A 56,539-nucleotide genomic window follows, 5' to 3' on the forward strand; every position below is an offset into this window, starting at 1 on the left:
CACAGGTGAACTCGGCGTCTGCCTCGCGACATCCGGACCGGGTGCCTCGCACCTGCTGACGGGCCTGTACGATGCGCGGATGGATCACATGCCGGTGCTGGCGATCGTCGGGCAGCAGGCGCGGACCGCCGTGGGCGCCCACTATCAGCAGGAACTCGACATGACGTCGATGTTCAAGGACGTGGCTGGCGCCTTCACCGGCTATGCCATGGCCCCCGCTCAGGTTCGCCATCTGGTCGACCGCGCAGTGCGCATAGCCTTGGGCCAACGGCGGGTAACGGCGCTCGTCTTCCCGAACGACCTTCAGGAGATGGAAATGGCGCAGCCCCCGCGTAAGCATGGGGCGGTGTTTTCCGGAGTCGGCTGGTCGCCGCCGCGCGTAATCCCCCAAGAGGCCGATCTCGCGCGTGCGGCTGAAGTGCTCAACGCCGGTAAGAAGGTGGCGATGCTTGTCGGCGCCGGCGCCGCCGGGTCGACCGATGAGGTCATTGCGGTGGCTGACCGCCTGGGCGCCGGATCGGCCAAGGCGCTGCTTGGCAAGGACGCGCTGCCAGACGACCTGCCTTGGGTAACAGGTTCGATCGGGCTGCTCGGCACCAAGCCGAGCTGGGAGTTGATGATGGGCTGCGACACGCTGCTCATGCTGGGTTCGGGCTTCCCCTACTCAGAGTTCCTTCCGAAGGAAGGGCAAGCGCGCGGCGTGCAGGTCGACATCGACCCGGGCATGCTCTCGATCCGCTACCCGATGGACGTAAACCTCAACGGCGATGTGAAGTCGACTTTGCAGGCTCTGCTGCCGATGCTTGAGCAGAAAACGGACACCGGCTGGCGGGACGACATAGCCGGCTGGAAACGCGACTGGGAAAAAACACTGCACGATCGGGCGATGGTCCCGGCTAATCCCGTCAACCCGCAGCGCGTATTCACCGAACTCAGCCCGCGACTGCCCAGTGACGTCATCCTGACGAGTGACAGCGGCAGCTGCGCCAACTGGTATGCGCGTGACCTAGTCATGAAGCGCGGCATGCGCGGCTCTCTCTCGGGCGGTCTCGCCTCGATGGGAGCGGGCGTGCCTTATGCGATCGCGGCCAAGTTCGCGCATCCCACGCGCCCCGTGATCGCCAGCGTGGGCGACGGTGCGATGCAGATGAACAATATGGCCGAGCTTATCACAGTGGCCAAGTATTGGGAGAAGTGGGCCGACCCGCGCTTCGTGGTGCTCGTGCTCAACAACGAGGATCTCAACCAGGTCACTTGGGAGCAAAGGGTCCAGGAAGGCAATCCCAAGTTCGAGGCAACCCAGACGCTGCCGAACGTGCCCTATCACCGCTTTGCCGAGATGATCGGTCTGATGGGCATCTATGTGGACGATCCCGAACATCTGGGCGCCGCATGGGATCAGGCACTTTCCGCCAACCGGCCGGTTGTCATCGAAGTGAAGACCGACCCGGAAGTGCCGCCGCTGCCGCCCCATATTACGTTGGAACAGGCCAAGGCGTTCACCCAGCTCTTCTTCAAGGGCGATCCAGAACAGGGATCGGTGCTGAAAGGGAGCGCCAAGCAACTGCTCGCGAACGTGTTCTCCAGCGACTGAGGTGATTTTCATGCGAGACGGCGATAACGCGACAGCGCGGCTGATCGCGGCCGGAGCCTCGGTTCTGGGCGCATCAGTGTTCGCCGATAGCCTGGTAGAGCATTATCGCGGATCGTTTCGCCATCCCGCCATGGTGCTGCCGATCATCGCTGCGACCGTCGCGATCGGAGCGAATGGTCGCAGCGCCGCCGTTGCCCTCCCGCGCGTGGCGCATGGCAAGAGAGCCTCGCCTGGAAGCAGGATAGCCCGGGGCCTTGCCGCCGTGCGTTCGGGCAGGAGCATGGCTGGCGCAGTGGGTAGGGTGGCGAGGGAACGCTCCGTCGGAGGCTCGCGCTTCTCGCTACACGCGGCAATCGGCGCAACCGGGGCAGCGGGACTTGGCTTTCACGCCTTTGACATCGGGCGCAGAACCGGACGCCTCAACTGGAACTCAATGTTCTATGCAGCCCCGATCGGCGCGCCAGCGGCGCTCATTTTGACAGGTGCGCTGGGAGCATGCGCCGATGCCTTGACCACGGACGATCCGCGGCTCGGCGCCTTGCCGATCACCGGACGACTGGTGGGCGGGCTCGTTTCTACCGGCCTCGCAGGGACGGCTGCCGAAGCTGCTTTGCTACACTTCCGCGGCGCCTTTCACAGCCCCTACATGTGGCTGCCTGTTACGCTCCCCCCCCCTTGCGGCCGTGGCGATGGCACGCGATGTCCTGACCAGCGTGCCGCGCTTAGGCACTGGCCTGCTGCTTGGCGCGACAACGCTGCTCGGCTTCGTCGGTGCGGGCTTTCACGTCCGGGGCGTGGCACGAAACATGGGCGGCTGGCGCAACTGGAGGCAGAATCTGCTTGCCGGCCCTCCCATACCGGCGCCGGCCGCCTTCACCGGTCTTGCGCTTGCCGGCATCGGCGCCCTGATGCTGATGGGGAGGCGCGGCGATGACTGACCGCTTCCCGGACTACGACGTACTGAACAAGCGCAACACGCTAAGCTGGGATGCGCGCACCCGCGACGTTATCAATGCGCGGCTGGACCTCCCGGAGCGCTCCGACGTACTTACCCCCGCCCAGATTGCTACACTGCGCGCGCTCGCCGACAGGATCGTGCCTCAACCGCAAGGACGGCAGGCAGTGAACGTCGTGGCCCTGATCCTGGAAAAACTGGCGGGTGAGACAAGCGCGGACGGCTATCGCCATGCGGGCTTGCCACCGGCACGGGACGCGTGGAAGCGCGGGCTCGACGCGATCGAGGCCGAGGCGCAAGAGCGACACCGCGCCCGTTTCACGGACTTGCCGCCGGCAGACGCCGATGCGCTGCTCCGCGCGGTCCAAAGCGGTGATGTGCGCGCAGATTGGACAAGCCTTCCACCCCGGCTGTTCTGGCAATGGCGTATGCTGCCCGACCTCGTCTCCGCATATTACGCCCACCCCTCGGCCTGGAGTGCGATGGGCTTCGGCGGCCCGGCGAGCCCACGTGGTTACGTGCGGCTTGCCCCAGGCCGGCGCGATCCCTGGGAGCCTGCCGAGGCCGGAGACCAGGCCCTGCTCTCGGCTTCTTTCCGGAACCGCCGTGTCGGCTGAGGCGATGCAAGCCCCTCGCGCCACGAACGGCCGTGCGCCCGACGTCTTCTTGCCGGGCGGCTGGGTGCCGATGCGTGAGTACCCGGAAACGGAGGAGGTCGACTTCGTCATCATCGGCACCGGAGCAGGCGGCGGCACGCTGGCATGCAAGCTGGCGGAGGCAGGCTTTTCCGTGGTCGCCCTCGATGCGGGCGCGTACTGGCGGCCACTGGAGGATTTCGCCTCGGACGAGCGCGAGCAGTCCAAGCTCTACTGGACCGACGAACGGATCGTCGACGGTGCGAACCCGATCAAGCTGGGCTCCAACAACTCGGGAAAATCGGTCGGCGGATCGACGGTGCACTTCGCGATGGTGTCGCTCCGATTCCGGCCGGAGTGGTTCAAGTCACGCTCAGTCCTGGGATATGGTGCCGACTGGCCGGTCGACTGGCGCGAGATGTGGCATTACTACGATGAGGTTGAGCAGGCGCTGCAGATCTCCGGCCCGGTTTCCTACCCCTGGGGCCCGGCCCGGCCTCGCTACCCTCGCCGCGCACACCCCTTGAACGCAGCGGCGACGCACCTTGCGCGCGGAGCGGAAGCGCTGGGCACGGAATGGGCGGAAACGCCGCTGGCAACGCTTTCGTCGCCTCACGGCAAAGCCCATCCGTGTGTCTATCGCGGCATGTGCGTGATCGGCTGCTCGACCAACGCGAAACAGTCGGTGCTGGTGACATGGCTGCCGCGCGCTCTGGCGGCAGGCGCGGAGATCCGCGACCTCGCGATGGCCGGGCGCATCGACACAGGACCAGACGGGCGGGCCACCGGTGTCCACTACCATCGAGAGGGCACATGGCGTTTCCAGAAGGCGAAGCATGTCGTGGTCGCGGGCTATGCGATCGAGACTCCGCGGCTGCTGCTCAACTCGGCATGCTCGCGCTTTCCGGAGGGTCTGGCGAACAGTTCCGGTCTCGTGGGACGCAACCTGATGGTGCAGCTCAATCAAGCCGTTTGGGGGCAGGTTGACGAGGAGATCCGATCCTACAAGGGGCCGCCGAGCCTGGCCATCAGCGAGCACTGGAACTACTCCGACGCCGGCAAGGACTATCACGGCGGCTGGGCCTATATGAGCCAGGGGCCGCTGCCGATCACCTGGGCCACCACGTTGGCGGGTGGCCGGGGCCTGTGGGGGCAGCCTCTGATCGATGAGATGGCGCTCAACAATCACAGCGTGGGACTCAAGATGGTCGGGGAAGTCCTGCCCTACCCGCACAACCGCGTCACGTTGGCCGATGAGACGGACCAGTATGGCCTGCGCATCCCGCGTGTGACCTTTGCGCTCGGCGATAACGAGCACGCGATGATCGCCCACGCGCTGGATTTCATGGAGGCCAGCCTCGAGGCCACCGGCGCGCGCGACCGTTGGCGCGAGACCGACGATACCTGTCACCTGAACGGCACTGCGCGCATGGGCGACGATCCAGCAAGCAGCGTTGTGAATGCCGACTGTCGCAGTTGGGACGTTCCCAATCTCTGGATATGCGACGGATCGGTCTTCCCCACCGTGGGCGGCGCCAACCCGTCGCTGACGATACAGGCGCTCGCCTGTCGCACGGCAGACCGGATCAGGGAACTTGCGCGGCAGGGCGCGCTTTGATCGGGAATGCCGCACCCTGGAGCATACCTGCCACGCCGGCCTCCCGTCGTGACGGTGCCTTGCCGCTCGCTATGCGCGGGCGTGTTCACACTGTCCTCAAACCGCAGCGGGGTGGCGCATGAGCAGCGGCAGGAAGTTGATCGAGGACTACGCCCTGATCGGCGACGGCGAAACGGCTGCGCTTGTCGATCGCTCAGGTTCAATCGACTGGCTCTGCATGCCGCGCTTCGATTCCGAGGCATGCTTCGCAGCGCTCCTCGGAGACGAGGAGAACGGCTGCTGGAAGATGCGGCCGTCCGAGCAGGTGAGGCGCAGTAGCCGCCGCTATCGCGGTGATACGCTGATCCTTGAGACGGTGTTCGAAACAGACGCCGGGTGCGTGGCGGTGATAGACTTCATGCCGACCCGAGGCCGTGCACCCGACATCGTGCGAATCGTGGAGGGTCGCCGCGGCTCGATCGAAATGCGCTCAGACCTTGCCGTGCGCTTCGACTTTGGTCAGCTTCACCCGTTGGTGCGCACCTGTTCCGATCATCAGGTGCTCGCGATGGCGGGACCTGACGGCCTCGTGCTGCATTTTGATGAGCCCGTGACATTTGAGGACAGATGGTTCTCGTCCCGCTTCACAGTGTCCGAAGGTGACCGGCGCTGCTTCATCATGACCTGGTTTCCGGCACATGAGCCGGTACCCGACCGCTTCGATGCCGAGGAGGCACTGCTCAAGACAGAGGAGTTCTGGAACGACTGGGTGACCCGCACCGACTACGATGGCGCGTATCGTCAAGAGGTCATCCGCTCGCTCATCACGCTCAAGGCGCTGATCCACGCTCCCACTGGCGGCATCGTTGCGGCGCCCACGACGTCACTTCCGGAATGTCCGAACGGCGCGCGCAACTGGGATTATCGCTTCTGCTGGCTGAGGGATTCGACGTTCACCCTGCTCGCCTTGCTCCAAGCCGGAATGCGGACAGAAGCCCGCGCCTGGCTGGGCTGGCTGCGCCGTGCAATCGCTGGCGAGCCGATCGACGTGAAACCTTTGTACACGGTGGGCGGTAACCGTCGTATTCACGAGTGGCATGCAGACTGGCTCGCAGGGTTCAATGGCGGGACACCGGTGAGATTTGGCAACGCCGCTGCTACGCAATGTCAGCTCGACGTCTATGGCGAGGTTCTGGACACTCTGCTCGCGGGTGCGCGCCACGGGCTTGAGCGCGAGCATGACAGCGATGCGCTGGTTCGTCTTCTCGCCGCAAAGCTGGAGCAGGAATGGGAGCATGCTGACGCCGGCATCTGGGAAAGCCGCGGGCCTGCAAAGCACTTCGTTTATTCCAAGGCGATGTGCTGGACTGGCTTCGACCGAGCATCGAAGTGGTTTGCCGAATGCGATCCGAAGTTGTCGCGCCACTACCGCGAGTTGGCCGAGAAGGTGAAGTCGCTGGTGCTGGATCGCGGCTACGATCCCCAGCGGGAAAGCTTCGTCTCCGCGTTTGGAGAGACAAGCCTGGATGCTGCGACGCTGCGGCTCCCGCTCGTCGGCTTCCTGCCGGCAGATGATCCGCGAGTGGTGGGAACGGTAGCCGCCATAGAGCGCGAGTTGATGCGCGACGGGCTCGTGCGCCGTTACAGCACCGAGGAGACCGACGATGGCGTGGGCGGCGATGAAGGCACCTTCCTGGCTGCCAGCTATTGGCTCGCTGACGTGTACGTGCTCCAAGGGCGCACCGACGCTGCGCGTGCGCTGTTCGAGCGGGTCTGCGCCCTGTCCAACGATGTGGGTTTGCTTTCAGAGGAATACGGCGACAAGGTACTTCTCGGAAATTTCCCCCAGGCGCTATCGCACCTCTCGCTTGTGAGCACCGCGCTTAACCTGCGAGGCGGTGGTGGTCCGGCGCAAGAGCGGGGCACCTGAGAGGCCGCTATACCTCAAGGCTCGAACTACCTTGATGCCCGAGCAAAAGTGCTCGGTTCCGGCCATCCGATCGCGGTCAACGCATGCTCGTCGCTTTCTCCGCAGCAACAGGCGCGGCAAGCGATTAATGAGGACGAGAGTCCCTCTGACTGCCGTTCCTATACGAAACGTTCGTTGCCAGACGTGTCGCCAAGAGGCCGATCTGATGGCGCGCCCGACAGGATTCGAACCTGTGGCCCCAAGCTTAGAAGGCTCGTGCTCTATCCAGCTGAGCTACGGGCGCACCTTGAGTCCCCCTTAGCGCGGTTCCCGCGTGAGGCAAATGTCTCCATTGTCTCGCACCCTCTCACGAGCGAAAAAGTCTCTAGGCTTGTGCATGGCTGCAGGTTACGCCTTGGCCATGAGCGAAGAGCAGCTTTCCCGCATTGGCGGAGCCACGGGCGCACGCCGCCACTTCCGCTATTTCGACTATGTGATGGCAGCCTTCGTCACGATGTTGCTGCTGTCCAACCTGATCGGCGCGGCAAAGCTCTCGTCCCTGGGGGGGCTCACATTCGGGGCAGGCATCCTGTTCTTTCCCGTCAGCTATGTTCTGGGCGACGTGCTGACCGAGGTTTACGGCTACGCGAATGCACGCCGCTGCGTTTGGGCGGGATTTTTCGCGCTCATCTTCATGGCTTTCATGAGCTTCGTCGTCGTCGCGATGCCGGCGTCGCCAGAATGGGGGTGCGCGGCGAGCGCAGACCCGCTCTACCAAGGGGTGGTCGCCGCATCGGACAGCGGCGCCGTATGCCAGTCCACTTACGTCTCTGTGTTCGGCAGCACATGGCGAATCGTGCTGGCGTCCTTGCTGGCGTTCTGGGCCGGCGAATTCGTCAACGCCTTTGTCATGGCAAAGATGAAGCTCTGGACTGGCGGCAAGCTGCTCTGGACCCGTACGATCGGATCAACAGTGTTCGGACAGGCAGTGGATAGCGCAGTCTTCTACCCGATTGCCTTCCTGGGAACTTGGACCACTGAGTCCGTCTTCCTGGTCATGATCACCAACTGGGCGATGAAAGTTGCTTGGGAGGTCTTCCTGACCCCGGTGACTTACGCAGTCGTGGGCTGGCTGAAGAGCAGAGAGGGAGTTGACGTCTACGATGACGACACCGACTTCTCGCCCTTCGCGAAAGCAAAGGCGGTTTGACCGCGCACCTCAAGCGGGGCTAGTCCCCGCGCACAATGGCGCTCGACCGCATCCAGCTTGCCGACTTTCGCAACCACCGCGACACGCTTGTCGAGGACACAGCACCGTTCAATCTGCTGATCGGCGAGAACGGCGCCGGGAAAACCAATGTCCTTGAAGCGATCTCTCTGTTCGCTCCGGGACGCGGACTGCGGCGAGCTACTCTGACAGACCTTCCCGCACAGCAGGGCACCGGCGGCTTTGCCGTGAGTGCTTTGTTGAAGACCGGTCCGGATCCGGTTCGGATCGGCACGGGGGTCTCTCCGGATCGCCCCAGAAGACGAGTGGTTCAGATCAATAGCGCCGACGCACCCGCCGTACGGCTTGCTGAATGGCTATCGATCGGCTGGCTGACCCCCGCCATGGACAGGTTGTTTTCAGAGAGTGCGGGCGGCCGGCGCCGCTTTCTCGACCGGATGGTACTCGCGCTGCATCCAGGCCATGCTGGGCAGGCCTCCCGCCTGGAAGCGGCCGTGCGAGAACGCAACAACCTTCTTTCAGACGATCGCCCGCCGGATCCACACTGGTTGGATGCCATCGAAGCCCAGATCGCTGAAGCGGGCGCAGCCGTAGCGCAGGCACGCAGTGACACCGTCGGCGCTCTCCAGGAGATGATGGCACATCTGCCCGACACCCCCTTTGCGAAGCCGGCGCTGAGTTATCTGCCCGGCGGCCCCCTCAGCAAAGACGCACTCGGGGTCGCTCTGCGCGAAAGCAGGGTGCGCGACCGCTCTGCCCAGCGAACGCTCACGGGGCCCCACCGGGACGAACTTCAAGTGGTCATGGCGGCGAAGAACCAGCCGGCAGCGGAATGCTCGACGGGAGAGCAGAAGGCGATGCTGATCGCCATTGTTCTCGCACACTCGCAGATCCTTGAGCGGAACGGTGAGCGACGGCCACGCTTGCTCTTGCTGGACGAAGTCGCCGCGCACCTGGATCCGGTGCGGCGGGAGGCGCTATTCGACCGGCTCCGGAGAGGATCTGCGCAACTTTGGCTAACGGGCACTGAGGCCGCCCCCTTCTCCGCAATCCTGAACGAGGCGGCGGTCTGGCACGTCCATGGAGGAACGGTCCGAAGGGTCTGACGCTCGCTTAGCGTTCGGGCAACGCCTCAATGACGTCATCGATCGTCGCGACCACCAACTCCTCCGCGCCGTGAGCGATGGGCTGCAGGCTGTCGCCCTGAAGGTTGTCGGCATCCGCAGCGGCAGCGCCGGGCTGCAGAAAGAATGGCACCAGGACGGCATCATACTGTCTCGCAAGTGTCGGGTAGATCGGATTGAATTGCCGCGCGAAATCGGCGCTGAGATTTGGAGCCGCCATTACGCCGAGGAGGACAACCCGAATCCCGCGATCACGCAACATGCTGAGTATCCGCGCGAGATTGGCACGTGTTTGCGCCGGCGGAACACCGCGCAGCATATCGTTCGACCCGATGCTGACAACGATCACCTCAGGCTCCACCGGCTGTCCATCCAAGGTCTCTGGCAAACGACCTAGCGCCTGCCCGCTCGTCTCACCCGCAAGGCCGGAGTCGACGACTCGTGCGTCGACGCCTCTGGCGCGCAAGGCAGCTTCAAGCATGCCCGGGTAGCTGTCGCCAGGCGCTGAGCCGCTGCCGGCCAGTACCGAGTCCCCATACGCAAGGATTATCCGTCGTGGCCCCATAACCGGGATGGGCGGAGGCTGGTCGAGAGCGCTCCTTTCATCCCTTGCGGCAGGGGCCGTCTCCTGACCGCATGCAGCCAAACCTGCCGCGGCGGCAAGCGACAAGGCAGCGCGCAGCATGACGGATGATCCCGGAACGCTCAGGCGAAGACCTGCACGCTAGCGGGATCCTTCGGATCGGGACCGTAGCGGTTCGGCCCAGGAGTTCCGGGCAGCAACATGATCACGAAAAAGGCGATGCTGGCGACTAGCCCGACTAGCGGAACGAACGAGGCGATGATGAAGCCCAGATACCACCACCCGCTCATGTCGCGATCATGCAGGCGACGCACCGTCACAGCCAGGCCGGGAATTATGGTAGCAAGCCACCAGATCACGTATAGAAGCCCCGCGCCTCCGAAAAAGAGTGACATCATGGCGCTATATCCAGCGCTTTCCACATCACCGAACGCAGCAACCGAACCCGTGGTGGCCAAGATGATCGCGGTGATGATCGCGTAGACGATTACGTTGAGCAGGGCGAAGGCCCAGAACTCCATCCGACGGGAACGACCGGTGAATTCGGCGTAGCGCCGAAACGGCATCAGCATGTATTCGAGCACGGCAAGCTCTCCCAGATAGCTGTGTTTCTAGCGACTCTAAGATGCCTCCGGTTCCATTGGAAATGAAATGGAGCGCTCCGCACCGCTTGCCCAAAAACGCCAGATCGAGTAAGGGCGCGCGAATTGTGCGGTGCAGCGTAGTGTCGCCCCCGCCCCCTCGAACTTACAGGCCTCACCATGTCCGCCCCGCTTCCGCTGCGCAATATTGCGATCATCGCGCACGTCGACCACGGCAAAACCACGCTCGTCGACCAGCTTTTCCGCCAGTCCGGCACCTTCCGTGACAACCAGCGCGTGGAAGAGCGCGCCATGGATTCAAACGATCTCGAGAAGGAGCGCGGGATCACCATTCTCGCGAAGCCCACCTCGATCGAGTGGAACGGCTACCGCATCAACATCGTCGACACGCCCGGACACGCCGACTTCGGCGCCGAGGTGGAGCGCATCCTCTCGATGGTGGACGGCGTGATCCTGCTGGTCGACAGTTCTGAAGGCGCGATGCCGCAGACCAAGTTCGTCACCGGCAAGGCTCTGGGCCTTGGCCTCAAGCCCATCGTCGTGGTGAACAAGATCGACCGCCCCGATGGCCGCCACGCTGAAGTGCTGGATGAGGTGTTCGACCTGTTCGTCAGCCTCGACGCCAACGACGAGCAGCTGGACTTCCCGACGCTCTATGCTTCGGGCCGCAACGGCTACGCCAGCTACGATCCGGACGCGCGCGAGGGCACCCTCACCCCGCTGTTCGAGAAGATCGTGGAGCATGTGCCCGCGCCGAACCTGGACGTGGACGCCCCCTTCTCGTTCCTCGCTACCCTGCTTGACCGTGATAACTTCATGGGCCGCGTGCTCACGGGTCGCGTCCAGTCGGGCAAGCTCAAGGTCAATGATCCGATCCGCGCCATCGACTCGGATGGTAAGGTGATCGAGACCGGTCGCGCGTCCAAGGTGCTTGCCTTCCGCGGCCTTGAGCGCGTGGCGGTCGAGGAAGCGCGTGCAGGCGATATCATCGCGCTGGCGGGGCTGGAGAAGGCTACCGTCGCCAACACCATCGCCGACCTACAGGTCACCACGCCCATTCAGGCGCAGCCGATCGATCCACCGACGCTCGCCATGCGCTTCGCGGTCAACGACAGCCCGCTCGCTGGACGTGAGGGCGACAAGGTGACCAGCCGCATGATTCGTGACCGTTTGTTCCGCGAAGCGGAGACGAACGTTGCGATCCGCGTCACCGAAAGCGCAGACAAGGACAGCTTCGAAGTTGCCGGCCGCGGCGAGCTTCAGCTCGGCGTGGTTATCGAGACGATGCGCCGTGAGGGCTTCGAACTGGGCATCAGCCGCCCTCGCGTGCTGTTCCGCACAGACGAGAACGGCCAGCGCACCGAGCCTTACGAGACTGTCGTGATCGACGTGGACGACGAATACTCGGGCACGGTCGTGGAGAAGATGCAGCGCCGCAAGGCGGAACTGACGGACATGCGCCCTTCCGGCGCGGGCAAGACCCGCATCACCTTCTCGGCTCCTTCGCGCGGCCTGATCGGCTACCACGGCGAGTTCCTCTCGGACACGCGTGGCACCGGCATCATGAACCGCCTGTTCGAGAAGTACGATGCTCACAAGGGTGCGATCGAAGGTCGCCTGAACGGCGTTCTGATCTCGAATTGCACCGGCGAGGCGGTGGGCTACGCGCTCAACAGCCTTGAGGACCGCGGCGTGCTGTTCATCAAGCCCCAGGAGAAGATCTACGAGGGCATGATCATCGGCGAGAACGCCAAGCCTGACGATCTCGAAGTCAACCCGATGAAGTCCAAGCAGCTGACGAACTTCCGTTCGACCGGCAAGGACGACGCGATCCGCCTCACGCCGCCGCGCGTGATGACGCTGGAGCAGGCGATCGCCTACATCGACGATGACGAGATGGTCGAAGTGACGCCGCAGTCGATCCGCCTGCGCAAGGCGATCCTCGACCCGAACGAGCGCAAGAAAGCCAGCCGCAAGAAGGACGCAGCCTGAGCATAGAATAGGGATACGGGCGCCCACCTAAGCAAGCGCCCGTATCCTCAGCCTGCATTCCTCAGGCGATAGATGACATCTGCGTGGGCTGGCTGCTCCGCGCCCCGCAATAGCGGTCAAACTCTTCCATATACCGCGTTGTTAGCGCCGCCTGTTTGTCACGCGGAGCATTCTGCGCGACTTCAGGGAACCAGCTGCTCTCTTCCTGATAGACGTGCTGCTGCACGGCGCTCTGGATATGCTCCAGCTTTTGCCGCCACTCGTCGCTCATCGGGTCGATGTTCTCCAGTATCGCAAAGTTGATTTTGGCTGCTGCCTGCTCCTCGTAGGCCATGGTGGCATGCGACTTACTGCTATGTTCGACCACTGCGGGATAAATGACGGACTCTTCCGCATTGGAGTGCCCTGCGAAAACGACCTTCAACTCGCGCAGGGCCTGCAGCTTCTCTGGCCCGCTTGATGCGCGAAGCGCACGATCGAATGCGGCTTCAATCTTGCGATGATGGTCGATGATGTTGTCGAGCCAGTCGTTGCTCTGCGCAATTTGCTCAGCCTTGCGGCGCGCCTCGGCGCGATCCTCTTTTGAAGCGATCGGTGCGAGGGATGCGGCGATCTTGTCGATGAAGGACATGCGTTTACTCCTGAACTCGGTCTGCACTGTAAGCGCCCCGCAAGCACTACGCGTTCCGTGACCCCATCCGGTCGAACCCATACCAGGAACGTTCCGACGCTCGTCGTGTTAAGAAATCAGCGCCGCCAAGAACAGAGATCGGTGCTTGGCATCACTACAAAGTAGAGCGCCCCCAAGCTGAATGGTGCCTGCAAGGAGCGTCCCGCCCTGGTTCAGTCTGGATAACGCATAAGGATCACATCGGACGTCCTGCGAAGGCAGTCGAGTCTTCTCCGCCCGTGACCAGAGGAGAATGGACATGAAAATGATAAAGAAGAGCCTGGCCGCGTTTACTTTGGCTGCGACTGCGCTCGTTTCCACCAGCCCCGCGGCCGCGCGTGACTCCTATCGCGAGCGTTACCGTGATCGCGACAATACCGCTGCGGTAGCGATCGGAGCCGGCATTGTTGGACTAGCCGTTGGCGCAATCGTCGCCTCGAGCAATCGAGACCGGCGATACCAGGACAGACGCTATTACGATCGGCGATATGTTGACGATGGTCGATACTATCGTGATCGGCGATACTATAATCGTTCGCCTCGCTACCGGTCTCATTCCCAGTGGCGCCGTGATGACCGACGTAGGCATGACCGCTATTATAATGGCGGCTACTATGACAACTATTACTACGGACGTCGCGGTTACTAAAAATCTGCCGGAGGGCGGTTCCCCTTGCCCGCTCATACCGGCGGATCGGGCGCTTGGTTGAACAGACCAGGCGCCCAAATCATACTCGCCCAAATCGTACTCTTGGCCTAGTCACTCGTGCCTCTCGCCAAGCTGGTTCAGCCCGGCTATGGCGCGCCCACCATGGAAATTGCCGACCTGCGCATTGCTCTCTTTTCGGGCAACTACAACTACGTCCGTGACGGGGCTAATCAGGCTCTCAACCGGCTTGTCGGCTATTTGCTTGGCCAGGGAGCCGAGGTGCGCGTCTACTCTCCTGTCATCGACAAGCCGGCCTTTCAGCCCACTGGCGAAGTCATCGGGGTCCGGGCATTGCCGATCCCCACACGCGGTGAGTACCGGATGCCGCTCTCCCTCTCCGGAAAAGCGCGTAAGCACCTGACCCGCTTCGCTCCCAACGTCGTGCATGTCTCATCACCGGACCCGGTAGCACATCAGGCGGTCACGTGGGCACGGCGCCGAAAACTACCGGTGCTGGCCTCCGTTCACACGCGTTTCGAGACGTACCTGCGGTACTACAACATGGCCTGGGCCGAACCCGCAATGGAAGCCATGCTTCGCCGGTTCTATCGGCGCTGCGACGCTCTGGTCGCCCCCTCCGAGAGTATGGCACAGGTGCTGCGCGAACAGCGCATGAACTATGATGTGTCGATCTGGTCCCGGGGTGTGGACCGAGATGTGTTCCATCGCGGCGCTCGCTCACTGGAATGGCGCCGCGCGCACGGGATTGCCGACCATGAGCCGGTCATCGGCTTCCTCGGCCGCCTTGTCATGGAGAAGGGACTCGACGTTTTCTCCGATTCCATCGACGAGCTGCGGCGGCGCAGTGTCGGGCACAAAGTCCTGGTCATCGGCGAAGGGCCGGCACGCGAGTGGTTCGAGGGCCGTTTGCCCGGTGCAAAGTTCGTGGGCTTTCAGCAAGGAGCGGATCTTGGCCGGGCGGTGGCCAGCATGGATATCCTGTTCAACCCCTCCGTCACCGAGACTTTCGGTAACGTCACGCTAGAGGCGATGGCCTGCGGCCTTCCGGTCGTGGCAGCGGCTGCGACGGGAAGTGAGAGCCTGGTGGAGGATCACGTTTCCGGTCGGCTGATCCGTCCCGGAGCAGTGCATCAGTTCGCCGAAGCTCTCCGTGGCTACATCGCCGATCCGGAACTAAGGGCCAGCCACGGCGCCGCAGGTGAAGCGCGCGCTCATGATTTCAGCTGGGACAAGATCAACCAGGCTGTCGCTGACACCTACCTCAGACTGATCCGGCAGCGCGCTGCTCGTTCCTAGCGCAGGATCTTCCGCGTGCGCATGCGGATCGCATAAAGCAGGAGAGCTACTGCCACGATCCAGATCACGACATTCATGATCCAGTTCGTTGGGGTGTTCATGCTTTCGGGCCAACCCGTGGCGAAGTTGTAGAACTGGGTGGCCGCTAGCGTGAGTAGCGAGAAAGCAAAGCAGTAGGCGGCCCACAGGGAACGCCCAAGCAGCAACAGCGATCCGAGCAGAGCAAGAGCGACACCCGCTCCCCAGGCAATGATCGTCCAAGCCGGGAACGCGTCGATATAATCGATCATCTCGGGCGGAAGCTGCGCAATGTAGGCGGGATGACGCAGGTTCGTCAGCACATAGTCGAGGCAGGCAAAGCCGTTCCACAACGTCGCCAGCGTGCCAACGACCCACAGGTGAGCAGGTGCCTTTCGGATCGCTGAACGGTCAGCGGTTGTTTCCATCTCGCCACTCCCTGCCGATGACGCAGCAGTTTACGCCCCGCCTCCAGACGATGCAATCACACGCGGCAATTGCTAGATGCAGCCGATGGCCGACTTATTCGCGGAAGAACACCCTCCCCAGCCACCTTCATCGCCGCGCGCGGATGCGCCGCTTGCCGACAGACTGCGGCCCCAGTCGCTCGCCGACATCGTGGGCCAGGAACACCTGACCGGTCCAGAAGGCGCGATCGGGCGGATGGTGGCAGCGGGGCGGTTATCTTCCATGATCCTCTGGGGACCGCCGGGCACGGGCAAGACAAGCATCGCCCGTTTGCTCGCCGATGCGGTGGGAATGCGTTTTGCGGCGGTCAGCGCCGTCTTTTCGGGCGTCGCTGACCTGAAGAAGGCGTTTGCGGAAGCGGAAACCGCAGGCCGGGCCGGGCAAAGAACCCTGCTCTTCGTGGACGAGATCCACCGCTTCAACCGGGCTCAGCAAGACGGATTCCTGCCGTTTGTGGAACGCGGCACCGTCACGCTGGTGGGCGCCACCACCGAAAACCCCAGCTTCGCACTCAACGCAGCTCTGCTAAGTCGGGCGCAGGTCTTGATCCTGCATCGGCTGGATGTGCACGCGTTGTCGTGCCTGATCGAGCGGGCCGAGACGCTGGAAGGTCCCCTGCCCCTCGTCCCCCAGGCGCGGGAGGCGCTGGTCGCATCGGCGGACGGCGATGGGCGCTTCCTGCTGAATCAGGTGGAGACGCTCTATGCGGCGCACCTTGATGCGCCTCTGGACCCTGCATCGCTCGGCAGCTTCCTGCAGCGCCGCGTCCCGGTCTATGACAAGGACCGCGAGGGCCACTACAACCTGATCTCAGCGCTTCACAAGTCCTTGCGCGGGTCCGACCCGCAGGCAGCGCTCTATTACATGTCGCGGATGCTGACGGCTGGCGAAGAGCCGCTTTACGTGCTGCGGCGCCTGACCCGCTTTGCCAGCGAGGACATCGGCCTTGCCGACCCGCAAGCTCTGACCCAATGCCTTGCCGCCAAGGACGCCTACGAGTTCCTGGGTTCTCCAGAGGGGGAACTGGCAATCGTCCAGGCGTGCATCTACTGCGCCACCGCTCCCAAATCGAACGCAACTTACGTCGCCTACAAGGCAGCGTTGAAGTCGGCGCGAGAGACCGGATCGCTGATGCCGCCCGCAAACATCCTGAACGCGCCCACAAAGCTAATGAAGGACATCGGCTATGGTGAGAACTACGCGTATGACCATGATGCTCCTGACGGCTTCTCGGGAGCGGACTACTGGCCAGAGGGAATGGTGCCCCAATCCTATTACAGACCCGTGCCACGCGGCTTCGAACGCCAAGTGATAGAGCGGATGGAATGGTGGGAGAAGAAGCGGCGCGAGCGGCGCGCGAAAGGTGAATGAGCGAACCGGCAGCATGCGGACGAACCGCTTCCGGCATTTCCTTGCGATTGATTGGTCGGGCGCCGCGGGCGAGCGCCAGCCGGGCATTGCCCTGAGCCTCTGCACGGCAGAGGGCTCACCACGCCTCCTCCACCCTCAGAGCCACCGCCGCTGGTCGCGCGACGCCGTTCTGGATTACCTGCTCACCGATCTGCCTCCCGACACACTGGTCGGGCTCGATCTCGGCATATCGCTGCCGTACCAGGATGCAGGGGCGTTTTTCCCCGGCTGGGCGGACAGCCCCTGCGACGCTCGTGCGCTCTGGAGGCTCGTCGACGAAATATGTGAGAGCGACCCGCACCTCGGCGCCCGCAGCTTCGTCGATCACCCTATCGCCAGCGCTTACTTCCGCCGGCATGGGGGGAGAGAAGGCAGCCGCTTTCACCTGTTGGGCACCCCGCATCGCCGCGGCCGGTTTCGGATCACCGAGAACGCTCAGGAGCGCGCAGGGTGCAAGCCTTACAGCAACTTCAACCTTGTGGGCGCGGCGCAAGTGGGAAAGTCCAGCCTTACCGGCATGCGAATGCTCCATCGATTGGAGGGACGGCTGTTCGTCTGGCCGGTCGATGGGCTCTACCCGCCAGCAAGCGGATCTGTCATCGTCGAGATCTACACGGCCATCGCTGCACTGGCCGCCAGCCGGAGCGTCGGCCGCTCGAAAATCCGCGATGGCGCTTCCCTCGATGTCGCGCTTCACAAGCTCGGATCACCGCCATCGGGCCTATCAGGCATCGTAGACGATCATAGCGCCGACGCTCTGCTCTCTGCGGCTTGGCTGCGCATGCACGCCAACGATGAAGCGCTGTGGCGACCCGGCGAGCTTACGCATGATGTCGCGCGAACGGAGGGCTGGACCTTCGGGGCACCTTAGATCACACTCCGGCCTTGGAGGGGGTGTCCGCCAGGCGGGCACCCCCTCGTGCGTTCAATGAAGGGGCTGCCATGATAACAAGAAAACTGCTGCTGACCGGGATCGCCGTCTGTGCGCTGGGGGCGTGCTCGACGGTCAACATGCCCGCAACCGAGCAAACCTCGCCCGAGCAAACCTCTGCCGCGAGCGCTCAGCCAGCCTGGTCCGAATTCGCTCAGGCGACGCTCGATGAGTGGTTTACGCTCGATCCCGCGATGGCCGTCTACCAAGGCGCTCATCAATACGACGGCCGGCTGCCCGACTGGAGCGAAGCCGGCCTTGCCCGACGCGTGGCCTTCTTGCGCTCGGTAGTGGATGAAGCACGCGCATACACGAACCTTACGCCTCAGGAGGCGCTTGCGCGGGATCACCTTGTTGCAGCCGCCCGCCGCGACTTGTTCTGGATCGTCGATGCCGATCGTCCGCATCGCAACCCAGGCTTTTACATCGATGGCGGACTCGATCCGAACGTCTATGTCTCGCGCGAGTATGCCGACAAACCCACACGCATGCGGGCGATGATCTCGTTCTTCAACGCGATTCCCGACGCTGCCAGCAACATCCGGGCGAACTTGCGCACGCCGCTTCCCGCCAGCTTCATTAAGCTCGGCGTGGCCGGCTTTGGAGGTTTTGCCGACTACTACCGCGGTGATGCGCGCGCCGCCTTCGCGGATGTGCAAGACCCGGCCCTCCAGGCCGAGTTCAAAGCCGCCTCCGAGAAGGCAGCAACAGCGATGGCCGGGTTGGCGTCATGGCTTGAGGGCCAAAGGGCCGCTGCCACCCAGGACTATGCTCTTGGCCCCGACCTGTTTGCACGGATGCTGAAGGAGACAGAGGGCGTCGATATCAGCATCGACGAGCTTGAGGCGATCGGCCGGGCAGACCTGAAGCGAAATCAAGCGGCGCTGAAAGTCGCATGTGCCCAGTATGCTCCCGGTAAGACCATCCCGCAGTGCTTCGACAAGTTGAATGCCGACAAACCAGCTGAGGGACCGGTCGCTGCGGCAACCCGGCAGATCCCCAAGCTGACCGCCTTCGTGCGTGAGAAAGACCTCGTTACCATTCCCGGCACCGAACAGGCGCTCGTGCGCGAGAGCCCACCCTACAACAGGCAGAACAGCGCCTACATCGATCCTCCGGGACCGTTCGAGAAGGGTATTCCCTCGATCTACTATATCTCTCCGCCGGACCCGGCTTGGTCGGCCGAAAAGCAGCGCGACTACATCCCTGGCGAGAACGATCTGCTGTTCACCAGCATACACGAAGTCATGCCTGGCCATTTCCTGCAGTTCCTTCACTCGAACCGGGCTCCCTCGCTGATCTCAAGGATATTCGTGGGCTACGCCTACGCGGAAGGTTGGGCGCACTACACGGAAGAGATGATGTGGGAGGCCGGTTACGGTAGAGGCGATCCCGGCGTTCACGTCGGGCAGATCTCCAACGCGCTGCTGCGCAACTGCCGTTTCCTCTCCGCTATCGGACTTCACGCGAGAGGCATGACGCAAGCCCAGTCGCAGAAGATGTTCCAGGACGAGTGCTATCAGGTCGAAGGCACGGCTGAGCAGCAGGCGGCACGCGGAACGTACGATCCGGCCTATCTGAACTACACCCTCGGCAAGCTGATGATCCTGAAGCTGCGTGAAGATTGGACCGCCACACGCGGTGGAAAGGCGGGATGGAAAGCCTTCCACGACACCTTCCTCGGCTATGGCGGCGCGCCGATTCCGCTCATCCGGCAGGTCATGATGAACGAGCCGCAACCGCGCGCAGTGTTCTGATCTGCGGAACGAAAATGTATGATCCGGGGCAAGCTCGCTCCGGATCATACCCGACATGCTACGCGGGATGACGCGCATACACGCACCAGCAACCATTCGCGTTCGGGCAGCAGAACCGGCTTGCGGTGCCCGCCGAGCTTGCCCAGCGCCACGCCGCCGGTCCGGCGCTGCCGCTGCGACCAACGAACTGCGCTCGCAACGCCTACACCAAACTGCTGCAGCTTACGCCGACGAACCCGGCGCCATCGCTGCAACCACAGGCTTCTGAAGATCTATCGAACAGGCTCGGCTCATCCCTGCTGGCCTCCTACCCAGCCGGCAGGTCGAGTCAGAAAACCAGCGGCTCGTGGATCCCCTATCTAGTCACTTAAACCAGATCATGCTCTAAGCACGCGGCTTAGACGCTTGGCCTGAAGCATCGGAACGCGGCTTGATGCCTCAGGCCGGCGTGGCCGCAGCTTGGCTCCGAACTATCGGACGCGCCTCACGAACAATCCGCTCTCACGCTTTTCCGTGGCGAAGTTCGGCAGCGACTTCACCAGTTCCGCAAGTCGAGAGAACCCGTAGCTACGCGCATCGAAGCTTGAACGGTTGGCAACGCGCTGCCCGACTTCCGAAAGGCTTGCAAAGCCCTGATCGTCCCGCTTGCTGGCCTTCCATGCGTCACCAAGCAGCTTGATCAGCTCGTCGTCGATCGCCGCCTTTGGCGCTTGCCCCCCCTGCTCTTCCTTCTCCTCCTCCTCGACCATTGCATCGACGTCGATGAACCGGGTGCAGGCTTCGCGGAATGCCTCCGGTGTCCGGCCGGTGCCAAAGCCGTAGACCGGTGTGCCGTTCTGGCGAATACGCATTGCAAGCGGCATGAAGTCGCTATCGCTCGACATGATGCCGAAGCCTTCGATCCGCCCTCCATAGAGCAGATCCATGGCATCGATCGTCATCTTCATGTCCGTGGCGTTCTTGCCCTTGGTCAGGTCAAACTGCTGCTGCGGCTCAAGCGCATAGCGATGCATGAGCTTCGACCAGCCCCGCAAGCCCGGCTTGCTCCAGTTGCCATAGATGCGGCGAACATTGACGGTACCCAGGTCACCCAGGATCGTGAGCGCGGCATCGATGTTGCCCGGTGATGCATTGTCCGCGTCGATCAGCAGGGCGATATTGCGAGATGGGTCTGAGTTGGCCATCGGCCATATCTGCTATCTTGCCGGGCAGTTGTCCATGGCCGCGCTTGCTTCGCTGCGCCGCACAACATACGGTCCGGGGCAAGATACAACTGACAGGACCGGCCCGATGCAGCGTTTCGAAGGCACCAGCAACTACGTCGCCACCGATGACCTCAAGGTTGCGGTCAACGCCGCCGTACTGCTGCGCCGCCCGCTGCTTGTGAAGGGTGAGCCGGGCACCGGCAAGACCGTGCTTGCAGAGGAGATTGCGAAATCCCTCGATGCGCCGCTGATCACCTGGAACGTCAAATCGACGACGAAGGCGCATCAGGGGCTTTATGAGTACGACGCTGTAGCCCGGCTGCGCGATGGGCAGCTTGGCGACGAGCGCGTTCACGATATCCGCAACTACATCCGCAAGGGCAAGCTGTGGGAAGCATTCACCTCCCCCAGACTGCCCGTCCTGCTGATCGACGAGATTGACAAGGCCGACATCGAGTTCCCGAACGATCTCCTTGCCGAGCTCGATCGCATGGCCTTCGACGTCTACGAGACCGGCGAGCGCGTGGCTGCGGTCGAGCGGCCGATCGTCGTCATCACTTCCAACAACGAGAAGGACCTGCCGGACGCTTTCCTGCGCCGCTGCTTCTTCCACTATATCAAGTTCCCGGATCGCGAGACGATGCAGTCGATCATCGACGTGCACTTCCCCGGCATTCAGAAGAGCCTCGTGGCGAAAGCGATGGAGGTCTTCTACGAGTTGCGTGACGTGCCCGGCCTCAAGAAGAAGCCGTCCACCAGCGAACTGCTGGACTGGCTCAAGCTGCTGATGAACGAGGACATGCCGCTCGAGGTTCTGCAAAATCAGGATTCCAGCAAGGCCATCCCGCCCCTGCACGGAGCACTGCTGAAGAACGAGCAGGACGTGATGATGTTCGAGCGGCTGGCCTTCATGGCGCGGCGGGGCGGCTAAGTGCCTGCCTCCTACACCGGGCGCTGCAACTGCGGTGCCGTCACCGCGGTAATCGACGCGGAGCCTTTGTGGGTGCGTCAGTGCTGGTGCCGCCAATGCCAGAAAATCGCCGCCGGCAGTGCCACGAACAACGCGCTCTTCATGACCGAAGCCATGACGATAGCGGGTGAGATTGCCTGGGCGAGCTATACCGCGGACAGTGGCAACACTGTGGAGCAGGGCTTCTGTCCAAATTGCGGCACACACATCCTCGGCCGCAACTCGGCTCGGCAGAGAGCAAATGTCGTGCGGCTTGGCTTCCTCGAAGGACCGCATGAACTGGGGCCACAGAGCGCGATCTGGCTGGAAGAGGCGCCTGCCTGGGCTGCGATCAACCCTGAGATAGAGACCTTCTTGCGCCAGCCTGCACCGCCTCAGCGCCCAGATCGCACGGAGAACTGATCTCATGTTCTTCAACTTTGTCGACGAGCTGCGCGCAGCCGGGATCAAGGCGTCCTTCAAGGAGCATCTCACGCTGCTTGAAGCCTTGGACAAGAACGTGATCGAGCAGACGCCAGAGGCGTTCTACTATCTCTCCCGCGCCACCTTCGTGAAGGACGAAGGCCTGCTCGACCGCTTCGATCAAGTGTTTCAGAAGGTCTTCAAAGGCGTGCTGACCGACTACGGCCAGCAGCCAGTCGAGATCCCCGAGGACTGGCTCAAGAAGCTGGCGGAGCGCTATTTCTCGCCCGAGGAGATGGAGCAGATCAAGTCGCTCGGCTCCTGGGATGAGATCATGGAGACCCTCAAGAAGCGCCTGGAAGAGCAGCAGAAGCGCCATCAAGGCGGCAACAAGTGGGTGGGCACCAACGGCACGTCTCCTTTCGGCCACTCGGGTTACAATCCAGAGGGCATTCGCGTCGGAGGCGAAGGCAAGCACGGGCGTGCGATCAAGGTCTGGGAAAAGCGCGAGTTTGCTAACCTCGACAACTCGAAAGAACTGGGCACGCGCAACATTAAGGTGGCTCTACGCCGTCTGCGCCGCTTTGCGCGCGAAGGCGCGGCGGATGAGCTGGACCTCGACGCCACGATCGAGGGAACGGCGAAGCAGGGCTGGCTGGACGTCGTGATGCGGCCGGAGCGGCATAACGCCGTGAAGGTCCTCCTGTTTCTCGACGTGGGCGGTTCGATGGACCCGTTCATCAAACTGGTGGAGGAGCTGTTCAGCGCCGCCACGGCCGAATTCAAGAACCTGGAGTTCTTCTACTTCCATAACTGCCTTTATGAGGGCGTCTGGAAGGACAACCGGCGGCGGTGGTCGCAGCGGACGAAGACCTGGGACATTCTCCATAAGTACGGCCACGACTACAAGGTCATCTTCGTGGGCGACGCAGCCATGAGCCCGTACGAAATCAGCCACCCGGGCGGCTCGGTCGAGCACATGAACGACGAGGCTGGAGCGGTATGGCTGCAGCGCGTGATGCAGACTTATCCGGCCACTGTGTGGCTCAATCCCACGCCCGAGCGTCAGTGGGAGTATTCGACGTCCACTCGCATGATCCGCGAGCTGATGCACGATGCCATGTACCCGTTGACCCTTGACGGCCTTGAGGGTGCCATGCGCGAACTTACGCGCAAGAAGGCCTGAACAGCACTTTCCGTCTCCACCCTTTTGGGCGCGCAGGAACCCGCATGGATCGTCAGTTGCTGATCATCTGCCTGCTTACGGCGGCGATCAATCTCATCGGCACCCTGGCCTACTCGGCACGAATAGCTGGAGTACGGACACGCCGTATTGCGATGAGCTTCGCGCTTTTCAACATTCTGGTGCTCGTCTCGCGCACCTCTAACAGCTTTCTCGGACCCTTCCTGGCCAAGCGTATTGAGACCCGCCTTGCGACTGAAGGAGGCGACGCACTGCTTGGCGACTTCCGCCTCGTGCTGGCTGCTGCATCGGTCGCGGTCTTCCTGGGCATCCTTCTGGTACCAACAGCACAGCGGCTGTTCGCGACGGCCATCGGCCACTTTCAGGTGCACCGCTCGACCGGCAGGCTCATCCTGCGCCTAGCCTCTCCGGCAGGGCTGCGTACGATCCGTCGCTCATTAACGACGCCATCGTTGAAGCACCTGCACAGTTTCGCGCAAGATCGGGGTGTGGGGTTTGGGGTCCTGCTCGCAAACTGCCTCGCTCAGGCGTTGATCGTCGTGGGTGTGCTCGCCTCACTTTACGCGGGGTTCCTCAACCCCGAATACCGCGTAACGGCATCGCAGCTCTCCGCAGTGGTGAACGGCTTCGCAACGATCCTGTTATTCGCCCTGATTGACCCCCAGCTCTCGGTCATGACTGATGACGTGGTGGAAGGACGGATCAGCGAAGCACGTTTCCGGCGAACAATCGTGTGGATCTCGATCAGCCGGCTCGTTGGCACTCTGTTGGCCCAGGCCCTTTTCGTTCCTTCGGCCCAGGCAATCGCCTGGGTGGCAAACTACGTATAGAGCAGGATCGGCGCGATTTCTTCACGCCATGCCGCCTCGTCGCGCGTCGCCAAAGCGTCGAAGTCACCGGGTTCGGCGGCAGGATCGTCGACCCACTCGCGAAGAGCTGGGCCGCCGTTGATGACGTCGATCGCCAGCCGATCGAACTCGTACTCGTAGGGGAAATCGCGCCAGATCGGATAGTCCGGCCGCAACTGCCTGATTGCCTTGAAGGCGAGCGCCTGCAGCCGCCAGGGGCGAAACGCCTCGTGACGATAGAACTGCCCCTCCGCGTGGATCATCAGGGCATTGCACAAGGTTCCCTGGTGCTTGTGGAAGGTCGGCTCGAACCAACATTCCCGGATGGCGCAACCGGCAAGCCACTCGGGCGCAAGGCGCTGCATTTGGGCGTGCACCGCACCCGCCGGAAGATCGGGAGCTCCGAACAGAACTTCGAGAGGACGCGTGGTGCCACGTCCTTCAGAAAGAGTCGTTCCCTCCAGCATGACAGTGCCAGCGTATGCACGCGCCATGTTGAGATTCGCTGCATTCGGGCTGGGGTTGATCCAGACCCGATCGTCGGGCCAGCCAAAGCCGGGGCTGCCGGATGGTTGCCAACCTTCCATCGTCACTACGCGATAGTCCACGTCCAAATTGAATTGGCGGATAAACCACAGCCCCATTTCACCCAGTGTCAGCCCATGTCGCATCGGCATCGGCCCCGCCCCTACGAAGCTCTCCTGACCAGGAATCAGCAACGTGCCCTCTATCGGCCGCCCGGCGGGATTTGGGCGATCCAGCACCCACACCGCCTTGCCAGTGCCCGACGCCGCCTGCAGCAGGTACAGCAGGGTCGTGACGAAGGTATAGATGCGGCAGCCCAGATCCTGCAGATCGAACAGGAAGACGTCAGCGGTGGCCATCATCTCAGACGTAGGCCGACGCACCTGACCGTAGAGGCTGAATACCGGTATGCCGAGCGCAGGGTCGAGTTCGTCCGCCGTTTCGACCATGTTGTCTTGCTTGTCACCCTTCAGGCCGTGCTGGGGTCCGAACGCGGACGTCAGGTTCACGCCGGCGCCCGCCAGCGCATCCAGCGAATGAACCAGAGATTCAGTAACGGACGCTGGATGGGCAACAAGAGCAACCCTGCGGCCCTCCAGAGGCTCGCGCAGGGCGGGATCGGCGAGGAGGCGGTCTATGCCAAACTTCATGCCCGATCCGGTGCCGCAAGCTCTGCCGCGAAGCAAGCTGGATCATGGAAGTCGGGCTTGTCTGCGTTGTGTGCGAGGGCCCAGAACGACTTTGTGCCGCCCTCCTCTTCGATCACAGCCGCCATGCCATAGCGCCAAGGCGCGGATGGCAGGGCGGAAGCCGGCACAGCCGCATCGAAGATCGCAAGCGCCTCTCCCTTGCGCATTGCGCAGGAAGGCTCGCGAGGGAATGATCGTTCGCTCATGCCCTGTCGATAGGCCACAAAGTCGTACGCGTTCCAACGCTCTGACGGCGAGAGGTTAAGCTCCACGTATCCGGCTTCACCCGGCGGCTGGATGAAGATTTCGAAACAGGTGGCCTGCCACAGACCGTCAGCGCGGCCTTTCCCTGCGAAGGGGGGCACGATCAGCTTCTGCGCTCCCTCGATCCGCCAGCGAAGGCGCAGCCATTCACCGTCGGGCGTAACCCGTGCCGTCACCTTCTTCACCGCTGCAGGGGCAAACCCCGGGTGAGCTATCAGCGAGTGCGTTTGCAACCGCGCATCTCCATGCTACGCGCGCGCTTCCCCGAGGAAGGCACCATGACGTACAATTCTACCCTGCTACGCCTGCTCGACGAGCGAGGCTACATTCACCAACTCACCGATGCCGAAGGGCTCGACGCGCTTGCGGAGAAGCAGGTGGTGCCTGGCTATATCGGCTTTGATCCCACCGCGCCATCGCTCCACGTCGGACATCTTGTATCGATCATGATGCTGCGGCAACTGCAGCGCGCGGGACACAAGCCGATCGTGGTCATGGGTGGTGGCACCGGAAAGATCGGCGACCCCAGCTTCAAGGACGAAGCGCGCAAGCTGCTGACAGAGGATCTGATCGCGCAGAACGTCGCGTCCATCCGTCGGGTCTTCGAGCGTTTTCTCACGTTTGGCGATGGCCCGAGCGACGCTATTATGGTCGACAATGCCGATTGGCTCGACAAGCTCGAGTACATTCCGTTCCTGCGCGACATCGGCCAGCACTTCTCGATCAACAGGATGCTCAGCTTCGATTCGGTCAAGCTGCGTCTCGACCGCGAACAATCGCTCAGCTTCCTCGAATTCAACTACATGATCCTCCAGGCCTACGATTTCCTGGAGCTGTCCCGCCGCGCAGGGTGCCGCCTCCAGATGGGCGGATCGGATCAATGGGGCAATATCGTCAACGGCATCGAACTTGCTCGCCGGGTCGACGGAACACACGTTTTCGGCCTGACGACCCCGCTGCTAACCAATGCCGATGGCACCAAGATGGGCAAGACGGTCGGCGGGGCTGTCTGGCTGAACGAGGATCAGCTTCCCAATTTCGATTACTGGCAGTTCTGGCGCAACACCGATGATCGCGATGTAGGCAAACGCCTGAGATTGTTTACGGATCTCCCGCTCGACGAGATCGACCGACTTGAGAAGCTGCAGGGCAGCGAGATTAACGATGCCAAAGTCGTGCTCGCGAACGAAGCGACCCGCCTCTGCCGTGGGGACGAGGCAGCCCGCACAGCGGAATCGACGGCTCGCGCGACGTTCGCAGGTGGCGGCATGGGCGATGATCTTCCCACACTCGTGATCCCGCCTGAGGGTATGCGCCTCGTGGCGGCTTGTACCGAAATCGGGTTCACCGGATCTAACGGGGAAGCCAAGCGGAAGATTGCCGAGGGGGCGGTGAAGCTCGACGACGAGGCCGTCTCTGACGCCAATCTCCTGGTGACCGTGGCATCCGGCGCGTCCAGGAAGCTGAGCCTCGGCCGGAAGAAACACGGTATTCTGAAAGGAGCGTGACGCCTTCGGGCACACTCGATCATCATCCTGAATCGCTTTTAACGGCAAGGGTTTACCGTTTGTTTGCCAGTCTCGTGCATGTTGATGCTCGGATCAGGAAACACAGGACGGGTCATGAGTGCGGGTGCACAGCTTACCGTAACCGATAAACGGCGTGCAGCGCGTCACCCTGCGGATTACAAGGTAATTGCGGAGCATCGCCAACTCGGCGATGTTCATCTGCACATCGTGAACGTCTCTGCCCAAGGGTTCATGGCCCAGGAAGTGTCAGGCTTGGGACGTGGGGATCGCTTGGTTATGCGCCTGCCCGTCACCGGGCGGATCGAGGCGCACCTGATATGGGCGCATGAAGGGCGCGCTGGCTTTCAATTCGAGCGGATTATCCGTCTCGACGATTTCCTCAAGCTCGTGGACGCGCTCCAACCTAACCCACGCCTTCGCCCTCGGCGCTAACCAACGCCGGGGCGGAGCTCCGGCAAGAGCCGACATTGTGGTAAGCACACGGCAAGCGGACGCCAAGCTGTTGGCAAGTTGTGAGTCCGGTGCCATGGCGCTTGCGTGAGCGCCCCCTCTTCTCCCCTCGCAATCCCCGACTACCGTCGATTCTGGCTGGCCCGCTTTGCAGGCGTGATCGCGACCAATGGCATGGTCGTAATCATCGGCTATCAGCTGTACGACGTGGCCCGCGGCGAATACGGGATGAGCATTGCGCAAGCGGCGTTCCAGCTAGGCCTCCTCGGGCTCGCGCAGTTCGTTCCTCTGCTGTTGTTGACCCCTTTGGCGGGCGTAGTGGCTGACCGGTTCGATCGCCGCTATGTGGCCGCGTCTTCGATGTCGGTTGACCTGTGCATCGCCCTCGGCCTCGGCATCGTCACTTATATGCAAGTACGCAGCTTGCCGCTTCTATTCGTCTTTGCAGCTCTCCACGGCGCGGTGAGAGTTTTTCAAGGCCCGGCGATGAGCGCCATCGCTCCCAACATCGTTCCTCAGGCGCTGATTCCCAAGGCGATCGCACTGAACTCGATAGCCTGGCAGGCGGGCGGTGTGATCGGGCCGGCGGCCTTCGGGTTCCTTTTTGCCTCGTCAAGAGCCCTGCCCTATTGGACCTCAATGGCCCTGCTGGTGATCGCTGCCAGCAGCATCATGTCCCTGCGCACGCTCCCGCCTCCACCGGAACACGCGCGCAAGGCTCACCCGTTGGCGCAGATCGTCGGCGGTTTTCGCTTCGTGTGGAACGACCGGTTTCTGCTCGGCTGTATCACACTGGACCTGTTCGCCGTGATCCTTGGCGGAGCGACGGCCCTCTTCCCGGTGTTCGCAAGAGACATCCTGCACGTCGGCCCGGAAGGCCTTGGACAGATGCGCGCAGCCCCCGCGCTCGGTGCCGCCGTGATGGCCCTTTTGCTCTCGTTTCGCCCTCTGGAGCACAACGTCGGAGTGAAGATGCTCATTGCGGTTGCGGTTTACGGTGCCGCGACAGTGGCCTTCGGCATCTCGCGCAACTTTCCGCTCACGCTCGGGTTTCTTGTCATTCTGGGCGCCGCCGACATGATTTCCGTGTTCATCCGTAGTTCGCTCATCCAGCTCAACACTCCCGACGAAATGCGTGGAAGGGTCTCTGCCACGTCCGGCCTTGCCGTATCGGCTTCGAATGAGCTTGGAGAGATGCAATCCGGACTTGCTGCGGCGTTGCTGGGCGCCACCGGGGCGGTTGTCTTTGGAGGTACCGCTGCCATAGTCGTCACCATAGCATGGGCGCGCCTCTTTCCCGAGATCCGCAGAGCCCGTACATTCGCACCGCAATACCGCCAGAGGGAGACCGTCTGATGAAGGCCGACAACATTCTCGCCACCATCGGCAATACGCCGCATGTCCGGCTTGCACGTATGTTTCCCGATCATGAGGTCTGGGTGAAGTGCGAGCGTGCCAATCCGGGCGGCTCGATCAAGGACCGGATCGCGCTCTCCATGGTGGAGGCAGCAGAAGCGGATGGCAGTCTCAAGCCAGGTGGCACGATCATCGAGCCAACGTCCGGGAATACGGGTATCGGACTCGCCGTGGTCGCGGCAGTGAAGGGCTACAAGCTCGTTCTGGTCATGCCGGAATCGATGTCTCTCGAGCGGCGGCGGCTGATGCTCGCGTATGGCGCGACCTTCGACCTGACGCCCAAGGAGCAAGGCATGAAAGGCGCCATTGAACGCGCCCGCGAACTCGTGGATCAGACGCCCGGAGCCTGGATGCCCCAGCAGTTCGATAATGCTGCGAACATCGCCGTCCATGTGAACACTACGGCTCGCGAGATCCTGAGTGACTTTGCAGATACCCCCGTCGACGTGCTGATTACCGGGGTCGGGACCGGAGGGCATCTCACCGGCTGCGCCGAAAGGCTCAAGCAAGAGTGGCCGGACATGAAGGCTTTCGCTGTAGAACCCGGTCTCTCGCCGGTGATTTCGGGTGGGCAACCCGGCCCCCATCCGATTCAAGGCATCGGCGCGGGCTTTATTCCGGCAAACCTTCATACGCAGGCGATCGACGGGGCAATTCAAGTCGATGCCGCGGACGCAAAGGAGATGGCGCGGCGTTGCGCGCGCGAGGAGGGCCTGCTGGTAGGGATCAGCTCGGGCGCAACGCTCGCCGCGATTGCATCCAAGCTAGCGGAGCTGCCACCTGGCTCGCGGGTGCTCGGGTTTAACTATGACACGGGCGAGCGGTACCTGTCGGTTCCGGATTTTCTGCCGGAATGAGCGAGCTTGAACCCCTCTCCTACGCGGACGGCGAGGCACGCCTGACAGGATGGCTGGCGCGCCCGGACAACCAGGCTCGCGCTGCGATCGTCGTGTTCCCCACGATCGCGAACAAGACACCTGTCGTGGAACGCCGGGCTCTCATGCTGGCGGATCGCGGCTATCTTGCGATGATTGCCGACTTCTATGGCGAGCCAGTCGGCGATCCTGCCGAAGCGTCTACACTCGCAGAGGGGCTGCGCTCTGACGTCGACCGGTACCGGTCAAGGATCGCGGCCGCTATCGGCGCCCTGCGTGCCCTGCCCGAAGCGACCGACCTGCGAGTGGGAGCAATCGGGTACTGCATGGGAGGGCAAGCCGCTCTGGAGGCTGCTCGCGACGGACACGACCTGTTTGCGACCGTCAGCTTCCATGGCATTCTTGCGACAGGCCGCGAGGCCACGAAGGGGGCAGTTCGCAGCCGCCTTCTTGTCTGTCATGGAAACGACGACCCTCTCGTGCCGCGCGAGCAGGTCATCGCATTCTGGGACGAGATGAGCGATGCAGCGGCAAACTGGCACTTCCACGCCTACAGCGGCGTGAAGCATGGCTTCACCGATCCGGGCAGCGATGCACGCGGACTTCCGGCAATCGCATACGATGCCAGTGCCGACCGTCAGAGCTGGTCCGCTATGACCAACTTGTTCGACGAAATCCTGGGCTGACCCTTCACTCCTCAACCGGCACCAGACCGTCGCCTGCGAGCTTGCGATAGAAACAGCTGCGGGCTCCGGTGTGACATGCCGGTCCTTCCGGCTTTACCAGCATCACCAGCGCATCCTGGTCGCAGTCCACCAGAATGTCCTGCACTCTCAGGAAGTGGCCGGAAGTCTCGCCCTTCAGCCACAGGCGCCCTCGTGATCTTGAATGGAAATGTGCCAACCCCGTCTCGCGGGTGCGAGCGACGGCCTCTGCATCCATGAAGGCCACCATCAGCACGTCTTTGCTATGCGCGTCTATGGCGATGCCAGTAACCAGACCTTGCGCGTCATAGCGGGGCATGAAATTCGTTCCGGTTTCCCGCTCAAGAGCGGCCGCATTACTCATCTTGCGTAACCTTGTGTCTCGCTGGTGCGATGTTGCACGATAACCACACGCATAGATCAAAATCCCGGCACTTCTGCAAACCCCCTTTTCAACAGGGCGATTTCAGGAGAACACATGTCTCGCAGCTGGGGGGCTGCAAAACACCGAACAGGTGCTGATGATCAAGCGCCAACGGTTCAGGGAAGGTCGATACCGCAGTAATGCAGGTTGGCCGCTAAACATGAGGGATCAGGCTAGGCGACGATCAGGGGCGTCGCCGAACTGCTCTGCAGAGCCTATCGAGTTTCGTCACGAGGACGCCCGAGGCCATGTGTCTCGGGCGTTTTCGTTGTAGCGTCATGTCAGATCGAGCGCCTCGTCCAGTACGCGCGCAAAACAGGAAATGATAACCTTCTCGGCGCCTGCCCGATGCAGCACGCTCACGCATATGTCGCTGGTAGCTCCGCTGGTCAGTACATCATCGACGAGGAGCACCTTGCGTCCGCGGACCTGAGCCCGCGCTCGCGACGAGACCTGAATAGCGCCTGCAAGCTCCCGCTTTCGCGCACGGCGGCCAAGGCCACCCAGACTTGCCGTCGCTCTGCGCCTCTCCAGAGCATCCACCGCCAGCTGCGCCCCCGTTGTGCGGGCAAGTTCCCGTGCCAGCACCGCGGCCTGATTATAGCCCCGCCGCCAGAGCCGCCAGCGGTGAAGAGGCACGGGAACGATCAGCCAATCATCCACGCCATCGGGAAGCTTCGCCGCCATCAACCGAGCCATCAGCGGCGCGAGGCCGAGGCGGCTCCCATGCTTGAAGGCTAGAACCAGCGTACGCGACGCGTCGTTGTACAAGGTGGCAGCCGCGATGCCATCATGCTTGGGCGGGTCACCAAGGCACGGAGCGCAAGTCGCGCCTTGCAGCATACTCTCGCCGAATGGCCGCCCACAACTCTGGCAGCAAGGCTCCCCCGGAATGGCCAGTTCGCTCCAGCAGCCCCCGCAGAGCCCACCTTGTTGGCCCACCGCCTCCCGGCAGAGCGGACATCGTGGGGGAAAAACGAAGTCCATGAGAGGCTGGAGCGAGGCGAGCAAAGACACCGTGCGACGCTAGACCAACCGACACGTACCTCCAAGGAAGACTGCGAGAAGGTTGCGCTTGGCCGGGCGGTTGGGCAGGAAACGACATGCCTCCCGAGACCCCTCCCCGTATCTTCGCGCCTGACCGAAGAGCTGCCGTACGCCGGCGCATGTTGAACCTCCAGCAAGCACCCGACGCGCCGCGTTATCTGCTGGACGACATGATCGAGGACGTGGTGGAAAGACTCGCCTTTCTGAGGCACCGACCGCAGCGGGCCCTTCTCGTAGGAGACATCCACGGCTCCTTGCAGGCGGCACTTGAGGCCACCGGCGCCCAAGTGACCACAGTAGAGCCAGCGCTGGGGTTTCAGGAAGAGGCGCCCTATCCGTTTTCGGGGTTTGACCTCGTGGCGAGCCTTGGGACGCTGGACACTGTCAATGATCTGCCAGGCGCGCTGATTCATTGCCGGCAAGCCCTGGAACCAGGCGGCCTCTTCATCGCAAGTTTCCCTGCAGCGGGAAGCCTGCCCGTACTCCGCAGCGTCATGTTGGCCGCTGACGCGGATCGTCCCGCAGCTCGGATCCACCCTCTCGTCGACGTCCGCGCGGGAGCGCAGCTTCTCCAGCGCACAGGGTTTACCGATCCCGTGGCTGACGCTCGCCATCTTGCCGTGGCGTTCCGCTCTTTCGGGCGCGAGATAGCCGATTTGCGGGCACAGGGCCTTACGAACGTTCTTGCCGACGCCGGCCCGCCCCTCGGCAAGGCGGCGCTTGAGAGAGCCATCGATGCGTTCTCGGCAGCCTCAAAAGACGGCCGTACAGTCGAGCGTTTCGAGATTCTCACGCTTTCGGGCTGGCGACGCTAGCGCGCTTGCGAGGCCAGCCCAAGCACCAAGCTATCCGGCAAGGGCCGCCTGCGCTGCAGCAAGGCGGGCGATGGGCACGCGGAAGGGTGAGGCGCTGACATAGTCCAGCCCCACCTTCTCGCAGAACGCGATCGAGGCCGGGTCGCCACCATGCTCACCGCAGATGCCGAGCTTGAGATCGGCGCGGGTCGCGCGTCCGCGGTCGGCACCAAGCTGGACAAGCTGCCCCACGCCTTCGATGTCGAGGCTGACGAATGGATCGCGTGCGTAGATCCCCTTCTCGACGTAGGGCGAGAGGAACCGCGCCGCATCGTCGCGTGAGACGCCCAACGTAGTCTGCGTCAGGTCGTTGGTGCCGAACGAGAAGAACTTGGCCTCCTCCGCGATCTCACCGGCCATCAGCGCGGCGCGGGGGAGCTCGATCATCGTGCCGACCATGTAGTCGAGCGAACGCCCCTTCTCCGCTAACACCTTGGCGGCGGTATCGTCCACAAGCTTCCTGAGGATCGCAAGTTCGCGCTTGGTCGCGACGAGCGGGATCATCACTTCGGGCACAGGCGCATCGCCCAGGCGCTCCGCCACCTCGCAAGCCGCCTCGAAGATGGCGCGGGCCTGCATCTCGTAAATCTCGGGGAATGTAATGCCCAGGCGGCAACCGCGGTGGCCGAGCATCGGGTTCATCTCGTGCAACTCGTCTGCGCGCCGCTTGAGCGTGTCGACACCGATGCCGATCGTCTCCGACAGCTCCGCGAACTCGGCATCGCCTTGCGGGAGGAATTCGTGCAGCGGCGGATCGAGCAGACGGATCGTCACCGGCAGACCGGCCATGACCATGAAGATCTGCGCGAAGTCATCGCGCTGCTCTGGCAGCAGCTTTTCGAGCGCGGCGCGGCGGCCCGCTTCATCCTCTGCAAGGATCATCTGGCGAACCGCCGAGATGCGCGAGGCGTCGAAGAACATGTGCTCGGTCCGGCAGAGGCCGATACCCTCAGCGCCGAACTGACGCGCCATCTTGCAGTCGGCGGGCGTCTCGGCGTTGGTGCGCACCTTCATGCGACGGTGCTTGTCCGCCCAGATCATGAGCTCGGCGAAGTCGCCGGCGAGTTCTGGTTCAACGGTCGGCACTTCGCCGGCCATGATGTCGCCCGTGGAGCCATCAAGGGTGATGACATCACCCTCCTTCAGCTCCCGGTTGCCGATCCGAAGCGTGCGGCTCTTCATGTCGATGGAGACACCCGACGCACCGGAGACGCAGCAACGGCCCATCCCGCGCGCCACCACCGCCGCGTGGCTGGTCATCCCGCCGCGCGCAGTGAGAATGCCCTTGGCTGCGTGCATGCCGTGGATATCCTCCGGCGAGGTTTCCACCCGAACGAGGATCACGGCCTCACCCATTTCGGCCCGCTTCTCGGCCGTGTCGGCATCGAGCACGATTGCGCCAGATGCGGCGCCTGGCGATGCGGGCAGTCCCTTGCCCAGCACGTCGCGGGCCGCATTCGGGTCCAGCGTCGGGTGCAGCAGCTGGTCGAGCGCCATCGGATCGACGCGCAGGATGGCGGTCTTTTCGTCGATCAGCCCTTCAGCAACCATGTCGACGGCCATCTTGAGTGCCGCCTTGGCAGTGCGCTTGCCCGAGCGGGTCTGCAGCATCCACAGTTTCCCGCGCTCAACGGTGAACTCGATGTCCTGCATGTCCTTGTAGTGCTTCTCGAGCAGCTCGAAGACGTCGGCGAGCTGCTGGTAGGCCTCGGGCATGGCCTCTTCCATCGAGAGCGGCTTGGCTCCGGCGCGCTCGCGCGCAGCCTTGGTCAGGTACTGCGGCGTGCGGATACCGGCCACGACGTCCTCGCCTTGCGCATTGACCAGCCATTCGCCGTAGTACGCCTTCTCACCCGTCGCGGGATCGCGGGTGAAGGCAACGCCCGTGGCCGAGGTATCGCCCATGTTGCCGAAGACCATTGCCTGCACGTTGACGGCAGTGCCCCAGCCGCCGGGAATGTCGTTGAGGCGGCGGTAGACCTTCGCGCGGTCCGAATCCCAGCTGTCGAATACGGCCCGGATTGCGCCCCAGAGCTGCTCCTGCACGTCCTGCGGAAACGGCTTGTCGAGTTCCTTCTCGACGATCGCCTTGTATTCCTTGACGATCTTCTGCCAGTCGGATGCGGAGAGCTCCACGTCATTGACGTAGCCGTTGTCCTCCTTGGCAATCTCCAGTGCTTCCTCGAACAGATGATGCTCCACGCCGAGCACAACGTCCGAGTACATCTGGATGAAGCGGCGATAGCTGTCCCATGCGAAACGCTCGTCACCCGAGGCAGAAACGAGGCCCTGCACCGTTTCGTCATTGAGGCCGAGGTTCAGCACCGTGTCCATCATGCCAGGCATCGAGACGCGCGCGCCCGAGCGCACGGAAACCAGCAACGGGTCCGAAGCATCGCCGAACGACTTGCCAACGGTCTTCTCGATGTGGGTCAGCGCCTCAGCCACGTCGGCGCGCAACTGGTCAGAGAACTCGGCACCTTCGGCCAGGTACTTCACGCATTCTTCAGTGGTAATGGTGAAACCTGGAGGCACCGGCAGGCCGATCCCGGCCATCTCGGCAAGGTTGGCGCCCTTGCCGCCGCAAATCACCTTGTCGCGTGAGCGAGGATCGGAGTGCTTTACGCCGCCGCCGAAGGTGTAGACCTGCTTGACCATGGTTTCAGTGCTCACTGCTTGCGTCTTCCTTCTGGTCACCTGCGGGGAATGTAGAAGCGAGACAAGCTCTAAGTCGTTCCAGCTTGCTACTTCGGCATTCAATCGCAGCTACGAATTCGCGCCTGGTATTCAGCCCTCGATGCGCGAGAAGTCGGCAACATTGTGCACTGCAGCACGGAATTGATCAAGCAGTGCAAGGCGCGCGTGCCGTTTGGCGGGATCGGCGTCGTTGACTGTAACCGCGTCGAAGAATGCGTCGATCGGGGCCCTGAGCGAAGCCAAAGCGGCCATCGCTCCGGCGAAATCTTCCGCCGCCACCGCCTGCTCGGCCTGTGGAGCCGCCACTTCCAGTGCTTCGATGAGCGCCTGCTCGGCAGGTTCGGTCGTATAGCCGCGCTCGGCCTGATGGCGCTCGGCCATCTTCGCCGCGATCACCGGCGCGAGATCGGGGTCGTCGACAAGGGCGAGCGGGTCCTCTTCCCCGGTGCGGGCGATCTCTCCCTCGAGACCCTGCCAATCCTCCTTCTTGAGGATGTTGGCGGCGCGCTTGTAGCCTGCGAGCAAGTTGGCGCCGTCCTCGGTGCCGACGAACGCCTGGAGCGCGTGAACGCGGGCTAGCAGGCGAACAAGATCGTCCTCGCCGCCGAGCGCGAAAACCGCGTCGATCAAGTCGTGGCGGACGCCGGCTTCGCGTTGTTGGACCTTGAGGCGTTCGAGGAGGAACAGGACGATATCGAAAAGGGTGGCCGCGTTGTCCCGATCACGCTGCTCAACCGGAACCTGCGCGTTGACGTCAGTCGGAAGACCCACCGGCGGAAAGACGTCACGCAGTACCGCCGCGCTGAGCGAGGTCTTGGAGACGGCTCTGAGCGCAGGCTCAAGCTCCTTGAGTTGTGCCGCGACCTCCGCTTTATAGACACGTCCAAGCGACCCGAACATGGCTTGCATGACCGCGGAACTCAGCGGAACTCGCAAGCGATTTCGGATTATCAATGCAGCTATGCTGATGCCCGCCCGCCGAAGAGCGAACGGATCTTTAGAGCCAGTCGGCTTCTCGTTGATGAGGAAGAAGGCGGCCAAGGTGTCTAACTTGTCCGCCAGCGACACCGCCACCGTCACGGGTGCGGACGGCACTTCGTCGCCTTGCCCGACCGGTTTGTAGTGGTCGCGGATGGCGTCGGCCACCGCGTCCGGCAGACCCTCGGCACGGGCGTAGTAGCCGCCCATGAGGCCCTGAAGCTCGGGGAACTCGCCGACCATCTCGGTGACGAGGTCGGCCTTGCACAGCTCCGCCGCCCGTCGCGCCAGAGCCGGATCGCAGTTCGGCACGATACCTTCGCTCGCCAGCCACTCGGCCAGCTTGGCCACGCGCTCGACTTTGTCGGCGACGGTGCCCAGCTTCTCGTGGAAGGTGATCCGCTCCAGCTTCTTCGCTTGTTCGCCCAGCGTGGTCTTGCGGTCGGTATCCCAGAAGAAGCGCGCGTCGGACAAGCGCGCGGCGAGTACCTTGCGGTTGCCAGCGACAATCGCCTCGCCACCGTCCGACGCCTCAATGTTGGCAGTGCAGACGAAAGCGTTGGCGAGCTTGCCGTTCTGCTCGCAGACGAAGTATTTCTGGTTCACACGGGCGGTTAGCTGAATGACTTCAGGCGGCACCTCAAGAAACGCCTCGTCAAACCGACCGAGCAGCGGCACCGGCCATTCAGTCAGGCCGGCGTTTTCGATCACCAGTCCCTCATCCTCAACCAGCTTCAAGCCAGCGAGCGTCGCCGCTTCGGCAGCGCCGATGCGCACGATGTCCTGCCGCTCCTCGTGATTCACGATGACATGGCAGGCGCGCAGCTTTTCGGCATAATCATGTGCGCCGCCGATGGTGATCGGGCCGGGATGGTGGAAACGGTGGCCGACCGTTGCGTAGCCACTCTGAACGCCGCCCGCCTCGCAAGGCACCAGTTCCTCCCCAAAGATCGCGACGATCCCTGACAGGGGACGAACCCAGCGCGTGCTTTCGGTGCTGAGCGACGCTGCGCCCCAGCGCATGGATTTTGGCCACGGAAATGCGCGGACGATGGCGGGAATCGCCTCGGCAAGAACCTGCGCGACGGAACGGCCGGGCTTCTCCACGACGGCGAAGTAAGTCTCCTTGCCCTTCAGATCGCGGACCTCAAGCTGGTCCTGCGTGAGGCCAGTCTTGCGCAGGAAGCCTTCCAGCGCCTGCGCAGGCGCGCCGAGTGCCGGCCCCTTGGTCTCCTCACGCACCGGCTGCGTGGCTTCGGGCAGATCGCGCGCGATCAGAGCAAGACGGCGCGGCGTCGACCAGACGGTAACCGCGCCCGGCTCCACCCCCGCGGCAGCGAGTTCCTTGCGAAACAGCTTTTCCAGGTCGGCGCGGGCGCCCGCCTGCATGCGGGCGGGAATTTCCTCCGAGCGGAGTTCAAGCAGAAAGTCGGTCATGCGCTCCACCCCGCGTATTCGCTGGCCCAGCGAGCTTCGTTCTTGCGGATCCACGCCTCGCAGCTGCCTTTCGCCAGATCGCGCACACGGCCGATGTAGCTGGCCCGCTCCTGCACGGAAATCACGCCGCGCGCCTGAAGCAGGTTGAACAAGTGGCTGGCCTCGATCGCCTGATCGTAAGCGGCCAGAGGCACGCCCGCTTCGATGCAGCGCATCGCTTCGGCCTCTGCGTGGCGGAAGCCCGCAAAGAGCTGCTCGGTATCGGCGACTTCGAAGTTGTACTTCGACATCTCCTGCTCGTTGGCAAGGAACACGTCACCGTACGACACACCTTCGTTGTTGAACCGCAGATCATACACACGGTCAACGCCCTGAATGTACATCGCCAGACGCTCCAGCCCGTAAGTCAGCTCGCCCGCGACGGGCTTGCAGTCAAACCCGCCGACCTGCTGGAAGTAGGTGAACTGCGTCACCTCCATGCCGTCGCACCAGACTTCCCAGCCCAGCCCCCAGGCGCCCAGCGTCGGGCTTTCCCAGTCATCCTCCACGAAGCGGATGTCATGCGCCAAGGGATCGATCCCGATCGCGGCGAGACTGGCGAGGTAAAGCTCCTGCAGGTTCGCGGGGTTCGGCTTCAGGATCACCTGATACTGGTAATAGTGCTGCAGCCGGTTCGGGTTTTCGCCATAGCGGCCATCCGTCGGCCGGCGGGAGGGCTGAACGTAAGCCGCCTTCCACGGCTCCGGGCCAAGTGCCCGCAGCGTCGTGGCCGGGTGAAAGGTGCCCGCTCCCATGCGCATGTCGTAAGGCTGGAGGATCAAGCATCCTTGCGTGCTCCAGAACGAGTGGAGCGTCAGGATCATGTCCTGAAAACTGAGAGGTTGCGCGGTGCTGGACAGGGCAGTCGTCATGGCTCGGCGCTTTGGCGGATGGCCGGGAACGGGTCAACAATGCAGTCGCTAGTCAGCGCGCAATCGTGCGTCGACGTGCGCGGCACAGCGCCTATAAGGCTCAGTATGATCCGCTGCCGCCGCCTTACCTGGCTATTCGCGCCGTTCCTGCTCCTGCTCACGTCCTGTGCTGCGCCGGGCCAGACTTCTGCCCCTCCCGCTCCCAGCACTCCGGCTGTTCAGGCCGCGACGCCTGCACTCTGGAAGGTTGCGGACGAAGACACGACCATCTGGCTCTTCGGCACGATCCATATCCTGCCTGCTGGAATAGACTGGTACGCAGGCCCTGTTGCCAAAGCCTTCGAGGCCTCGGACACCCTGGTGACGGAGATCGTGGAAGCAAGCGACCCCACAGTTACGGCAGCGGTGGGCCGTATCGCGCTTTCCGATCCGCCGCGTAATCTTCGCGAGCAACTCCCTCCCGAAGTGCGCAAGGCCTACGAGCAAGCGATGAATGAGGTGGGGCTTCCTGCAGGGGCACTGGATGCGAATGATCCCTGGTATGCCGCTGTCGCGCTTTCCACCCTGCCGCTCATCAAGGACGGCTATGGAACGGTGAACGGGGCAGAGGCGCTTCTTGTCAGCCAGGCAAAGGCGAGAAACATGCCGCATATCGGGCTGGAGACACCCGAGGCGCAGCTCAAACTCTTCGACACGCTTCCACAGGAAACGCAGGTCACTTACCTTGCCGAAGTGCTGGAGACCTTCCCCGACCTTCGAACAGAGGTGCGCCGCATGATAAGCGCGTGGAAGGCCGGCGAGGCCGACGATCTGGCGCGGCTGATGAACGAGGAAGAGAGCGATCCGCTCCTGATGAAAGTCCTGTTGGTCGACCGCAACAAAGCCTGGGCCAGCTGGATCCACGAGCGGCTCCAGCAGCCGGGGACAGTCTTTGTCGCTGTGGGAGCGGGGCACCTCGCCGGCAAGCAGAGCGTACAGACGCAATTGGCCGCACGGCAGATCAGGGCTGTTCGCGTACAATGATGCGCCTGCCCTTCATGCGTGGCGCGACTCTTGTGCTTGCGGCCTCGCTTGCCCTCGCCGGATGCAAGCGCGAGCCGCTGGAGGCTGATCCCGCAATCTGGCACGTCACCGGCTCCAGAGGGGAAGAAGCCTGGCTGTTCGGCACGATCCATGCTGCGCCGCGGCCACTGGACTGGCGCACCGAGGCAATCGACGAAGCACTCACCCGTGCTGGCGTGGTCGTCGTCGAGCTGGCCAATGTGGGTGACGATGCGGCCGTTGCGCAGGTCTTTGCCTCTCTGTCCCGCAGCAAAGGCCTTCCCGCCGTTTCAAGCCGCGTGCCGCCCGAGCGGCAGGAGGCGCTTCGCGGCCTGATGAAGGAGCGCGGGATCAAGGAACGCGATCTTCGGGACGTGGAAACCTGGGCCATCGCCCTGATGCTCGCGCGCCCGGCAGACAGCAACGAAGGGCGGAACGGCATAGACCGCGCGGTGATAGCCGCTGCAGGGAACAAACCGATCGTCGAGCTCGAGGGCGCGACAACGCAGCTATCGATCTTCGATTCCCTTCCTGAAAGCGAGCAGCGCGAACTGCTTTCCGCGGTTCTCAGCGACGCCGAGGTCGTCAGCGGGGAGGATGAACACCTGCTCGAGTCCTGGCGCCAGGGCGACGTCGCCCGGATCGAGGCAGAAACCCGCACCGGCCTGCTTGCCGACCCCGAACTGCGCGATGCCTTGTTCACGGACCGGAACTTGCGCTGGGCGGGGCGGATCGTGGCCGAGATGAACAAGGGGCAGCCTCCCTTCGTGGCCGTTGGAGCCGCACACATGGTCGGCCCGGACGGGTTGATCGCCCTCTTGCAACAAGCTGGCTACACCGTGACCCGCCTGCCCTAAGCCTTGCTTTCGAGCGCGGTTGCCGCTAAGGGCGCGCGCTTCCCGGCCATGGTCATCCCTGGAGGCGTGGCGGGAAAAGGATGCGCCGGTGAGCGGCGCCATCCTTGTTTTCTATACGATTTCGAAAGGCACGTTATCATGAGCGATACGCTGAACCTGCCGGCCGAGACGCGTGATCGGGCTGGCAAGGGAGCCTCCCGAGCCCTGCGTCGCGAAGGCCGCGTCCCCGCCGTTGTTTACGGCAACAAGGAAGAACCGCTGTCGATCCATGTCGAGGGCAAGGAGTTGATCCGCCTCCTCGGCACCGGTCACTTCATGAACTCGATCGTTGAGATCGAAGTTGGCGGTAAGAAGCTGCGTACGCTGCCGAAGGATGTTGCCTTCCACCCGGTCACTGACCGTCCGCTCCACGTGGACTTCCTGCGTCTGGCTGCCAACGCGACCGTGCACGTCAACGTGCCCGTCGTCTTCACCAACGAAGAGGCCTCGCCTGGCCTGAAGCGCGGTGGCGTGCTCAACGTGGTCCGCCACGAGCTGGAGCTGGTTTGCGACGCGAACCGCATTCCTGACGAGATCCAGATCGATGTCACCGGCGCTGACGTTGGCGATTCGATCCACATCAGCAGCGTGAAGCTGCCGCAGGGTTCGGCAAGTGCGATCACCGACCGCGACTTCACCATTGCCACGATCGTGGCTCCTTCGGCGCTGAAGAAGGCCGAAGGCGAGGAAGCGGCTGCAGAGGCAGAAACCGCGGAGTAATCCAGCGGCCGATATGCCCCTCCTGTTCGCAGGAGGGGATGGGGTGGGCCGGAGGGGCACTGTCACTGACGGGCTCACCCCCGGCCCCTCCCGTAAGCGGGAGGGGACATTTTTATGCAGTTGTGGGTTGGTCTCGGCAATCCCGGCGCTCAATATGCCATGCACCGGCACAATGTTGGTTTCATGGCCACGGACACGATTGCCGAGGTGCATGGCTTCGGCCCTGTGCAGAAGAAGTTTCAGGGCTGGCTGCAGGAAGGCCGGATTGGCGGTGAGAAGATTCTCCTGCTCAAGCCTGCGACTTTCATGAACGAGAGCGGGCGCGCCGTCGGCGAGGCGATGCGCTTTTACAAGCTCGGGCTTGAAGCCTTGACGGTCTTCCATGACGAACTCGACCTCGCCCCATTCAAGGTCAAAGTGAAGCGTGGCGGCGGAACGGCAGGACACAACGGCCTGCGCTCCATCGACCAGCACTTGGGCGCCGACTTTCGCCGGATCCGGCTGGGCATTGGCCATCCGGGCCATAAGGACCGCGTGACCGGCCACGTGCTTGGCAACTACGCCAAAACCGAGATGGACTCGCTTGCAGACATGCTGGGCGCCGTTGCGGCAGAGGCGGCGTGGTTGGCGAACGGCGACGACACACGCTTCATGAATGACGTGGCGCTACGTCAGCAACCCTGACTCTCCCTCCCGAAGGTGTCGGGATGCTTGACAGCCGAGACATGGCACTCAGTCCATTAACCACCGTGTCGAGCGCGATCCCTGATTTGGCACGCCCCTTGCGAACCTGGCGGTAAACCAATCGTCCGCAGCAAACAGGGGAATACCGATGATCCGCAAAGCACTTCTCACCGCATCTCTGGCCGCCGGTCTCGCGATGTCGTTCACAGCGCCGGCACATGCCACCTGGGGTGGCCATAAGCCCGGCTGCTGGTGGGGCAAGTCATGCGGCGGCAGCAGCTCGGGCGGAAGCACTTCGGGTGGGCACACCTCCAGCGGCGGCAGCTCGGGCGGCCACACTTCCAGCGGCGGAACTTCCGGCGGCACGAAAGTTCCCGAGCCGGGCATGCTTGGACTGATGGGTGCGGGTCTCGTTGGCCTCGCGGTGGTGCGTCGCAAGAAGTCGCGCAAGGACTGAGGCACATGGGCCGTCCGTGCGATCTGGCGCGGCGGCCCGCTTGTCCGCCTACATCTGCATTCTAGGCAGCAGGTAGACGCAGCCTGTCGAGATCCCGACGGATGTTCTGGTTGCGAGGATCAGCATCCACCGCTCGCTTCAGTAACGCACGTGCGCCCTGCAGGTCTCCTGCCTCGAACCGGGCCATGCCGGCCGTGTGCAGGCATTCCGCATCGTCAGGCCGCAAGGCGACGGCGCGATCCGCAAACGCGATCGCCTCCGCGTCTCGCCCCGCTTGGCTCGATGCCAAAGCCAGCCGCATCAGCACCTCAGGGTCGTCATTGGCTCCAGCCAACGTCAGCAGCAACGAGCGGGCGGCAAGCCACTCCTTCCGATCAAGAGCCTCCTGTGCCTTGTTGACCAGGGCCATGTGCTTCCGCAACCGTCGCGGCTCCAGCCGCGCCCGAAGTAGCTCGGTGTCCGGGTGACCGATTGCCGCCCCGGCGCGAGCCGCGGCCTGAAGCACTTCCTCTGGGGCGAGGACGGTCGCGGCCAGCGGAGCAAGCGTTGCCCACGCTGCCGCGGGATCGCCTGTCGCCAGTTGCGCTCTCCCTAGCATGTACCCCGTATAAGGGTCGCCCGGACGCAGCAGTCGTGCGCGGGTGAAAAGCGCTCGCGCCTGTTCTGGCTGCCCCAATTGCAACAGCGCCTCCCCGTAAGTCAGCGCGAGTGCAGAAGTCGGATCGAGCATGCTCGCCTGGCCCTGAATTGCAGCCCGCACCTTGTCCCAGTCACCGCGCGCAGCGTGGAGTGCGATCTGCGCTTCAAAGATTTCGGGGGAGCCGCCAGTCAAGCCTGACGCTTGCTTCAGCAGTTCCAGCGCCTCATCGGTGCGCTCTCCCTTGAGCTGGGAGGCCAAGGCAAGCAACGGCTCATGCCGATGCGGAAAAGCCTTTATCGCCAGGCGATATGCCGCAATCGCGTCAGGTGAATGGCCCCGCGCCACGGCAAGATCGCCTTGCAGCATCAGTGTTTCGAAAGCCTCAGGCGCGAAGCTGCGCATCGACTGGTGCACGTCAGCGGCCTGAGCAAGCGCACCATTCTCAAGAAGGTAGCGCGTGAAGTCGGCGGCAAGGTGCACGTCGTGCCCGGCTGCCATACCGCGGGCAAAAGCCTCATCGACATCGGCATGACTCCCCAGTTCGCGCAGAGCCGCCGCCCGGAGGCGCCACGCGGCTGGCGAGCCGTCATCGACGTTAAGCATCGCGAGGGCTTCCGGTGCACGCCCCTGCTGCAAGCGCAGCTCCGCACCGAGGCGAGCAAGCTCATCGGCTGCGATCTTGCCATCTAACTCTGCAATCGTTTGCTCGGCGCCCTCCTGGTCCCGGAGCCGCAGCTGGGTACGGGCAAGCAATGCCAGCATCTCCGCATTTTGCGGCTCTTCACGCAGCGCGCTCACAAGCGCGGCACGAGCCGCATGGTAGTCCGCTCGCTCGAATGAAGACCGCGCATCCGCCAGACCTCCGGCCGGTGAATCACCGCAAGCAGCCAGCGTCAGCAAAACGGCCGGCACGAATACCGCACACAATCTCCTCATCGTGATGCCTGCTACCGCCGTACATCTGAAGTTTCAGTGAAGCCCTGGGCATCACGCGAACTGGCCAAGCGGCGCTGCGGCCGCTATGGGCCCGCGATTGCATTTTCCGGAGATTGACATGGGTTTTCGTTGCGGGATCGTCGGGCTGCCGAATGTCGGCAAATCGACCCTGTTCAATGCGCTGACCGAGACGCAGGCGGCGCAGGCGGCGAACTATCCTTTCTGCACCATCGAGCCGAACGTGGGACAGGTGGGAGTTCCCGACCCCCGGCTCGATAAACTGGCAGCGATAGCCAAGTCGGCGAAGACCATTCCGACGCAGCTTTCGTTTGTCGATATCGCCGGCCTTGTTCGCGGGGCCTCCAAGGGTGAAGGTCTGGGCAACCAGTTCCTGGGCAACATCCGCGAGGTAGACGCGATTATTCATGTCCTGCGTTGCTTCGAGAACGATGACATCCAGCACGTCGACAATCGCGTCGATCCGCTTGCCGATGCCGAGACAGTCGAAACCGAACTGCTGCTTGCAGACCTCGAAAGCCTCGAAAAGCGCGTTCCTGCGGCACAGAAGAAGGCGGCTCAGGGCGACAAGGAAATGAAGGTCACGGCGAGCGTACTCGGCCAGGCGCTCGAACTCCTTCGCGACGGCAAGCCGGCCCGCCTGACCGAACCCAGGGACGAGGAAGAGGCACGGGTCTTCCGCCAAGCGCAGCTGCTTACCGCCAAACCGGTTCTCTACGTCTGCAACGTCGAGGAAGAAGCCGCCGCCGAAGGCAACGCTTTCTCAGCTCGCGTGTTCGAAAAGGCCGCTGCCGAAGGAGCCAGCGCGGTCATAGTTTCTGCAGCGATCGAAGCTGAACTGATTGGGATGGACTCCGAAGAAAGGCTCGCGTTCCTGGAAGAAATGGGTCTGCACGAAACGGGCTTGGCGCGGATCATCCGGGCCGGCTACGACTTGCTCGACTTGCTGACCTTCTTCACGGTCGGCCCCAAGGAGGCACGTGCATGGACTGTCCACAAGGGCGCGAAAGCCCCTGAGGCGGCAGGCGAGATCCATTCCGACATGCAGCGGGGCTTCATTCGGGCAGAAACCATCGCCTTCGACGACTTCGTCACACTGGGAGGCGAAGCGGCGGCTCGCGAGGCAGGCAAACTGCGTCAGGAAGGCAAGGAGTATATCGTCCACGACGGGGACGTGATGCACTTCAAGTTCAACGTCTGACGCGACATCAAGCCCCGGAATCGGAACCTCGACAGCTGACGTGCCCGGGCGCATCGAAAGCGATGCGCTCGTTGGCGTCGTGGATGATGAGGCGACTTGGCCATGACCCCTTTCCGCCAGCACCCCGCCCTTCGCTGGTAGCCTGCGCTACCAGTTCGACCCAATTCTCAGTTCCAACGTAAGTAGAATGTGCCCCCGACGGGAGCTCAGAGCTGCCGCTCTTGACCGCGAGCGGCTGCAACCGACCGTCGATCTTGAGATATCCCCGATCCTTCTGCGCGACAAACACGGGCGCTTCCTTCGCGTCGCTGCCCGGCCTGAACATGCATCCGTCCCGCGCGAGATCGTAACGGTCGATGTCTTCGCCTGTTAGCGGCTCCGGCCGGATCGGCCGGAACGGAGCCCGGCTGAGTCGTTCCACCATCGCCACATCCTGGGCGTCTTTTGCCGGATCTCGCCGGGAAGCTTCGTCGTTCGCGCAGCCGCTGATCGCCGCAAGTCCCAGAAGCAACCCCGTGGCCTTCTTCATCATTTCCGCCCGAACAACTTCTCTATGTCCTGATGGGCAAGCTTAACCCATGTGGGTCGCCCATGGTTGCATTGCCCGGAACGCGGGGTGCGCTCCATTTCCCGCAGAAGAGCGTTCATCTCGGCAACGGTGAGCGCGCGGCCCGCGCGCACCGAACCGTGGCAAGCCATGGTCGCCAACACCAGATCCAGCTTCTCCCCTAACAACAGCGCATCGCCGTGGCGGGCAAGGTCATCGGCGATGTCGCGTACAAGAGCATTCGCATCTGTCTTTCCGAGTACCGAGGGAACAGCGCGAACCAACATCGCGGTCGGCCCGAACCGCTCCAATACCAGCCCGAAGCGAGCGAGTTCTTCCGCCTTCTCCTCCAACCGGTCGCAATCAGTCTCTTCGAGTTCCACCACCTCGGGCAGCAGCAAAGCCTGGCTGCGGATCATGGCGTCTTCCGCTCCGGCAGCCTTTAACCTTTCCAGCACCAGACGTTCGTGCGCAGCATGCTGATCGACGATGACGAGCCCGTCCTCTGCCTCGGCGACGATGTAGGTGCCCGAAACCTGACCTCGTGCCACACCCAAGGGATACTCGGAGGGCACGGTGGCCTCTGTCTCCTGCGTTGCCTCGGCCCGTCCCGAGGGAGGCGCCAGGACGGCGTCTTCGTGTGAGCGCCAGACAGCTCCGGACTCCCGTACGCCACTCGCCGGTGCGCCGTGCTGCCTGGCAAAGAGCGACTGCAACGACGGCGGTTGGGGAGCGGCGGCGGCGGGCTCCACCTGCCAGGCCGCCATTGCGCCTGCTGCGGGCGCTTGCGCACTTCGCTGCCCCTGCCCTTCCAGCGCATGCCGCAGGGCGCCGACTATGAACCCTCGCACGAAAGCAGGATCCCGGAAGCGTACTTCCGTCTTTGCTGGATGCACGTTGACGTCGACATCTTCCGGCGGGATCTCCAGAAACAGGGCGAGTACTGCATGCCTGTCACGTGCGAGCATGTCGGCATAGGCGCCGCGCACCGCGCCAATCAGCAACCGGTCCTTTACCGGGCGACCGTTGACGAAAAGGTATTGGTGGTCAGCAACTCCCCGGTTGAAGGTGGGAAGGCCCGCCACTCCGGTGAGCCGGGCCGCTCCACGTTCAGCCTCGATAAGGACGCCGTCTTCGGCAAGTTCGCGGGCGACGAGCCTTGCCACGCGCGCCGCGAGCGGCTCGTCCGGCTGAGTCGCAATAGTCCGGCGACCATCATGCTCCAGCACGAAGCCGATCTCCGGCCGAGCCATCGCCAAGCGGCGAACGACGTCCAGACAGGCTGCATATTCGGCTCGCGGACTGCGCAGGAACTTCCGGCGCGCCGGTATCCGTCCAAACAGATCTTCCACCCGGATGCGGGTTCCCGGAGGCAGAGCCACCGGACCGTCGGCAGCGACCGCCCCATGGTCCACGATCCGCCGCCACCCCTCATCAATGGTACGGCTGCGGCTTTCAATCGTAACTCGCGCGACACTCGCGATCGAAGGCAACGCCTCGCCCCGGAAGCCCAGCGTAGCAACCATCTCGATGCGTTCGTCCGGGAGTTTCGAAGTGGCGTGGCGTTCAAGCGCAAGGGCAATCTCGGATGCAGACATTCCGCAGCCGTCATCGGTTACCTCGATCAGGTCGAGGCCGCCGGAGACGAGCCGTACCGAGATATTCCGTGATCCCGCGTCGACAGCGTTCTCGACCAGTTCCTTCAGTGCTGAGGCTGGACGCTCCACGACCTCGCCAGCTGCGATGCGGTTGACGAGATCGTCCGGAAGGCGACGGATTTCGGGCATGCGGCTCCTGCGATGCGCTGGTTCTGGTCCGCGAGCGGATGCACGCCTGCGGTATGTCTCTTGCGCTGGAGCTTCCGTGTAGCGACGAAGTGCCGTAGTTTCGAGACAGGGCTCAACGGATGATCACAAGTTTCGACACAAAATTTTGGCGTTTCTGGTTAGCATGAGCTAAGGGACCGCCTTCCTCACCACCGCCTGATTGCTTTCCGCATTCCACGCTGCGGACAAGCGGCAGAATACCACGGATTTCTAAATGGCCACGTTGATGTCGCGATTCTTCAAGTTCGGTTCGCAGAACATGGCTATCGATCTCGGCACCGCGAATACGCTCGTTTATGTACAGGATCGCGGAATCGTATTGAACGAACCGTCCGTGGTCGCGATCGAGACGCTGCACGGTGTGAAGAAGGTCAAGGCAGTTGGTGACGACGCCAAGATGATGATGGGCAAGACGCCTGACAATATCGAGGCGATCCGCCCTCTTCGGGACGGCGTGATTGCCGACATCGAGATTGCGGAAGAGATGATCAAGCACTTCATCCGCAAGGTCCACGGCAAGAAGCACCTGTTCCGGTATCCCGAAATCGTGATCTGCGTCCCTTCGGGTTCGACCTCGGTCGAGCGTCGCGCGATCAGGGACGCGGCAAGCAACGCGGGCGCCAGCCAAGTCTACCTCATCCTCGAGCCCATGGCTGCCGCAATCGGCGCCGACATGCCTGTTACGGAACCGGTCGGTTCGATGGTGGTCGACATCGGCGGCGGCACCACCGAGGTGGCAGTGCTCTCTCTGCGGGGCCTGGCATACACGACCTCGGTCCGCGTAGGCGGCGACAAGATGGACGAGGCAATCGTCTCCTACGTGCGCCGACACCATAACCTGCTGATCGGTGAAGCCACAGCCGAGCGGATCAAGAAGGATTACGGCATCGCGGTCATGCCTGCCGACGGTGTGGGTGAGACGATCCACATCAAGGGTCGCGACCTCGTGAACGGCGTGCCCAAGGAAATCACCATCAGCCAGGCCAATGTCGCCGAAGCGCTGTCAGAGCCGATCGGAGCCATCATCGAGGGCGTTCGGATTGCTCTGGAGAACACTGCGCCTGAGCTTGCCGCCGATATCGTCGATCAGGGCATTGTTCTGACCGGCGGCGGTGCTCTGATCCAGGGACTCGACGAGTACCTGCGCGAGGAAACCGGCCTGCCCGTCAGCGTGGCAGAGGATCCGCTTTCCTGCGTAGCGCTCGGCACCGGCCGGGCCATGGAAGACCCAATTTATCGCGGCGTACTGATGACTGCCTGAGCGGATGCGCTCCGGAGCCGCTTCGGCTCCGGTTGCTTCAGAAGCGCGCGAACGCACTGCGCGCCGAAAAAGGAGAGACGATGATGGCGCCGCCTGCCAATCGGCGCTCAGGCTATTCCCGCAGGGCGCAGTACACCACGTTCTTCAGCTATTCCGCCGGTGTCGCGGGAATGATTCTGGGCATCGTTCTGCTTGTTGCCTCCTTCGTCCAGCCGAGCCTCTTCTCCGGGTTCCGGGCCGTCGCGGCTGATGCAGTCGAACCGGCGGGTCGCGCCACATCCACTGGCCGTTCCGCCACCAAGGACTTTTTCGCCTCAATCGCGGGTTATCTCAAGGCTGGGAGCGAGCATGCCAAGCTGGAGCGCGAGCTTGCCGTGGCCAAGGTGCGGCTGGTGGAAGCGCGTGCGATCGAGCTTGAAAACCGCCGATTGAAAGCGCTTCTCGGCCTGACACAGGTCGCCCCTGAACCGGTTACCGTAACCAGCCTCACGAGTTCGACCGCCGCGAGCACCCGGCGGTTCGCCACCCTTGCGGCAGGGAGAGACGAAGGTGTCGAGCAAGGCATGCCAGTGCGTTCGGCGCTGGGCTTGCTCGGGCGCGTTCTTGAAGTCGGTCAGACGAGTGCACGCGTCCTCTTGGTCACCGACACGGAAAGCCTCGTCCCCGTCCGGAGAGCCAACGATGGCGTGCCCGCTTTCGCCCATGGCGCGGGCGATGGAACGATCCGCATCCGCCTGATCAACCTTGGTTTGAACCCCCTTCGCAAGGGCGACGTTTTCGTCACTTCGGGTTCTGGCGGCCTTTACAGACCGAACACGCCTGTTGCCGTCGTCCACAAGACCTTGCGCGATGGTGCGGTGGCCTACGTTCTCGCGAATCCAGCCGATGCGGATTACGTGTCAGTCGATCAGACATTCACGCCCGCGCCTCCGCCACCGGCGGTGAGCATCCCGGAAGATCAGTGAGGTTCTGGCCGCAGTTCACGCGTGACGGCATGCCAAGACCGCGGATCAACCGCGAGCCTTCCCGCCTGGTCGCGCAGGGGACCCCTTGGATCACGGTCATGCTCGCCTCGGTCTTGCCGGGGCTCGCGCTGATTGCCTCCGTGCCGTTTGTGCCGCCGTTCGGCTTCCTCATGTTCATTTCCTGGCGGCAACTGCGGCCGGGGCTTCTACCCGTATGGTCAGGCCTTCCGCTGGGCATGTTCGACGACCTCTATTCCGGCCAGCCATTTGGATCTGCGGTTCTGCTTTTCTCTGCCGCAGCGATCGTGCTGGACATGGTTGAGGCCAGACTCCCTTGGCGAAACTTCCTGACGGAATGGCTGGTAGCGATCGTGCTGATCATCGCCTATATTATCGCGGGACTGGTACTTGCCAACATTGGTGATGCCCAAACCCCCCTGCGTGTGACCTGGCCCCAGATTGTGATTTCCGTACTCGCTTATCCCCTCGTCGGCCGCTTCGTGGCGCTGGCAGATCGACTCCGACTGACCCCGTTTCGGGAAATCCGATGAAGTTCAAACGTCCGCGCCATGTCAGCATGGCGACGCTGCGCAACAGCTTCGACCGGCGCAGCATGGTCGTCGGCGCCGTTCAAGGCGGCATCGGCGTGCTGCTCGCAAGCCGCATGGGTTATCTCGCCATTGCGCAGAACGAGAAGTACGAGCTGGAATCCGAAAGCAATCGGGTCAACCTCTCGCTCATCCCTCCCCGGCGCGGGTGGATCCTGGACCGGCATGGTTCGCCCATTGCTTCCAATCGCGCGGACTTCCGCGTCGACGTCGTGCCGGAGCGGATGACCAACCAGGCGCAGACGATCGGCGAACTGGCCAAGCTGCTCAGGATGAAGCCAGTTGACCTGCAGGACCTGCAGGACAAACTGGACAAGGCGCATGGGTTCGCGCCTGTCGAAGTGGCCTCGGGCCTGGATTGGGAAAGCTTCGCTGCCGTCAGCGTAAGGCTTCCCGAGCTGCCGGGTGTCGTAACCCAACGGGGATATTCCCGTTACTATCCCAGCGGACCTTCTGTCGGTCACCTGATCGGCTATGTTGGCGCAGCTTCCGCTGAAGAATATGAAAAGGATCGCGACCCCCTCCTGGTCACGCCGGGCTATAAGATCGGCAAGGATGGCCTCGAAAAGATCTTCGAGGATCGCCTTCGCGGTTATCCCGGGGCCCGCAGGGTGGAGGTCACGGCAAGGGGCCGGATCGTGCGCGATCTTGAAACCCGTGAAGATGTTCCGGGCAAACCGATCAAGCTGACGATCGACGGCCCTTTGCAGGACTACGCCTCTCGCCGCATCGGGCTGGAATCGGGCGCAGTCGTGGTGATGGACTGTCTCAACGGCGATGTGCTCGCCATGGCCTCGATGCCGAGCTACGATCCGAACAGCTTTTCCGACGGCATTGGCCGCATCGAATGGAAGATGCTGGCGGACGACGATCACGTCCCGTTGCGCAACAAGGTGCTGCGTGGGCTCTATCCGCCTGGATCCACGGTGAAGCCGATGGTCGCCCTCGCCTTCATGGAGGCCGGACTAGATCCGAAAGAGAGCGTCTTCTGTGGCGGAGGACTGCGGGTGGGTAACCGCGTCTTCCATTGCTGGAACCGGCGTGGTCACGGCCAGGTCGACATGGCCAAGGGCATCTACCAGAGTTGCGATGTCTACTTCTACCATTTCGCACAGCGGATCGGCATGGATCCGATCGCCGCAATGGCGAGGCGGTTGGGTCTGGGGCAGGAGTTCGATCTCCCGGTGGTCGGGCAATCCTACGGCACGGTTCCCGATCCTGCCTGGAAGAAGCGTAAATACAACAAGGATTGGGCTGCTTTCGATACGGTGAATGCGACGATCGGTCAGGGCTACTTCCTGGTCAATCCCTTGCAGCAGGCGGTTATGGCCTCCCGTATCGCGTCAGGCCGGAATCTGATGCCCCGCCTCCTCCATTCGGACGAGCCTCAGCAGGCCGCCTGGCTCGGGATCCCGCAAGAGCACCTCGACTATGTGCATCAGGCGATGTCCGACGTTGTTAACGGTCCGGGCACGGCTGGACGGGCAGCGCTGCCGATCGACAACGTCAAGCTGGCCGGCAAGACAGGCACGGCGCAGGTCGTAGGCCTGCACATTTCAAGCGGTAAGACAGGACCTTGGAAGTACCGCGATCACGGGCACTTCATCTGCTACGCGCCGTTCGACAAGCCACGCTACGCCTGTGCGGTGGTGATCGAACACGGCGGGGGCTCAAGCTCCGCCTACCCTATCGCGCGGGACGTGATGACCTACCTCTTCGACCCGAACAAGGCTGTCGAAGTGCTGCACGGGTATGAGAAGGAGTGGGGCGGCACTGCGCGTGAGCGACTTGACGCCAAGTACCGCTCCTACGTCACCACCTTCGGCGAAGGTGCCCCCAAAGCGCCTTCTGAAGAAGAGAGGGCAAGCCAGGCCGCAAGAGCAGGGGAAGAGGACCAACCGTTCCTCAGGGGTGCGCAGACACCGCCACCAGAGCCGGTCGCCCTGCCTTCCAATCCGGCAGCCGCCCCCGCTCCCACCATCAACATTGCGCCGCCCGAGGACAATTGATGAACCGCCTGATCGTGCCGGAGACTATCGCGCGGCAGCCGTGGCGAGTGCTTTTGCCGCTCACGAGTCTCGTCGTTCTAGGCGCCGCCGTCCTGTATTCTGCTGCCGGCGGCAACATGCAGCCATATGCGCTTAGTCACCTGCTGCGCTTCGGCGTCTTTCTCATCATCGCGATTGGCCTGTCGCGGATCCCGCGTGAGATGTTCAAGCTTCTCGCATATCCGGCCTACGCTGGCATTCTAGCACTCCTGGTGCTCGTCGAGTTGCTTGGCGCGGTGGGAGGCGGCAGTCAGCGTTGGCTGAACCTGGGCTTCATGACGCTGCAGCCCTCAGAGCTTATGAAACCCGGCATCGTACTCGTTCTGGCGCGCTTCTACGATACGCTGCCCGCTCCCGTCACAGCGACGTGGCGAGGGTTGGTGGCGGCCGGAGGGCTAATTGCTACACCTGCAGCGTTGGTGATGCTCCAGCCCGACCTCGGTACCGCGCTTGCCATTTGCTTCGGGGGCGCAGTTACCATGTTCCTGGCCGGGTTGCCGCTCATCTGGTTCATTGGTGCGGGCACCGCGGCCCTGATCATAGCTCCCATCGCATTCTTTACGTTACTCCACGACTACCAACGCAACCGCGTGCTGACATTCCTCGATCCTGAAAGTGACCCGTTGGGCACGGGCTATCACATCACTCAATCCAAGATCGCGATCGGATCCGGCGGACTGTTCGGCAAAGGCTTTGGCAACGGCTCGCAAAGCCACCTCAACTATCTGCCGGAGGCACACACCGACTTCGTCTTCGCCACAATGGCAGAGGAATGGGGAATGGTGGGCGGGATCTTCGTGCTGCTGGTCTTCGCCATCCTGCTGAGCTGGGGGATGAAAGTAGCTCGCGGTGCTCCCGACCGCTTCTCGCGGCTTCTGGCAGCGGGCATGACCGCCACGATCTTCTTCTACATCGCCATCAATCTGATGATGGTCATGGGGCTGGCGCCAGTCGTCGGGATCCCCTTGCCTTTCATGAGCCACGGAGGCTCCTCCATGATGACGAACATGATCTGCGTCGGAACGATACTCGCGGTAAATCGCTGGCAACGCCGCCCCCGCGGCCTCAGTTGAGGGCGACAAAAAAAATCTAAAATTAGCCCTTCCCAACATTTCGGCAGCCGCTATACGGACGGCTCCCCGCCGAATCGGGGCGGCCAGAACGGCCGGTACGGAACGGCAGTGTGGACGCATAGCTCAGTTGGTAGAGCAGCTGACTCTTAATCAGCGGGTCCTTGGTTCGAGCCCAAGTGCGTCCACCACCTTCCAAACTTTCCCGAGAGTTCGGGTGTTGTCAAGTCAGGGCATGAGCCCGCTTCGGCAACCACCGGCTCCCATTCCCCGACAATCCAATCCATCCCTCTTGATGTTGAGCTTCGGCTTCAGGAACTGACAGGTTATGCCTCCGCGTCGTTGGGAATTGACGGCGTATGCCTCACGACCCGCTACGATGCCCGTCTCGGAGGAGTGGCTCGGATCCGATCAACTAGCCAACAGACTGAGATGCTCGAGTCGATGATCAAGCCGGCCCTCTGTCCGGGCAAACGGATGGCTGCGCAGTCGTAAAGGCGGATCGCAGAAGTGTTGGGAGTCGCGTCTGGAAGACCTCTGCCTTGTACGAGCCGAACTCGATTGAGGTGCCAAGCTCTTCTATGCACAGCCACTCAGGCTAGATCTTTCCATGAACGGAAAGACGACGCGCTGAACCGAGTACGCCGTGGTGGAGATCGAAGGCGAGAGGATCGCAAAAACGGAAGTTCACGAGGTATCCCATCGGCGATTATCTCGTCGACATTGTCGAGGTCCGCACTGAAGAGCGCAAGCTTTACCTGTTCGTTGCTGTCGAGCGCATCCTCGAGTTCGGGGGCGTCGAATTCACGAGAAAGCCGCCACGGTGCCGGAAGGCTTCCTGCGATGTCTGATCGCAGCCGGCCCCTTCAAGGCGCTCACCGAGGACGGTATCCACTCTTTCGATCCGAAGCTACCGGCCCGCTGTAGAGGAGACAAAGCGGGCGATTGCCGCGCGAGGGATGTTCCGCCCCCACCCGGTTGAACTCGCCTGCGCAAAGCATGGCTCGAGGAACTACTCCGCTTTAACTCAACGCGATACCAGGCATCTAGCGCTCTTCCTAGCTAGAGCCGGTTCGCGGGGGCCGCACACGAGCCTCCGACAAGCGCTCCGCTCGGCGAAGAAAACAAAAGCGCCGCAGTGGCAGAACCACTGCGGCGCTTGTTCATTCCGCTGCAACGCTTGGAAGAAGCGCTGCTGCAGGATCAGGCGGCGACGGGCGCTGCCTTGCGGACGCCTTCGTCTACGTGCTCCTCGAACTGCTCGAAGTTCTCGATGAACTGCTTGACGAGAACCTGAGCGGTCTTGTCGTACTCCGCCGGATCAGCCCATGCTCCACGCGGATCGAGCAGCTTGCTGTCGACACCCGGCACCGCCACCGGCACTTCGAACCCGAAGTTCGGATCCTCCTTGAACTCGGCATCGTTGAGGCTGCCGTCGAGCGCAGCGTTGAGCAGCGCGCGCGTGGCCTTGATGGGCATGCGCTTGATGCCTTCCATCGTCGCCTTGCCGCCGGACCAGCCGGTGTTGACCAGCCAGCACTTTACGCCGCCCTTGGCGATGCGCTCCTTGAGGAGGTTGCCGTAAACAGAGGGATGACGCGGCATGAACGGTGCGCCGAAGCAGGTCGAGAACGTGGCTTCCGGTTCCGTGACGCCGATCTCGGTACCGGCAACCCGCGCAGTGTAGCCCGACAGGAAGTGATACATCGCCTGGTCTGGCGTCAGGCGAGCGATCGGAGGCAGCACGCCATACGCATCAGCAGTCAGGAAGATCAGGTTTGCCGGGACCGGGCCGAGGTTTTCCTCCGAAGTGTTCGGAATGAAGTCGATCGGGTAAGAGCCGCGGCTGTTCTCGGCGAGCGAATTATCGTCGAGGTCGATCTGGCGGGTTTCCGGATCGATGACGACGTTCTCCAGCACAGTGCCGAAACGCTTGGTGGTGGCGAAGATCTCGGGCTCAGCCTCAGCTGAAAGACGGATCATCTTGGCGTAGCAACCACCTTCGAAGTTAAACACGGCGGTGTCGGACCAACCATGCTCGTCGTCACCGATCAGAGTGCGGCTCGCGTCGGCGGACAGTGTGGTCTTGCCGGTTCCCGAGAGGCCGAAGAACACGGCGGTCTTGCCGTCCTGACCGATATTTGCCGAGCAGTGCATCGGCATGACGCCCTTGGTCGGCAGTAGGTAGTTAAGGATGCCGAACACGCTCTTCTTCATCTCGCCGGCGTAGGCAGTGCCGCCGATCAGAATCAGCTTCTCGGTAAAGTTGACGGCGATCACCGTCTCGCTGCGGCTGCCATGCCGTTCCGGGTCTGCGCGAAAGCTCGGCAGATCGATAATGGTGTACTCAGGCGTGAAGTTCGCCAGTTCCTCTGCTTTCGGACGCACCAGCAGCGTGCGGATGAAGAGATTGTGCCAGGCAAACTCGTTGATGACACGCACGTTCACCCGGTATTCCGGCTGCGAGCCGCCGAACAGATCCGAAACGTAAAGCTTGTCCTTCTGACCGACCGCAGCAAGGAAATCTTCTTTCAACGCCGCGAAGTGCTCGGGCGTCATCGGCACGTTCGTCTTGCCCCACCAGACCGTGTTCTCGGTCTCGGCGTCCTTCACGATGAACTTATCCTTGGCAGAACGTCCGGTGTGCTTGCCGGTCGCGACAACAAAGGGACCATCCGCCGCCAGCATCCCTTCTCCGTTCGCAATCGCATGCTCGACCAGTGGCGCAGTGCCTAGATTGGCGAAGATGGTCG

At 62.8% G+C, this 56,539-nt stretch carries 50 protein-coding genes, 2 tRNA genes and 2 pseudogenes (2 of these 54 only partly in view); 35 read left to right on the forward strand and 19 right to left on the reverse strand.

The features are described 5' to 3' along the window. From ABUH87_RS16850 to ABUH87_RS16870, 5 genes are all read left to right on the forward strand, one after another. A protein-coding gene (locus ABUH87_RS16850; RefSeq protein WP_367775275.1) for a thiamine pyrophosphate-requiring protein crosses the window boundary here: on the forward strand, positions 1-1,594 show its 3' portion. The gene continues 191 nt to the left of window position 1, outside the view; only the last 1,594 of its 1,785 coding nucleotides appear in the window; its start codon lies off the left edge, out of view; its stop codon occupies positions 1,592-1,594. 689 nt (positions 1,595-2,283) lie between these two features. Beyond that, on the forward strand, positions 2,284-2,532 hold the full coding sequence (locus tag ABUH87_RS16855; protein WP_367775276.1) for a hypothetical protein: 249 nt from the start codon (positions 2,284-2,286) through the stop codon (positions 2,530-2,532). Further along, a complete protein-coding gene (locus ABUH87_RS16860; protein WP_367775277.1) occupies positions 2,525-3,166 on the forward strand; it encodes a gluconate 2-dehydrogenase subunit 3 family protein in 642 nt (213 codons plus the stop codon). The genes ABUH87_RS16855 and ABUH87_RS16860 overlap by 8 nt, the downstream gene beginning before the upstream one ends. Positions 3,167-3,170: 4 nt before the next feature. Continuing rightward, entirely contained in the window at positions 3,171-4,802 is a 1,632-nt protein-coding gene (locus tag ABUH87_RS16865) for a GMC family oxidoreductase (protein ID WP_367775278.1), read from the forward strand. Positions 4,803-4,920: 118 nt separating this feature from the next. Continuing rightward, entirely contained in the window at positions 4,921-6,711 is a 1,791-nt protein-coding gene (locus ABUH87_RS16870) for a glycoside hydrolase family 15 protein (RefSeq protein ID WP_367775279.1), read from the forward strand. A gap of 206 nt (positions 6,712-6,917) precedes the next feature. On the opposite strand, the gene ABUH87_RS16875 is transcribed toward ABUH87_RS16870, so the two are convergent. Next, positions 6,918-6,994: transfer RNA gene (locus ABUH87_RS16875), tRNA-Arg, on the reverse strand. 117 nt (positions 6,995-7,111) lie between these two features. On the opposite strand from ABUH87_RS16875, the gene ABUH87_RS16880 reads away from it, so the two are divergent. Both ABUH87_RS16880 and recF read left to right on the forward strand, forming a co-directional pair. Continuing rightward, positions 7,112-7,900 carry a queuosine precursor transporter gene (locus ABUH87_RS16880; protein WP_367775583.1) on the forward strand — a complete coding sequence of 263 codons (789 nt, stop codon included), beginning with the start codon at positions 7,112-7,114 and terminating at the stop codon, positions 7,898-7,900. Between the two features lie 35 nt (positions 7,901-7,935). After that, a complete protein-coding gene (gene recF / locus ABUH87_RS16885; protein ID WP_367775280.1) occupies positions 7,936-9,024 on the forward strand; it encodes a DNA replication/repair protein RecF in 1,089 nt (362 codons plus the stop codon). Between the two features lie 7 nt (positions 9,025-9,031). Here recF and ABUH87_RS16890 read toward each other — a convergent pair whose 3' ends face one another. Both ABUH87_RS16890 and ABUH87_RS16895 read right to left on the reverse strand, forming a co-directional pair. Continuing rightward, positions 9,032-9,727: an arylesterase gene (locus ABUH87_RS16890; protein ID WP_367775281.1), complete on the reverse strand. Its 696-nt coding sequence runs from the start codon at positions 9,725-9,727 to the stop codon at positions 9,032-9,034. Positions 9,728-9,747: 20 nt separating this feature from the next. Then, the gene (locus tag ABUH87_RS16895; RefSeq protein WP_367775282.1) at positions 9,748-10,209 is read right to left on the reverse strand and encodes a DUF805 domain-containing protein; all 462 of its coding nucleotides are present in this window, start codon (positions 10,207-10,209) and stop codon (positions 9,748-9,750) included. A 177-nt stretch (positions 10,210-10,386) separates the two neighbouring features. On the opposite strand from ABUH87_RS16895, the gene typA reads away from it, so the two are divergent. Then, on the forward strand, positions 10,387-12,219 hold the full coding sequence (gene typA / locus ABUH87_RS16900; protein WP_367775283.1) for a translational GTPase TypA: 1,833 nt from the start codon (positions 10,387-10,389) through the stop codon (positions 12,217-12,219). 61 nt (positions 12,220-12,280) lie between these two features. On the opposite strand, the gene ABUH87_RS16905 is transcribed toward typA, so the two are convergent. Next, positions 12,281-12,850: a hemerythrin domain-containing protein gene (locus tag ABUH87_RS16905; protein WP_367775284.1), complete on the reverse strand. Its 570-nt coding sequence runs from the start codon at positions 12,848-12,850 to the stop codon at positions 12,281-12,283. A 298-nt stretch (positions 12,851-13,148) separates the two neighbouring features. On the opposite strand from ABUH87_RS16905, the gene ABUH87_RS16910 reads away from it, so the two are divergent. Further along, positions 13,149-13,538 carry a hypothetical protein gene (locus ABUH87_RS16910; protein ID WP_367775285.1) on the forward strand — a complete coding sequence of 130 codons (390 nt, stop codon included), beginning with the start codon at positions 13,149-13,151 and terminating at the stop codon, positions 13,536-13,538. 162 nt (positions 13,539-13,700) lie between these two features. After that, a complete protein-coding gene (locus tag ABUH87_RS16915) occupies positions 13,701-14,855 on the forward strand; it encodes a glycosyltransferase family 4 protein (protein ID WP_367775286.1) in 1,155 nt (384 codons plus the stop codon). On the opposite strand, the gene ABUH87_RS16920 is transcribed toward ABUH87_RS16915, so the two are convergent. Continuing rightward, a complete protein-coding gene (locus ABUH87_RS16920) occupies positions 14,852-15,301 on the reverse strand; it encodes a hypothetical protein (RefSeq protein ID WP_367775287.1) in 450 nt (149 codons plus the stop codon). The two genes, ABUH87_RS16915 and ABUH87_RS16920, sit on opposite strands and share 4 nt — an antisense overlap. Positions 15,302-15,386: 85 nt before the next feature. Here ABUH87_RS16920 and ABUH87_RS16925 point away from each other — a divergent pair, with 85 nt between their 5' ends. The 3 genes from ABUH87_RS16925 to ABUH87_RS16935 all read left to right on the forward strand — a co-directional run bounded on the left by ABUH87_RS16925 (position 15,387) and on the right by ABUH87_RS16935 (position 19,439). Further along, positions 15,387-16,712, forward strand: a complete 1,326-nt coding sequence (locus ABUH87_RS16925; RefSeq protein ID WP_367775288.1) for a replication-associated recombination protein A — start codon at positions 15,387-15,389, stop codon at positions 16,710-16,712. Positions 16,713-16,725: 13 nt separating this feature from the next. After that, positions 16,726-17,622, forward strand: a complete 897-nt coding sequence (locus ABUH87_RS16930; RefSeq protein ID WP_367775289.1) for a hypothetical protein — start codon at positions 16,726-16,728, stop codon at positions 17,620-17,622. Positions 17,623-17,693: 71 nt separating this feature from the next. Further along, positions 17,694-19,439: a DUF885 domain-containing protein gene (locus ABUH87_RS16935; RefSeq protein WP_367775290.1), complete on the forward strand. Its 1,746-nt coding sequence runs from the start codon at positions 17,694-17,696 to the stop codon at positions 19,437-19,439. Positions 19,440-19,489: 50 nt separating this feature from the next. Here the strand turns inward: ABUH87_RS16935 and ABUH87_RS16940 are convergent. Together ABUH87_RS16940 and ABUH87_RS16945 are read right to left on the reverse strand one after the other, a co-directional pair. After that, positions 19,490-19,733, reverse strand: a pseudogene (locus tag ABUH87_RS16940) (IS630 family transposase); the annotation flags it as partial. A 176-nt stretch (positions 19,734-19,909) separates the two neighbouring features. Further along, positions 19,910-20,623 (reverse strand): NYN domain-containing protein, encoded by a 714-nt coding sequence (locus ABUH87_RS16945; RefSeq protein WP_367775291.1) that lies wholly within the window; start codon positions 20,621-20,623, stop codon positions 19,910-19,912. A 106-nt stretch (positions 20,624-20,729) separates the two neighbouring features. Between ABUH87_RS16945 and ABUH87_RS16950 the strand changes: the two genes are divergently transcribed. Genes ABUH87_RS16950 through ABUH87_RS16965 form a run of 4 tightly spaced genes read left to right on the forward strand, consistent with a single transcriptional unit; the run spans position 20,730 to position 24,050 of the window. Beyond that, on the forward strand, positions 20,730-21,575 hold the full coding sequence (locus ABUH87_RS16950) for an AAA family ATPase (RefSeq protein WP_367775292.1): 846 nt from the start codon (positions 20,730-20,732) through the stop codon (positions 21,573-21,575). Continuing rightward, complete coding sequence (locus ABUH87_RS16955) at positions 21,576-22,016, forward strand: GFA family protein (protein WP_367775293.1); 441 nt, start codon at positions 21,576-21,578, stop codon at positions 22,014-22,016. It abuts the gene before it with no gap. A 4-nt stretch (positions 22,017-22,020) separates the two neighbouring features. After that, on the forward strand, positions 22,021-23,202 hold the full coding sequence (locus tag ABUH87_RS16960) for a vWA domain-containing protein (RefSeq protein WP_367775294.1): 1,182 nt from the start codon (positions 22,021-22,023) through the stop codon (positions 23,200-23,202). A 44-nt stretch (positions 23,203-23,246) separates the two neighbouring features. Next, positions 23,247-24,050: a lipid II flippase Amj family protein gene (locus ABUH87_RS16965; protein WP_367775295.1), complete on the forward strand. Its 804-nt coding sequence runs from the start codon at positions 23,247-23,249 to the stop codon at positions 24,048-24,050. Here ABUH87_RS16965 and ABUH87_RS16970 read toward each other — a convergent pair. After that, positions 24,041-25,243 (reverse strand): exo-beta-N-acetylmuramidase NamZ family protein, encoded by a 1,203-nt coding sequence (locus tag ABUH87_RS16970; protein WP_367775296.1) that lies wholly within the window; start codon positions 25,241-25,243, stop codon positions 24,041-24,043. The two genes, ABUH87_RS16965 and ABUH87_RS16970, sit on opposite strands and share 10 nt — an antisense overlap. Beyond that, positions 25,240-25,779 carry a DOMON-like domain-containing protein gene (locus ABUH87_RS16975; RefSeq protein ID WP_367775297.1) on the reverse strand — a complete coding sequence of 180 codons (540 nt, stop codon included), beginning with the start codon at positions 25,777-25,779 and terminating at the stop codon, positions 25,240-25,242. The genes ABUH87_RS16970 and ABUH87_RS16975 overlap by 4 nt, the downstream gene beginning before the upstream one ends. Positions 25,780-25,824: 45 nt before the next feature. Between ABUH87_RS16975 and tyrS the strand changes: the two genes are divergently transcribed. The 5 genes from tyrS (at position 25,825) to ABUH87_RS17000 (ending at position 30,502) form a co-directional block, all read left to right on the forward strand. Continuing rightward, the gene (tyrS, locus tag ABUH87_RS16980) at positions 25,825-27,054 is read left to right on the forward strand and encodes a tyrosine--tRNA ligase (RefSeq protein WP_367775298.1); all 1,230 of its coding nucleotides are present in this window, start codon (positions 25,825-25,827) and stop codon (positions 27,052-27,054) included. Between the two features lie 114 nt (positions 27,055-27,168). Then, complete coding sequence (locus ABUH87_RS16985; protein ID WP_367775299.1) at positions 27,169-27,507, forward strand: PilZ domain-containing protein; 339 nt, start codon at positions 27,169-27,171, stop codon at positions 27,505-27,507. 105 nt (positions 27,508-27,612) lie between these two features. Beyond that, positions 27,613-28,881: an MFS transporter gene (locus ABUH87_RS16990; protein ID WP_367775300.1), complete on the forward strand. Its 1,269-nt coding sequence runs from the start codon at positions 27,613-27,615 to the stop codon at positions 28,879-28,881. Further along, on the forward strand, positions 28,881-29,798 hold the full coding sequence (gene cysK / locus ABUH87_RS16995; RefSeq protein ID WP_367775301.1) for a cysteine synthase A: 918 nt from the start codon (positions 28,881-28,883) through the stop codon (positions 29,796-29,798). The genes ABUH87_RS16990 and cysK overlap by 1 nt, the downstream gene beginning before the upstream one ends. After that, positions 29,795-30,502 (forward strand): dienelactone hydrolase family protein, encoded by a 708-nt coding sequence (locus tag ABUH87_RS17000; protein ID WP_367775302.1) that lies wholly within the window; start codon positions 29,795-29,797, stop codon positions 30,500-30,502. Before cysK ends, ABUH87_RS17000 begins: the two co-directional genes overlap by 4 nt. Positions 30,503-30,506: 4 nt before the next feature. Here the strand turns inward: ABUH87_RS17000 and hisI are convergent, their stop codons facing one another. From hisI to ABUH87_RS17015, 3 genes and pseudogenes are all read right to left on the reverse strand, one after another. Beyond that, a complete protein-coding gene (gene hisI, locus ABUH87_RS17005) occupies positions 30,507-30,884 on the reverse strand; it encodes a phosphoribosyl-AMP cyclohydrolase (protein ID WP_367775303.1) in 378 nt (125 codons plus the stop codon). A gap of 336 nt (positions 30,885-31,220) precedes the next feature. Continuing rightward, the gene (locus tag ABUH87_RS17010; protein WP_367775584.1) at positions 31,221-31,631 is read right to left on the reverse strand and encodes a ComF family protein; all 411 of its coding nucleotides are present in this window, start codon (positions 31,629-31,631) and stop codon (positions 31,221-31,223) included. Between the two features lie 135 nt (positions 31,632-31,766). Beyond that, a pseudogene (locus tag ABUH87_RS17015) lies at positions 31,767-31,931 on the reverse strand (double zinc ribbon domain-containing protein); the annotation flags it as partial. A 116-nt stretch (positions 31,932-32,047) separates the two neighbouring features. On the opposite strand from ABUH87_RS17015, the gene ABUH87_RS17020 reads away from it, so the two are divergent. Beyond that, a complete protein-coding gene (locus tag ABUH87_RS17020; RefSeq protein WP_367775304.1) occupies positions 32,048-32,806 on the forward strand; it encodes a methyltransferase domain-containing protein in 759 nt (252 codons plus the stop codon). A gap of 30 nt (positions 32,807-32,836) precedes the next feature. Here the strand turns inward: ABUH87_RS17020 and ppdK are convergent, their stop codons facing one another. The 3 genes from ppdK to ABUH87_RS17035 form a co-directional block, all read right to left on the reverse strand. Continuing rightward, positions 32,837-35,503, reverse strand: a complete 2,667-nt coding sequence (gene ppdK, locus ABUH87_RS17025; RefSeq protein WP_367775585.1) for a pyruvate, phosphate dikinase — start codon at positions 35,501-35,503, stop codon at positions 32,837-32,839. 129 nt (positions 35,504-35,632) lie between these two features. Then, the gene (gene glyS / locus ABUH87_RS17030) at positions 35,633-37,957 is read right to left on the reverse strand and encodes a glycine--tRNA ligase subunit beta (protein ID WP_367775305.1); all 2,325 of its coding nucleotides are present in this window, start codon (positions 37,955-37,957) and stop codon (positions 35,633-35,635) included. Beyond that, the gene (locus tag ABUH87_RS17035) at positions 37,954-38,868 is read right to left on the reverse strand and encodes a glycine--tRNA ligase subunit alpha (protein WP_367775306.1); all 915 of its coding nucleotides are present in this window, start codon (positions 38,866-38,868) and stop codon (positions 37,954-37,956) included. The genes glyS and ABUH87_RS17035 overlap by 4 nt, the downstream gene beginning before the upstream one ends. A 105-nt stretch (positions 38,869-38,973) precedes the next feature. Between ABUH87_RS17035 and ABUH87_RS17040 the strand changes: the two genes are divergently transcribed. The 5 genes from ABUH87_RS17040 to ABUH87_RS17060 all read left to right on the forward strand — a co-directional run bounded on the left by ABUH87_RS17040 (position 38,974) and on the right by ABUH87_RS17060 (position 42,666). Further along, complete coding sequence (locus ABUH87_RS17040; RefSeq protein ID WP_367775307.1) at positions 38,974-39,891, forward strand: TraB/GumN family protein; 918 nt, start codon at positions 38,974-38,976, stop codon at positions 39,889-39,891. Continuing rightward, entirely contained in the window at positions 39,888-40,766 is an 879-nt protein-coding gene (locus ABUH87_RS17045; protein WP_367775308.1) for a TraB/GumN family protein, read from the forward strand. The genes ABUH87_RS17040 and ABUH87_RS17045 overlap by 4 nt, the downstream gene beginning before the upstream one ends. Before the next feature lie 138 nt (positions 40,767-40,904). Then, positions 40,905-41,525 carry a 50S ribosomal protein L25/general stress protein Ctc gene (locus ABUH87_RS17050; protein WP_367775309.1) on the forward strand — a complete coding sequence of 207 codons (621 nt, stop codon included), beginning with the start codon at positions 40,905-40,907 and terminating at the stop codon, positions 41,523-41,525. A gap of 114 nt (positions 41,526-41,639) precedes the next feature. Next, on the forward strand, positions 41,640-42,209 hold the full coding sequence (pth, locus tag ABUH87_RS17055; protein WP_367775310.1) for an aminoacyl-tRNA hydrolase: 570 nt from the start codon (positions 41,640-41,642) through the stop codon (positions 42,207-42,209). A gap of 148 nt (positions 42,210-42,357) precedes the next feature. Next, on the forward strand, positions 42,358-42,666 hold the full coding sequence (locus tag ABUH87_RS17060) for a PEP-CTERM sorting domain-containing protein (protein ID WP_367775311.1): 309 nt from the start codon (positions 42,358-42,360) through the stop codon (positions 42,664-42,666). Between the two features lie 61 nt (positions 42,667-42,727). Here ABUH87_RS17060 and ABUH87_RS17065 read toward each other — a convergent pair whose 3' ends face one another. Further along, a complete protein-coding gene (locus ABUH87_RS17065) occupies positions 42,728-44,242 on the reverse strand; it encodes a tetratricopeptide repeat protein (RefSeq protein WP_367775312.1) in 1,515 nt (504 codons plus the stop codon). Between the two features lie 118 nt (positions 44,243-44,360). Here ABUH87_RS17065 and ychF point away from each other — a divergent pair, with 118 nt between their 5' ends. After that, complete coding sequence (ychF, locus tag ABUH87_RS17070; RefSeq protein WP_367775313.1) at positions 44,361-45,461, forward strand: redox-regulated ATPase YchF; 1,101 nt, start codon at positions 44,361-44,363, stop codon at positions 45,459-45,461. Positions 45,462-45,468: 7 nt separating this feature from the next. Here the strand turns inward: ychF and ABUH87_RS17075 are convergent, their stop codons facing one another. Together ABUH87_RS17075 and mutL are read right to left on the reverse strand one after the other, a co-directional pair. Continuing rightward, the gene (locus tag ABUH87_RS17075) at positions 45,469-45,993 is read right to left on the reverse strand and encodes a hypothetical protein (protein ID WP_367775314.1); all 525 of its coding nucleotides are present in this window, start codon (positions 45,991-45,993) and stop codon (positions 45,469-45,471) included. Then, positions 45,990-47,795, reverse strand: coding sequence for a DNA mismatch repair endonuclease MutL (mutL, locus tag ABUH87_RS17080; RefSeq protein WP_367775315.1), 1,806 nt, complete (start codon positions 47,793-47,795; stop codon positions 45,990-45,992). The genes ABUH87_RS17075 and mutL overlap by 4 nt, the downstream gene beginning before the upstream one ends. Before the next feature lie 253 nt (positions 47,796-48,048). Between mutL and ABUH87_RS17085 the strand changes: the two genes are divergently transcribed. The 6 genes from ABUH87_RS17085 (at position 48,049) to ABUH87_RS17110 (ending at position 53,977) form a co-directional block, all read left to right on the forward strand. Then, positions 48,049-49,095 carry a rod shape-determining protein gene (locus tag ABUH87_RS17085; protein WP_367775316.1) on the forward strand — a complete coding sequence of 349 codons (1,047 nt, stop codon included), beginning with the start codon at positions 48,049-48,051 and terminating at the stop codon, positions 49,093-49,095. Between the two features lie 80 nt (positions 49,096-49,175). Beyond that, positions 49,176-50,060 carry a rod shape-determining protein MreC gene (locus tag ABUH87_RS17090; protein ID WP_367775317.1) on the forward strand — a complete coding sequence of 295 codons (885 nt, stop codon included), beginning with the start codon at positions 49,176-49,178 and terminating at the stop codon, positions 50,058-50,060. 29 nt (positions 50,061-50,089) lie between these two features. Further along, the gene (mreD, locus tag ABUH87_RS17095; RefSeq protein ID WP_367775318.1) at positions 50,090-50,611 is read left to right on the forward strand and encodes a rod shape-determining protein MreD; all 522 of its coding nucleotides are present in this window, start codon (positions 50,090-50,092) and stop codon (positions 50,609-50,611) included. Beyond that, positions 50,608-52,677, forward strand: coding sequence for a penicillin-binding protein 2 (gene mrdA, locus ABUH87_RS17100; RefSeq protein WP_367775319.1), 2,070 nt, complete (start codon positions 50,608-50,610; stop codon positions 52,675-52,677). Before mreD ends, mrdA begins: the two co-directional genes overlap by 4 nt. After that, positions 52,677-53,789, forward strand: coding sequence for a rod shape-determining protein RodA (gene rodA / locus ABUH87_RS17105; RefSeq protein WP_367775320.1), 1,113 nt, complete (start codon positions 52,677-52,679; stop codon positions 53,787-53,789). Before mrdA ends, rodA begins: the two co-directional genes overlap by 1 nt. A 112-nt stretch (positions 53,790-53,901) precedes the next feature. Continuing rightward, positions 53,902-53,977: transfer RNA gene (locus ABUH87_RS17110), tRNA-Lys, on the forward strand. Positions 53,978-54,989: 1,012 nt separating this feature from the next. Here the strand turns inward: ABUH87_RS17110 and ABUH87_RS17115 are convergent. Further along, positions 54,990-56,539 carry the 3' portion of a phosphoenolpyruvate carboxykinase gene (locus ABUH87_RS17115; protein ID WP_419956718.1) on the reverse strand. It continues 64 nt past the right edge of the window, so the window shows 1,550 of its 1,614 coding nt (coding positions 65-1,614); its start codon lies beyond the right edge, outside the window; its stop codon occupies positions 54,990-54,992.

Source organism: Novosphingobium rhizovicinum, assembly GCF_040813635.1.
Lineage (GTDB): Bacteria > Pseudomonadota > Alphaproteobacteria > Sphingomonadales > Sphingomonadaceae > Novosphingobium > Novosphingobium rhizovicinum.

Bases quoted from the DNA above. Each gene is read 5' to 3' on its own strand.
- ABUH87_RS16855 (WP_367775276.1), top strand. From the start codon at position 2,284: ATGGCACGCGATGTCCTGACCAGCGTGCCGCGCTTAGGCACTGGCCTG.
- ABUH87_RS16860 (WP_367775277.1), top strand. From the start codon at position 2,525: ATGACTGACCGCTTCCCGGACTACGACGTACTGAACAAGCGCAACACG.
- ABUH87_RS16865 (WP_367775278.1), top strand. From the start codon at position 3,171: ATGCAAGCCCCTCGCGCCACGAACGGCCGTGCGCCCGACGTCTTCTTG.
- ABUH87_RS16870 (WP_367775279.1), top strand. From the start codon at position 4,921: ATGAGCAGCGGCAGGAAGTTGATCGAGGACTACGCCCTGATCGGCGAC.
- ABUH87_RS16880 (WP_367775583.1), top strand. From the start codon at position 7,112: ATGAGCGAAGAGCAGCTTTCCCGCATTGGCGGAGCCACGGGCGCACGC.
- recF (WP_367775280.1), top strand. From the start codon at position 7,936: ATGGCGCTCGACCGCATCCAGCTTGCCGACTTTCGCAACCACCGCGAC.
- ABUH87_RS16890 (WP_367775281.1), bottom strand. From the start codon at position 9,727: ATGCTGCGCGCTGCCTTGTCGCTTGCCGCCGCGGCAGGTTTGGCTGCA.
- typA (WP_367775283.1), top strand. From the start codon at position 10,387: ATGTCCGCCCCGCTTCCGCTGCGCAATATTGCGATCATCGCGCACGTC.
- ABUH87_RS16905 (WP_367775284.1), bottom strand. From the start codon at position 12,850: ATGTCCTTCATCGACAAGATCGCCGCATCCCTCGCACCGATCGCTTCA.
- ABUH87_RS16910 (WP_367775285.1), top strand. From the start codon at position 13,149: ATGAAAATGATAAAGAAGAGCCTGGCCGCGTTTACTTTGGCTGCGACT.
- ABUH87_RS16915 (WP_367775286.1), top strand. From the start codon at position 13,701: ATGGAAATTGCCGACCTGCGCATTGCTCTCTTTTCGGGCAACTACAAC.
- ABUH87_RS16920 (WP_367775287.1), bottom strand. From the start codon at position 15,301: ATGGAAACAACCGCTGACCGTTCAGCGATCCGAAAGGCACCTGCTCAC.
- ABUH87_RS16925 (WP_367775288.1), top strand. From the start codon at position 15,387: ATGGCCGACTTATTCGCGGAAGAACACCCTCCCCAGCCACCTTCATCG.
- ABUH87_RS16930 (WP_367775289.1), top strand. From the start codon at position 16,726: ATGCGGACGAACCGCTTCCGGCATTTCCTTGCGATTGATTGGTCGGGC.
- ABUH87_RS16935 (WP_367775290.1), top strand. From the start codon at position 17,694: ATGATAACAAGAAAACTGCTGCTGACCGGGATCGCCGTCTGTGCGCTG.
- ABUH87_RS16945 (WP_367775291.1), bottom strand. From the start codon at position 20,623: ATGGCCAACTCAGACCCATCTCGCAATATCGCCCTGCTGATCGACGCG.
- ABUH87_RS16950 (WP_367775292.1), top strand. From the start codon at position 20,730: ATGCAGCGTTTCGAAGGCACCAGCAACTACGTCGCCACCGATGACCTC.
- ABUH87_RS16960 (WP_367775294.1), top strand. From the start codon at position 22,021: ATGTTCTTCAACTTTGTCGACGAGCTGCGCGCAGCCGGGATCAAGGCG.
- ABUH87_RS16965 (WP_367775295.1), top strand. From the start codon at position 23,247: ATGGATCGTCAGTTGCTGATCATCTGCCTGCTTACGGCGGCGATCAAT.
- ABUH87_RS16970 (WP_367775296.1), bottom strand. From the start codon at position 25,243: ATGAAGTTTGGCATAGACCGCCTCCTCGCCGATCCCGCCCTGCGCGAG.
- tyrS (WP_367775298.1), top strand. From the start codon at position 25,825: ATGACGTACAATTCTACCCTGCTACGCCTGCTCGACGAGCGAGGCTAC.
- ABUH87_RS16985 (WP_367775299.1), top strand. From the start codon at position 27,169: ATGAGTGCGGGTGCACAGCTTACCGTAACCGATAAACGGCGTGCAGCG.
- cysK (WP_367775301.1), top strand. From the start codon at position 28,881: ATGAAGGCCGACAACATTCTCGCCACCATCGGCAATACGCCGCATGTC.
- ABUH87_RS17000 (WP_367775302.1), top strand. From the start codon at position 29,795: ATGAGCGAGCTTGAACCCCTCTCCTACGCGGACGGCGAGGCACGCCTG.
- hisI (WP_367775303.1), bottom strand. From the start codon at position 30,884: ATGAGTAATGCGGCCGCTCTTGAGCGGGAAACCGGAACGAATTTCATG.
- ABUH87_RS17010 (WP_367775584.1), bottom strand. From the start codon at position 31,631: ATGGCGGCGAAGCTTCCCGATGGCGTGGATGATTGGCTGATCGTTCCC.
- ABUH87_RS17020 (WP_367775304.1), top strand. From the start codon at position 32,048: ATGCCTCCCGAGACCCCTCCCCGTATCTTCGCGCCTGACCGAAGAGCT.
- ppdK (WP_367775585.1), bottom strand. From the start codon at position 35,503: ATGGTCAAGCAGGTCTACACCTTCGGCGGCGGCGTAAAGCACTCCGAT.
- glyS (WP_367775305.1), bottom strand. From the start codon at position 37,957: ATGACCGACTTTCTGCTTGAACTCCGCTCGGAGGAAATTCCCGCCCGC.
- ABUH87_RS17035 (WP_367775306.1), bottom strand. From the start codon at position 38,868: ATGACGACTGCCCTGTCCAGCACCGCGCAACCTCTCAGTTTTCAGGAC.
- ABUH87_RS17040 (WP_367775307.1), top strand. From the start codon at position 38,974: ATGATCCGCTGCCGCCGCCTTACCTGGCTATTCGCGCCGTTCCTGCTC.
- ABUH87_RS17045 (WP_367775308.1), top strand. From the start codon at position 39,888: ATGATGCGCCTGCCCTTCATGCGTGGCGCGACTCTTGTGCTTGCGGCC.
- ABUH87_RS17050 (WP_367775309.1), top strand. From the start codon at position 40,905: ATGAGCGATACGCTGAACCTGCCGGCCGAGACGCGTGATCGGGCTGGC.
- pth (WP_367775310.1), top strand. From the start codon at position 41,640: ATGCAGTTGTGGGTTGGTCTCGGCAATCCCGGCGCTCAATATGCCATG.
- ABUH87_RS17060 (WP_367775311.1), top strand. From the start codon at position 42,358: ATGATCCGCAAAGCACTTCTCACCGCATCTCTGGCCGCCGGTCTCGCG.
- ABUH87_RS17065 (WP_367775312.1), bottom strand. From the start codon at position 44,242: ATGAGGAGATTGTGTGCGGTATTCGTGCCGGCCGTTTTGCTGACGCTG.
- ychF (WP_367775313.1), top strand. From the start codon at position 44,361: ATGGGTTTTCGTTGCGGGATCGTCGGGCTGCCGAATGTCGGCAAATCG.
- ABUH87_RS17075 (WP_367775314.1), bottom strand. From the start codon at position 45,993: ATGATGAAGAAGGCCACGGGGTTGCTTCTGGGACTTGCGGCGATCAGC.
- mutL (WP_367775315.1), bottom strand. From the start codon at position 47,795: ATGCCCGAAATCCGTCGCCTTCCGGACGATCTCGTCAACCGCATCGCA.
- ABUH87_RS17085 (WP_367775316.1), top strand. From the start codon at position 48,049: ATGGCCACGTTGATGTCGCGATTCTTCAAGTTCGGTTCGCAGAACATG.
- ABUH87_RS17090 (WP_367775317.1), top strand. From the start codon at position 49,176: ATGATGGCGCCGCCTGCCAATCGGCGCTCAGGCTATTCCCGCAGGGCG.
- mreD (WP_367775318.1), top strand. From the start codon at position 50,090: ATGCCAAGACCGCGGATCAACCGCGAGCCTTCCCGCCTGGTCGCGCAG.
- mrdA (WP_367775319.1), top strand. From the start codon at position 50,608: ATGAAGTTCAAACGTCCGCGCCATGTCAGCATGGCGACGCTGCGCAAC.
- rodA (WP_367775320.1), top strand. From the start codon at position 52,677: ATGAACCGCCTGATCGTGCCGGAGACTATCGCGCGGCAGCCGTGGCGA.